Origin of the sequence: Pseudonocardia sp. McavD-2-B, assembly GCF_024124365.1 — a bacterium.
In the GTDB taxonomy this organism is placed as follows: Bacteria; Actinomycetota; Actinomycetes; order Mycobacteriales; family Pseudonocardiaceae; genus Pseudonocardia; species Pseudonocardia alni.
In genome coordinates, this window is the sequence record NZ_JAMXSG010000001.1 from 1 (window position 1) to 56068 (window position 56068).

Here is a 56068-nt window from a genome sequence, read left to right on the forward strand (position 1 = left end):
GCCCGTGCCGCCGCGCGCGAGGCACGGGATGCGGCCGCCCGCGCCGCCGACTCCGCGCGGTCCTCGGCCGGGACCTCCGGCGCCCCCTCGGATGACGGCCCGACCGGGTCCACCACGTGTGCCCTGGGCACCGCGGGCATGGAGGGCGTCGCCGCGAACGTGGCGACGGCCGGGGAGAAGCTGCGCTGCCTGTTCGGCGTCGACTCCGTGCTGGGCATCGGCAGCCGCGGCAACGCCTCCGACCACCCCAGCGGCAAGGCTCTGGACTTCATGGTCGACAAGGCGACGGGCGACCGGCTCGCCGCCTACGCCCGGCAGAACCGGGACGAGCTCGGGATCTCCTACATCATCTGGCAGCAGCGCATCGACACCGGCAGCGGCTGGAAGGCCCAGGAGGACCGGGGCGGGGCGACGGCGAACCACATGGACCACGTGCACATCTCGTTCACCTGACGTCTCGACGACGATCGCCGCGTCCGAGGGGTCCGGTGCCGTTCCCGGCACCGGACCCCTCAGCCGTGACGATCTCCGCTCAGCCCAGCAGCGTCCGCATCTCCGCGATCTCCGCCTGCTGGGCGTCGACGATCTGCTGCGCCAGCTCCCGCGCCCGCGGGTCCACCCCGGCGTCGAGCTCGGCGCGGGCCATGGTCACCGCCCCCTCGTGGTGGGCGATCATCATCTGGAGGAACGACCGGTCGAACGCGGCGCCGGACGCGCGCCCCAGAGCGGCCATCTGCTCGTCGGACATCATCCCGGCCATCCCGGCCATGTCGCCGTGACCGCCGTGGTGGTCCGCGGCGGGTGCGGCGCCCCAGTCGGCCAGGAACCCCCGGAGCCGGCCGATCTCCGGGCCCTGGGCCGCCTCGATCCGGGCGGCGAGGTCGCGCACCCGGGCTCCGGCGCGGTCGTCGGCGAGCCGCGCCATCGCGACCGCCTGCTCGTGGTGCGGGATCATGCCCTGGGCGAAGGCGACGTCGGCGCTGCTCGACGAGGCCGCGGGCGGGGCGGACGCTCCCCCGCCGGCACAGCCGGTCAGGACGAGGGCAGCGGCCAGTGCCGTGGCGGCGAGCGCCACGTTCGTGCGTGTCATGTGTCGGTACTCCCGTGTCGTGGGTGCTCGGCGGCTCCGGCGCTCTCCCGCGCCGGAGGCCGGTCACGTCCGCGACACGCAGAGCAGCGCGAGCCGTCGCGGGACCGGGGGCGGACGGGCCACCGGTGCGGTCCGCGGACTCCCCGGGCCGGCCGGCCCCCGCGACGACGGCAGCGGCGCGAACCCGGCCAGCAGCACCGCCGCAGCCAGGACGACCCCGGCCGCGAGCACGGCCAGGCACAGGTGCAGCAGGTGCGACGCCCCGTCGTGGGGCACGCCGCGCGGGTCGGGATGCGCGGCCCCCTGAGCCCCGGCGGGCGCGACCCCGTGCGGGCCGGGATGCGCCGGCCCCGGGGCGGCGTGGAGCGTGCCCCCGTGCGTGACGACGGGTGCGGCGGCGGGAGCGTGGTGTACACCGGAGGACACGGGCGGCGCCGCGAGCGCGTGCATCCCCAGCAGCCCGAGCAGCACCGGCAGCACGAGCACGAGCAGCCGGGTCCGGTCCGTCACACCCCGCACGCTACAGGCACGGTAGATACCATTACCCCCTAGGGGTATGGTGACGGTGGACCCCGAGGAGGACGCGATGCCCGGCTACGCCGACACCAAGGACGCGCACGTCAAGCGGATGCGCCGGATCGAGGGCCAGGTCCGCGGCATCACGAAGATGATCGAGTCCGACAAGTACTGCATCGACGTGCTGACCCAGGTCGCCGCGGTCAACAAGGCCCTCGAGGCCGTCGCGCTGGGCCTGCTCGACGAACACCTGAAGCACTGCGTCGCCGACGCCGCCACCGAGGGTGGCCCCGTCGCCGAGGAGAAGATCCGGGAGGCCAGCGCGGCGATCGCCCGGCTGGTCCGTTCCTGACACCCGACGTTCTTGAAACCCCGCACCCAGGAGAGAGCACGATGAGCACCGCCAGCTACACCGTCACCGGCATGACCTGCCAGCACTGCGTCGCCTCGGTCACCGAGGAGATCGGCGAGATCTCCGGCGTCACGGACGTGGCCGTCGACCTGCCGACCGGCGCCGTCACCGTCACCAGCGACGGCGAGGTCTCCCCCGACGCCGTCCGTGACGCCGTGCACGAGGCGGGCTACCAGCTCGCCTGAGCACCCCCCTGACCGCCCACCCGGCGCGGGTCGCCACCGCCACCCGCGCCGGGTCACCCCCGGAGGACCGACCATGAGCGACACGTCCCCGGCCCACGGACCCGTCACCGCGCTGCCCCGCGCAGCCGCGACCGGGACCGTCGCCGAGAGCGATGCCGACAGCACCGTCACCGAGATCGAGCTCGCCGTCGGCGGCATGACCTGCGCGTCCTGCGCCAACCGGATCGAGCGCAAGCTCAACAAGCTCGACGGCGTCAGCGCGACCGTCAACTACGCCACCGAGAAGGCGCGGATCAGCGCCCCGGGCGGCGTCGGGCTCGAGACCCTGCTCGGGACCGTCGAGGCCGCCGGCTACACCGCCACCCCGCCGAGCGCCGGAACCGACGAGGACCCCGAGCGCGACCTGCGCGACCTGCGGAACCGGCTCATCGGCGCCGCCGTGCTGTCGGTGCCGGTCGTCGTCCTCGCGATGACGCCCGCATGGCAGTTCGTCGGCTGGCAGTGGGTGTCGCTGCTGCTGACGCTGCCGGTCTGGGGCTGGGCGGGCGCGCCGTTCCACCGCGCCGCCTGGACGAACCTGCGCCACGGCGCCGCCACGATGGACACCCTCGTCTCGATGGGGACGACGGCGGCCCTGGCCTGGTCGCTCTACGCGTTGTTCCTCGGCACCGCCGGGATGCCCGGCATGGTGCACCCGTTCGAGCTGACGATCTCGCGCACCGACGGCAGCGGGAACATCTACCTGGAGGTCGTCGCCGCGGTCGTCACGTTCGTGCTGGCCGGGCGCTACGTCGAGCTCCGCTCCCGGCGCCGGGCCGGTGCCGCGCTGCGCGCGCTGCTGCAGATGGGCGCGAAGGACGTGACGGTGCTCCGCGACGGCGCCGAGGTGCGCGTCGCCGTCGACGAGCTCGCCGTGGGCGAGGAGTTCGTCGTGCGTCCCGGGGAGAAGGTCGCCACCGACGGCGAGGTCGTCGACGGCCGCTCGGCGGTCGACGTCTCGATGCTGACCGGTGAGTCGGTGCCGGTCGAGGTCCGGGCAGGCGACGCCGTCGTCGGCGGGTGTGTGAACTCCGGCGGGCGGCTCGTCGTGCGGGCCACCCGGGTCGGCTCGGACACCGCGCTCGCGCAGATGGCGCGACTGGTCGAGGAGGCGCAGAACGGCAAGGCCGAGGTGCAGCGCCTGGCCGACCGGATCTCCGCGGTGTTCGTGCCCGTCGTCGCCGTGATCGCCGCCGCGACACTGCTGGTCTGGATCCTCACCGGCGCACTCGCCTCGACGGCGTTCACCGCCGCCGTCGCCGTACTGATCATCGCCTGCCCCTGCGCGCTCGGGCTGGCCACGCCGACCGCGCTGCTGGTCGGCACCGGGCGCGGCGCCCAGACCGGCATCCTGATCAAGGGCCCGGAGATCCTGGAGTCCACCCGGCGGGTCGACACCGTCGTGCTCGACAAGACCGGCACCGTCACCACCGGGACCATGGCGCTGACCGGCGTGCACACCGCCGACGGCACCGACGAGGCGACCGTGCTGCGCCTCGCCGGGGCCCTCGAGAGCGCCTCGGAGCACCCGGTGGCCGCCGCGATCGCCGGTGCGGCGACCGAGCGGGTCGGTGACCTGCCCGCCGTCACGGACTTCACCAACCACGAGGGCCTCGGTGTGCAGGGCGTCGTCGACGGCCACGCCGTGCTCGTCGGCCGTCCGCGGCTGCTGGAGCAGTGGTCGGTCCCGCTGCCCGACGACCTCGCCGCGGTCGCCGCGGACGAGGCCGCGCGGGGCCGTACGACGGTCGCCGTCGCGTGGGACGGGGCCGCCCGTGCCGTGTTCGTCGTCGCCGACACCGTGAAGCCGACGTCGGCCGAGGCGATCGCGGAGTTCCGCAGGCTCGGGCTGCGCCCGGTGCTGCTCACCGGGGACAACCGGGCCGTCGCCGAGACCGTGGCCCGTGAGGTCGGCATCGAGCCCGGCCCGGACACCGTCCTCGCCGACGTGCTGCCCGCGGACAAGCTCGCCGTGGTGGAGCGGCTCCAGGAGCAGGGCCGGGTCGTCGCGATGGTCGGCGACGGGGTGAACGACGCGGCCGCGCTCGCCCGGGCCGACCTGGGCCTGGCCATGGGCACCGGCACCGACGTGGCGATCGAGGCGTCGGACATCACCCTGGTCCGGGGTGACCTGCGGGCCGCGGCCGACGCCGTCCGGCTCTCCCGGCGCACCCTGGGCACGATCCGGGGCAACCTGTTCTGGGCGTTCGCCTACAACACGGCCGCGATCCCGCTGGCCGCGTTCGGGTTGCTCAACCCGATGATCGCGGGAGCGGCGATGGCGTTCAGCTCGGTGTGCGTGGTGCTCAACAGCCTGCGGCTGCGCCGGTTCCGCCCGCTGGCGGACTGACCCCTGCTCGGCGTCGTCGGTGCGGAACTCCGACGACGCCCTCCGACAGGTCGTCGGCGCTCGTCGTGCGTGCGCGGTGATCGGAGTGGTGTTGGGGGCGGCCCCGCCGGCTGCAGGATCTCAACCGACAGGACCTGGGCCGGCGTACGCCCCGGGTACGAGCGCCGACATGGTCCTGACGTACCCCGTCGGCGGCCGGCCACACGTCACCGCTCCGCCGGATGCAGATCCGGGCTGCGGTCGGCCGGTCCGGCGTGCACGTGGTCCAGGCAACGCCGCAGGTGCAGCACGATCCCCGACGCGGCGAGGCTGTCCTCCCAGCCCGCGCGCTGGGAGTCGAGCCGGTCGGTGACCCGGTCCAGCGCGTCCCGGGCGGCGGCCAGGTGGTGGCGGTGCCCGTCGAGCCCGGCGGGTGCGGGGCCGCGGGTCAGGTGCGCGAGCTCCGCCGACCGGATCGCGGTGGCCAGGTCGCCCATCGCCTCCGCGACCGGGGTGCGCAGCGCGGGGTCGAGGACGAGCACGGTGCGCTCGGCCCACGCCGTCTGGGCCAGGACCGTGCTGATGTCGCGGACGAGCACCGCGAGCTGTTCCAGGGTCTGCGCGGCCTCGTAGAGCTGCTGGCCGCGGGCCCGGTAGGCACGTGCCCGCAGGTTGGCCCGCCGGCCGGCGTCGGCGGAACGGACCGCCTCCCGGGTCGCATCGATCAGAGGCTCGAAGTGGTGGCGGTGGCGTGTCCACTCCTCGCGCTCCGGCGGCCACTGCTCGGCCAGGACCTCGGCCATCTCCTGCAGGTGGTCGGCGATGCCGTCACGCAGCCGCGCCACCACGCGGTGCGCGCGGGCGTTCTGCGGCGGGGGCGGCAGGACCAGGGTGACCGCGACCCCCACGAGCACCCCCAGCAGGGTCTGCCCCAGGTAGCCGGCCATGAACCCGGACGGGTCGGTGGCGCCGATGAGGATGGTGAACAACGCCGCGGTCGGGATCAGGTCCCGGGCGGTGGCCAGCACGGGGGCGGCACCCGCCGCGATCCCGGCCAGCACAGCCGCGGCCACCGCCCACCACTGCGCGCCGCCCAGGTGCAGGGCGGCGGCGCCGAGACCGACACCGAGCCCGGTGGCGAGCACGGCGTGCAGGCTCTGGCGCAGCGAGTCGAAGACGGTCGGGTAGCAGACGAGCAGGGCACCGAGCGGTGCGTAGTAGGGGTACTGGCCGAGCACACCGGGGACGAGGGTGGCGAGGTACCAGGCCGCGCCGGCTGCGGCGCCGGCCCGCCACGCCAGTCGCATGCGGTGGCGCAGCCCCTCGGTGAACGGGGAGGCCGGGGAGTTCGGGTGGTGCGGGATCAACGACGGCTCCGTCGGTCGTGCAGGTGATGCGGGAAGCGGGGCCGGCTGTTCGACCGCGGAGGAGCCCTGACCACCCGACGGCCGCGGGGAACGCGGTGGAGTCCGGGGTGGCGCCGTGCGCACACGGGCGCGGGCCGCAGGAGTACTACCCACGGCCACGCGGCACAAACCCGGACGGTGGCAGGGTGTGCCGGGTGCGCGCCATCGTGATCGGCCACGACCACGTCGCCGGCCTCGGGGCGCTGGGACCGGCCCTGGAACGACGCGGGATCCGTCCGGAGTGGACGACGGTGGTGCCCGCGGACCGGTACGACACCCCGGACGTCGACGCCGGGTTCCCCGATCCGACGGGGGCCGGCCTGGTGGTCACCCTCGGCGCGCCGTGGCCGAGGGAGCGGATCGCGGGGTGGGCGGTCCGTGAGGTCGCGTTCCTGCGCCGGGCGCACGACGCCGGTGTGCCGGTGCTGGCGATCTGCTTCGGCGCCCAGCTCCTCGCCGAGGCGCTCGGCGGCTCCCGGACGACGCTGCCGGCCGCCCGGATCGGATGGCACACGGTCGACCCGGCCGATGGCCGCCTCCCGGCCGGGCCGTGGTTCTGCTGGAACGCCGAGCAGCTCGTCGCACCGACCGGGGCGGAACTGCTCGCCGCCGGCGGGGCCGGACACGAGGCGTTCGTGGCCGGTCGCAGCGTGGGCGTGCAGTTCCACCCCGAGATGACCGTGGACCTGCTGGAGCGCTGGTACACCCTCGGTGTGCCCGACGGCCTCGACACGCGGGCCCTGCGGGCGGCGACGGCGGCCCAGGACCCGCAGCAGCTCGCCGAGCGGGCCGAGCGGGTCCTGGCGCTCGCGCTCAGGCCCCCAGGAAGTGCTCCAAGGTGATCGGCAGCGACCGGACCCGCACGCCGGTGGCGTGGTGGGCGGCGTTCGCGACGGCCGCGGCCACCCCGACGATCCCGATCTCCCCGATCCCCTTGGCGCCCACCGGGTTGACGTGCGGGTCGTCCTCGTCGACCCACTCGGCGTCGATGTCGCCGACGTCGGCGTTCGCCGCCACGTGGTAGCCGGCGAGGTCGTGGTTGACGACGTGCCCGCGGGCCGGGTCGACGACGCCCTCCTCGTGCAGCGCCATCGACAGCCCCCACACCATCCCGCCGAGGAACTGCGAGCGCGCGGTCAGCGGGTTGAGGATGCGGCCCGCGGCGAACACCCCCAGCATCCGCGGCACCCGGATCTCGCCGGTGTCGGCGTGCACCGCGACCTCGACGAAGTGCGCCCCGTGCGCACCCATCGCGTACTCGGCCATCGCCGGGTTGTGCCCGGCGACGCCGTCGGCCTCCGCCGCGTCCTCGGGGTCGGTGCCCCACTTGTCGCGGAACCGGTCGGCGGCCTCGACGATCGCCGTCGCCCAGGACGCGGTACCCGCCGACCCACCGGCCATGGTCGCGTGCGGCAGCCCGGTGTCGCCGAGGTTCAGGTCGACCTGCGCGGGCGGCACCCCGAGCGCCTCGGCCGCGATCTGGGTGAGCACCGTGCGGGCGCCCTGCCCGATGTCGGCCGCGGCGATGTCCACCCGGTAGCGGCCCGGCGCACCGGCACCGCCGTCGGAGTACCGGATCGCGGCGGCGGAGCCGGGCATCGCGAAGGTCGGGAAGAACGCGGCGGCGACGCCGGTGCCGTGCCACCAGCCGTCGACGAGCCGGGTGCGCGGGCGCGGGTCCCGGTCGGCCCAGCCGAACCGCTCGGCGCCGCGCCGCAGGCAGGCCACGAGGTTGCGGCTGGAGAACGGCCTGCCGGTGTCGGGGTCGACGTCGGGCTCGTTGCGGATCCGCAGCTCGACCGGGTCGATCCCGAGCGCGACGGCGAGCTCGTCCAGCGCGGACTCCGCGCCGAAGCTGCCGGGCGCCTCGCCGGGTGCGCGCATGTACGTCGGCGTGGACAGGTCCAGCGGCACGACCCGGTGCGAGGTCCGCCGGTGCGGCGACGCGTAGAGGTGCCTGCTGATCACTGCGGTCGGCTCGCCGAACTCGGCCATCCGCGCGCCGGACTCGACGACGTCGTGGGCGAGGGAGTGCAGCCGCCCGTCGGTCCCGGCACCGAGCCGGACCCGCTGCACGGTCGCCGGGCGGTAGCCGGTCAGGTCGGTCATCTCGCGGCGGGTCAGCGCCAGCTTGACCGACCGTCCGGGGACCGCCCGGGCGGCGACGACGGCCAGCACCGACCCGCCGTGCAGCGTGCCCTTGGTACCGAACCCGCCGCCGACGTGCGGTGAGACGACGGTGACGTCGTCGTCGCCGATGCCGAACATCTGCGCGAGCTCGCGCCGGGCCGACCACACCGCCTGCGAGGCCTCGAACAGCGTGAGGTGGTCGCCGTCCCAGCGGGCGACGGTGCTGTGCGGCTCCATCGGGTGGTGGTACTCGATCGGCGTCCGGTAGGTGGCGTCGACCTGCACCGGGGCCGCGGCGAACGCGGCGTCCGGGTCGCCGGTGGTGGCGTCCGGCGGGAACGCGACGACGACCTCGGGGGTGTAGGCCTCCGGCGAGGCCGGGTCGAACGCGGTGGTGGCCGGCTCGGCGTCGTAGGTGACGACGACCAGGTCCGCCGCCTCCCGGGCCGCCTCGGCGGTCTCCGCGAGCACGGCGGCCACGTACTGGCCGCGGTGGTGCACCTCGCCGGACTGCAGCACCGTCTGTTCGGGGGTGGCGCTGCCGTCGATCCGGGGCGCGGTGTCCGGGGTGAGCACCGCGACCACCCCGGGGACCGCGGCCGCGGCGGTGGTGTCGACGGCGCGGACCCGCCCGCGGGCGACCGTCGCGCCGACGCCGCGCAGGTGCAGCGGGTCGACCGCGTCCTGCTCGTAGGCGTAGACGGCGTTGCCGGTGACCTTGGCGGGGCCCTCGATCCGGGTGTGCGAGGTGCCCGCGGCGCCGTCGGTCGTGGTGCCGGGGGTGACGGTGCTGGTCATGCGGCCTCCGTCCGGTGCGCGGCGAGGCCGCGCAGGGTGGCGGTGACCGTGCCGGCCACCAGCGGGATCTTGAAGGCGTTGCCGCCGACGGCGGTGTCGACGGCGCGGGCATCGGCGGTCTCGGCCGTCGCGGCGGCGCGGAACGCCTCGTCGGTGGCGGGCCCGCCGAGCAGCGCCTGCTCGGCGCGGCGCGCCCGCCACGGCCGGTGCGCGACCCCGCCGAGGGCGATCCGCACGTCGCGGACGGTGCCGTCGTCGGCGACGTCGAGGGCCGCGGCGACCGACACCAGCGCGAACGCGTACGAGGCGCGGTCGCGGACCTTGCGGTAGGTGGAGTGCGCGGCGACCGGCAGCGCGGGCAGCTCGACCGAGGTGATCAGCTCCCCGTGCTCCAGCACGGTGTCGCGGCCCGGGTCGTCGCCGGGCAGCCGGTGCAGCTCGGTGGCGGCGACGGTGCGCTCCCCGTCCGGGCCGAGGACGTGCACGCGGGCGTCGAACGCGGCCAGCGCGACCGCCATGTCCGACGGGTGGGTCGCGATGCAGCCGCCCTCGGGTGCGCCGAGGATCGCGTGGTGGCGGGCCCAGCCGTGCTGCGCGGAGCAGCCCTGCCCGGGGTCGCGCTTGGTGCAGGGCGCGGTGAGGTCGGCGAAGTAGGAGCAGCGGGTGCGCTGCAGCAGGTTCCCGCCCGTCGTCGCCATGTTGCGCAGCTGCCCCGAGGCCCCGGCGAGCAGCGCCGCGGACAGTGCCGGGTAGTCGCGCCGGACCCGCGGGTCCACGGCGACGTCGGTGTTGCGGGCGCCCGCGCCGATGGACAGGCCGCCGTCGGGGGTCGGGGTGATCCCGGTGGGCAGCAGGCCGGTGACGTCGACGAGCGTGCCCGGCTCGACCAGGCCCAGCTTGAGGTGGTCGACGAGGTTGGTCCCGCCGGCCAGGTAGGCGGCGGACGGGTCGGCGGAGACGACCGCGACCGCCGCCGCGGCGTCGCCGGGACGGGTGTAGGCGAACGGCTTCACCGCGACGCCCCCGTCCCGGTGCCCACGGCACCGACGGCGTCGACGATGCCGGAGTAGGCGGCGCAGCGGCACAGGTTCCCGGACAGGCGCTCGGCGATCTCGGCGCGGTCCAGCACGGCCGGTCCGTCGCCGGACAGGTCGGCGGTGACCGCGCTGGGGTGCCCGGCGCGTGCCTCGTCCAGCATCCCGACGGCCGAGCAGATCTGGCCGGGGGTGCAGTAGCCGCACTGGTAGGCGTCGTGCGCGACGAAGGCCTCGGCGAGCGGGTGCAGGTCCGCACCGGTGCCGAGGCCGTCGGCGGTGGTGACTGCGGCGTCGTCGTGGGCGACGGCGAGCGAGAGGCAGGACAGCACGCGGCGGCCCGGCCCCTGTTCACCGGGTGCGGCCAGCAGGACGGTGCACGCACCGCACTGGCCGTGGTCGCAGCCCTTCTTGGCGCTGGTCACGCCGAGCCGGTCACGCAGCGCGTCGAGGACGGTGGTCCGGGTGTCGACCGTCAGCTCGTGGCGACGGCCGTCGACGGTGAGGGAGATCGTGGAGTCCACGATGGTGCGCTCCTTCGGGAGACGGAGTGGAGAGCTCGAAACGGAGCCTCCTCCGGAAATATAGGAACGCTGTTCCGGTTACGCAACCCGGAGGCCCGCGAGGAAGAAGCCGACGGCGCGGCGGGCGTCGTAGGCGGAGTCGGCCTCGGCGCCGAAGCACAGGTTGCCGATCCCCCGCAGCACCTCGTAGGCGGTGACGTCGGACGGCAGCTGCCCAGCCTCCCGCGCCGCCCGGACGATCTCCTCCCCCGCCGGCAGCAGGCGCTCCAGGAACAGCTCGTGCAGCGCGGCGGAGCGGCCGTCGTCGTGGACGAGCATCGCGACCAGCCCGTGCTTGGTGACGAGCAGGTCGACGAACTCCCCGACCCAGGCCGTGAGGGCGTCGAACGGCGTCGGACCGGCGTCCAGGCAGGTCCGTGCCGCCGCCGCACACCCCTCGACCTGGTGCCGGTAGACGGCGACGACCAGGTCGGGCCGGGTCGGGAAGTGCCGGTAGACCGTCCCCACGCCGACCCCCGCGCGGGCGGCGATCGCCCGGACCGGCGCGTCGACGCCCGCGGTCACGAACTCGGCCGCGGCGGCCTCGAGCAGGGCGGCACGACTGCGCCGGGCGTCGGACCGGACCGGTTCCCGCTGCACACCCACCGCACACTCCCTTGCTGACCGGAACACTGTTCCGTATCGTACTCGGAACATTGTTCCGTTTCATCGTCCGCCGTCGTCCCGCACAGGAGTTCCCGTGTCCCGAGCGTCCATCGGCATCATGACCGCCCAGATGCAGACCACCTACGACGACCTGCTGCGCGTCTGGCTGGAGGCCGACGAGCTGCCCGGCATCGAGCACGCCTGGCTGTTCGACCACCTCATGCCGATCGGCGGCGACCCGCTGGGGCCGGCCCTCGACGGCTGGACCACCCTGTCCGCGCTGGCCGCTCGGACCCGACGGCTGCGTCTGGGTCTGCTGGTCACCAGCAACCGGTTCCGCCCGCCCGCGGTGCTGGCCAAGATCGCGACGACGGTCGACGTCGTCTCCGGCGGACGGCTCGACCTGGGCATCGGCGTCGGGTCCCGCCCGGACCACCCGCTCGCCCGCCGCGAGTACGAGGCGCACGGCCTGCCCTTCGCCGCCACCGCCGACGCCGTCACCGCGCTCGACGAGGCCTGCACGGTGATCCGGCGGCTGTGGACCGAGACCGAGCCGTTCGACGTCGCCGGCGAGCAGGTGCGGCTCACCGGCGCGTTCGGCAGCCCGAAGCCGGTGCAGGCCCACCCGCCGATCGTGATCGGCGGACGGGCCAGGGCGACGCTGCGGATCGCGGCCCGGCACGCCGACGTCTGGAACATCCCCGGCGGCGACCTCGACGACGCCGTCGCCCGCAGCGCGCTGCTCGACGAGCTGTGCGCCGACATCGACCGGGACCCGGCGGAGATCACCCGGTCGATCCACCTGGGCGTCTCCTACGACGACCCGACGGACGCCCGCGAGCGGGTGTCCGCCGCCGTCGGCGCGGGCTTCGGGCACGTGGTCCTGGGGCTGCCCGCCCCGTTCCCGCAGGGTGCCGCCCGCTGGGTGGCCGACGAGATCGTCGCGCAGGTTTAGCCGACCGGATAGTTCGGTCATCTAACTACCATGGCCTCCTCCCGGCACGCCCTCATCTCCGGCGCCGGCATCGCCGGCTCCGCGCTCGCCCTGCGCCTGGCCGCGTACGGCTGGCGGACGACCGTCCTGGAGCGCGCGCCGCGGCAGCGCGACGAGGGGCACAACATCGACGTCCGTGGCACCGCCCGTGAGGTCCTGCGCCGGATGGGCCTGGAGGACGCCGTGCGGGCCGCCGGCACCCGCGAGGTCGGCTTCCGCGTGATCGGCGACGACGGGCGCCCGGTCGCCGAGATCCCGATGGACCCGACCGGGTCGACCGACGGTCCGACCGCCGAGCTGGAGATCCTGCGCGGCGAGCTGGCCCGGGTGCTGATCGGGGCCGCGCCGGGGTCCACGGCGTTCCGGTTCGGCACCCGGATCACCGGCGTCGAGGACCGGGGCGCCGGCGACGGCCCGGCCCGGGTCGCCCTCGACGACGGCACCACGGTCACCGCCGACCTCGTCGTGGTCGCCGAGGGGCTGCGGTCGCGCACCCGCGACCTGGTGTTCGACGACGTCACCGTCCGCGAGACCGGCCTGTACGGCGCCTACCTGACGATCCCCCGCACCGCCGACGACGACGCCTGGTGGAACTGGTTCCACGAGACCGGCTCGCGCGGGGTGCACCTGCGCCCGGACAACCTGGGCACCACCCGCGCCATGCTGACCTTCCTGTCCGGGGTGCGCGGCCTGGAGACCCTCGGCGACGCCGACGTCCGCACCGTCCTGCGGCGGACCTTCGCCGACGCGGGCTGGGTCGCCCCGCGGATCATGCGGGAGCTCGGCGACGGGCCGGGCGGGGCCCCGATGTACTTCGACGCCGTCGGGCAGGTCACGGCCCCGCGCTGGAGCTCGGGACGGGTGGTACTGCTCGGCGACGCCGCGTACTGCCCGTCGCCGCTGGGCGGCGGGGGCACGAGCCTGGCCCTGATCGGTGCCTACGTACTGGCCGGGGAGCTGGCCTCCCGCCCCGGCGACACCGCGGGTGCGCTACACCGCTACGAGGAGCTGCTGAGGCCCGCGACCGAGCAGGCGCAGAAGCTGCCGCCGCTGACGCTGGCCAACCCGCGGACCCGGGCCGGGATCCGGACGCTGCGCACCGCGTTCCGGGCCGTCGCGAGCCCGGTCGGGAAGCGGGTGACCGGGCTGCTCGGGGCCACCCCGACCGGCGCGGTCGACGCGTTCCGGCTCCCGGACTACCCGGCGCCGAGCTCGTCGAGCGTGGCGACGACCGCGCGCAGGTAGCGCTCGACGACCTCGCCCTCGTCGGCGGAGAGGCGGCGGGCGACGTCGTCGAGGGCCCGGACGGCCGGCTCCCACTGCGCGAGCCGCGCGCGGAAGGACTCCTCCCGCGAGCGCACGGTGACCCGGCGGCGGTCGTGCGGGTCGGGGACACGCTCGAGGTGGCCGGCCGCCTCGAGCCGGTCGATCAGCGCGGTGGTCGAGGCCGGCCGCAGGTCCAGCCGCCGGGCCAGCTCGGTCGGCCCGAGCGAGCCGTGCACGTCGAGCAGCCGCAACGCCCACAGGTCGGTCGGGTGCAGCCCCGCCCGCCGGGCCTGCCTGCCGGTGAACTCGTGGGTCGCCCGGTTCACCGCCTCCAGCGCGACGGTCGGGCCGGCCAGCCCCTCCAGCAGGTGTCGTCGCTCGCCCATGCGGCCTCCCGGCGTCGGTCCACGGCACCGTAGCCGGACGGGCCCGGCCGCAGCCGCGGCAGGACCGGTCACGAGGTGGTCACGAATTCGCGACGCCGTTTCGGGGACACCTCCCCGCTCTCGGCCGTCGAATGGGAATGATTCCGCATTAACTGATCGACGACCCGCAGGTGACGGCCCTGCGCAACCTTCCACCCGATCGGGTGACGCCACATTTCTGCGCACCATTCCCGACGGCGACCCGACGATTTCCCGGAACCGCCCCGTGCGTAATCTCCGGAATCGTGATCGAGCTGGAGGGGGTCTCCAAGGTCTACCGGACCGGAGCCCTCGAGCTGCGCGCACTCGACGCCGTGGACCTGCACGTCGACGACGGCGACCTCGTCGCGATCATGGGCCCCTCCGGCTCGGGCAAGTCCACGATGATGAACATCCTCGGCTGCCTCGACGTGCCGAGCTCCGGCGCCTACCGGCTCGACGGCATCGACGTCGGCCGGATGTCGGACAACCGGCTCGCCGACGTCCGGCTGCAGAAGATCGGTTTCGTCTTCCAGTCGTTCAACCTGCTGCCGCGCACCTCGGCGCTGGCCAACGTGGAGCTGCCGCTGGTCTACGCCGGCGGGCGCGACCGCCGGGGCCGGGCGCGGCGCGCGCTGGAGCGGGTCGGGCTCGGCGACCGCGGCGACCACCGGCCCAACGAGCTCTCCGGTGGCCAGCAGCAGCGCGTCGCGGTGGCCCGTGCCCTGGTCACCGACCCCTCGATGATCCTGGCCGACGAGCCGACGGGGAACCTCGACACCGCCTCGACCACCGACGTCATGAACCTGTTCGTGGAGCTGAACGAGAGCGGCCGCACCGTCGTGCTGATCACCCACGAGCCCGAGGTCGCGGAGTTCGCCAAGCGCGTGGTGACCCTGCGCGACGGCCGGATCGTGGGTGACGAGCGCCGATGACGATCTGGGAGTCCGCGCGGATCGCGGTACGGGGCCTGCGGGCCGGGCCGCTGCGGTCGCTGCTGACGATGCTCGGGATCATCATCGGGGTCGCCGCGGTGATCGTGCTGGTCGCCTTCGGCAACGGTCTGCAGCGCTTCGTCGCCGACGCGTTCGGCCCGCTCGCCAACCAGATCCAGATCACCCCGGACCGCGGTGGCATCAGCGGCAGCGGCACGCCGCGCGACCTCACCGACGCCGACGTCCGCGCCCTGCGGGACCGGGCCTCCGCGCCCGCGGTCGCCTCGGTCAGCCCGACGGTGACCGGCTCGGCGCAGCTGCAGCTGGCCGGTGGCGGGAGCGTCCGCAGCGGCGTGACCGGCGCCGACGCCGACTACCTCGACATCACCAACCGGGAGCTCGTCGTCGGGTCGTTCTTCGACGACCGCCAGGCCACGACCCGGGCGAAGGTCGTCGTGCTCGGCCCCAACCCGGTGGCGACGCTGTTCGGCGGCCGCGCCGGCGAGGCGCTCGGCTCGGAGGTGCGGATCGGCCGCACCTCGTTCCGGGTGATCGGCGTGCTCGCCGCCAACGGCCAGCAGGACGACATCGCCGTCATGCCGCTGGGCGCCGCACGCGCCTACCTGACCGGTGGCGGCGACGTCGTCGACCAGATCACCGTGCGCGCGGTGTCCACCGACGCGGTGCCGCAGGCGGTCGAGCAGGTCACGACGGTCCTCGACGACCGGCACCGCATCGACGACCCGCAGGACCGCGACTACACCGTCACCGCGCTGCAGAGCCTGCTCGACCAGTCCTCGCAGGTCCTGAGCTTCGTGACGATCTTCGTCGCGGCGGTCGCGGGCATCTCGCTGCTGGTCGGGAGCATCGGCGTCGCCAACATCATGCTGGTCACGGTGACCGAGCGGACCCGCGAGATCGGCATCCGCAAGGCCATCGGCGCGCGCCGCCGCGCGATCCTGCAGCAGTTCCTCATCGAGGCGATGGTCTTGACCGGCATCGGCGGGGTCATCGGGATCCTGGTCGGCGTCGGTGTGTCCGTGCTGGCCGGGATCGTCCTGCCCCGCCTCGTACCCGACTTCCCCGCCCCGACGGTGTCGGCCGGATCGGTGGTGCTCGCCTTCGGGGTGAGCCTGCTGATCGGGCTGCTCGCGGGCGGTTTCCCCGCCAACCGGGCCGCGCGGATGCGGCCCATCGACGCCCTGCGGCACCAGTGACAGCGCCCGCGACAGCACCGAGGAGCACTTCATGACCCGACTGCGGCTCGCGGGCAGCCTGCTGCTCGCCGGACTCGTCGGCCTCACGGCCTGCACCGGAGGGGACCAGCCGCCGCCGACTGCCGTCGTCGACCGGGGTGTGGTCTCCACCGGGGTGTCGGCGTCGGGGTCGCTGGTGTCGATCACCCAGCAGAACCTCGGGTTCACCGACGGCGGCCGGGTCACCGAGCTGCTCGTGGAGGTCGGCGAGACCGTCGCCGCCGGGCAGCCGCTCGCCCGGCTCGACGACGCCGAGGCCCGGTCCCAGGTCGCCGCCGCGCAGGCGGGGCTGGACCAGCAGCAGGCGTCGCTGGGCAAGCTGACCGGCGCGAACACCGTCGAGGCCGCGCAGGCGTCGCTGGCCTCGGCGGAGTCGGTACTGGCCGCGACCCGCGACCAGGTCGGGGCGCAGAACGCGGCGAACGACACCGCCGTCGAGCGGGCGAGGGTCCAGCTCGCCTTCGACCGCAAGCAGCTCGCCGCGGCCCAGGAGAAGCTGGAGACCGACCGGCGGGCCTGCAAGCGCTCCGGCGGCAGCACCGCGTCCGCGACCCCGGAGCCCACCGCCGACCCGTCCGGCGGCGGGCTGCTCGGCGGTCTGTCCGGCGGGTCCGGCACCTCGGGCGGGTCCGGCCTCGGCGCGGCGACGACCGACCCGGCCTGCACCGCCGTCGCCACCGACGAGCAGGCCGTGACGACGGCGAAGGGCCAGGTCATCACCTCGCAGACGGCGCTGGCGCAGGCCGAGGGCACCCGCGACACCGGCGCCGCCTCCGGCCGGGTCTCGATCGCGAACGCCGAGAGCGCGGTGTCCGACGCCCGCTCGCAGCTCACCGGGGCGAACAACGACGCACCTGCCGACGTCGCGGTGCAGGACGCCGTGGTCGCCGACGCCCGCAACACCCTCGCCGACGCCCAGCGCGCGCTCGACGACACCCTGCTGCGCGCCCCGGTCGCCGGCACCGTGTCCGCGATCAACGGCGCGGTCGGTGACGTCGTGCCCGCCGCGAGCGCCGCGACCGCGCTCGCCCCCGGCACCGACGCCCGGATCCCGCAGGCCGTCGGGTCGGCCTCGGCGGCCTCGGGCGGCGCGGGGGCCGTCGGTGGCGGCGCGTCCGCGGCGGGCGGGGCGCCGTTCCTCACCCTCAACGACCTGCAGACCTATCAGCTGGTCGTCCCGTTCGAGGAGAGCGACGCCGCGCGGGTCGCGCCGAACCAGACCGTCGACGTCACCGTCGACGCGTTGCCCGGGGTGAGCCTGCCGGCGACCGTGGTGGCCGTCGCGCCGACCGCGACGCAGCTGTCGGGCGTCGTGAGCTACTACGCGACCGTCGTGCTGAACCGCACCGACCCGCAGCTGCGCGACGGCCAGACCGCGCAGGCCGACGTGCGCACCGAGGCCCGCAACGGGGTGCTGCGGGTGCCGAACACCGCCGTCCGGCAGGAGGGCGGCCGCTCGGTCGTCGACGTGCCCGGCGACGACGGCGCCGCGGTGACCCGGCAGTTCGTCCCCGGCCTGGTGGGCGACCAGTTCACCGAGGTGCGGTCCGGCCTCGACGACGGCCAGCAGGTCCTGCTGCCGCAGGCCACCGTCGAGGCGACGCCGGGCCGTCCTGGCGGCGGGCCCGGCGGGGGTGGCCAGGGCGGGAACTGACCGCCGCGGGGTCACGCTCGGCGGCCCGCTCGCCCGTTCACCGAGTCACGGGTGTCGGTCGTTCGGTCCCGCAACGATCACTGCCAGGCTGGCCCACGCACATCCGTAGGACGCGGCCCCGGGCCGCATCGGGAAGGAGCAGTCGTGGGCGACATCGCCGGCAAGTTCGACAAGGCGTACGAGGGCAAGGGCGTCGAGGAGCTGGCCGACGCCCCCGTCGACGCGCTGAAGGGCGTCTCCGAGGGCGACGCGAAGCTCCTCAAGGAGGCGTTCAACATCACGACCGTCCGTGACCTGGGCACCAACAAGTTCTTCCTCTGGGCGCAGGCGATCAGCAAGCTCGCGGACTGAGCACCCCGGTGCGGGGCGGTGCGGGCGCCACCGCCCCGCACCGCCCCGCACCCCGCGGCGGACACACACTCTTCACACGGTTACCCCGCGCGGCCCTACCCCGGTCCGGCCCGCACTCCCTAGCTTGTCCCCACACCGACGGTTCCGTCGGCGAGGACGTGCCCGGGAGGACGCCATGGCCCACGATCCGTCGGAGTACCTGGAACGACGACAGCTGCGGACCGGGGCGGCGGGCTGGGTCCTGCTCGCCGGGCTCGGCGTCAGCTACGTCATCTCCGGCGACTACTCCGGCTGGAACTTCGGCCTCGCCCAGGGCGGGTTCGGCGGGCTGCTGATCGCCGGTGTCGTCATCGCGGGCATGTACTTCGCGATGGTGCTGGGCATGGCCGAGCTGTCCTCGGCGCTGCCCGCCGCGGGCGGCGGCTACACCTTCGCTCGCCGCGCGCTGGGCCCGTGGGGCGGGTTCGCGACCGGCACCGCGATCCTCATCGAGTACGCCATCGCCCCCGCGGCGATCGCCACCTTCATCGGCGCCTACGTCGAGTCACTCGGCCTGTTCGGGATCACCGACGGCTGGTGGGTCTACCTCGCCGCCTACCTGGTGTTCATCGGTATCCACATCGCCGGGGTCGGCGAGGCCCTCAAGGTCATGTTCGTGATCACCGCGATCGCCGTGCTCGGGCTGCTGATCTTCGCCGTCGCCGCCGTGCCGCTGTTCGACGCCGCGAACCTCGTCGACATCGCGCCGACCGCGGCCGCCGGGGCGTCACCGTTCCTGCCGTTCGGCTACCTGGGGATCTGGTCGGCGGTGCCGTTCGCGATCTGGTTCTTCCTCGCGCTGGAGGGCGTCCCGCTGGCCGCGGAGGAGGCACGCGACCCCGAGCGCAACGTGCCCCGCGGGATCGTCGCCGCGATGCTGGTCCTGCTCGTCACCGGGGCGCTGGTGCTGGTCCTCGCGACCGGCGCGCTCGGCGCGCAGACGCTGTCGGAGTCGGGCAACCCGCTCGTCGAGGCGCTCGGCGGGTCGACCGCCGGGGTCGTCGTCAACTACGTCGGTCTGGCCGGGCTCGTCGCGAGCTTCTTCTCGATCATCTACGCCTACTCCCGCCAGACCTTCGCGCTGTCGCGTGCCGGGTACCTGCCGCGGGTGCTGTCGGTGACCAACAGCCGCAAGGCGCCCACCCTCGCCCTGATCGTCCCCGGCGCGATCGGGTTCCTGCTCTCGCTGACCGGGCAGGGGGACGTGCTGCTGAACATGGCGGTGTTCGGGGCCGCGCTGTCGTACGTGCTGATGATGGTCAGCCACATCGTGCTGCGCCGGACCGCGCCGGAGATGCCGCGGCCCTACCGGACCCCCGGCGGCGTCGTCACGACCGGGTTCGCGCTGGTCGTCGCCGTGCTCGCCGTCATCGCGACGTTCCTCGTCGACCCGGTCGCGGCGGGCGCGACCCTCGGCGCCTTCGCCCTGTTCATGCTGTACTTCGCGCTCTACTCCCGACACCACCTGGTCGCCGCGGCCCCCGACGAGGAGTTCGCGGCGCTGGCACAGGCGGAGGCCGAGCTCACGTGACGACCCGCAGGGCCTCCGTCGGGGGGCACACCCACGAATTCGCGGACCTGCGGGCGCTGCTGGCCGCCGCCACCCCGGAACGCTCCGGGGACGTGCTGGCCGGTGTCGCCGCCCGCTCGGAGTCCGAGCGCGTGGCCGCCCAGACGGTGCTCGCCGACCTGCCGCTCGCGACGTTCCTGACCGAGCAGGTCGTCCCCTACGAGGACGACGAGGTGACCCGCCTGATCCTCGACTCGCACGACCGCGCGGCGTTCGCCCCCGTCGCGTCGATGACCGTCGGCGGTTTCCGCGAGCACCTGCTCGATCCCACCACCGACACCACCTCGCTCGCCCCCGGCCTGACCCCGGAGATGGTCGCGGCCGTCTCGAAGCTGATGCGGTTGCAGGACCTGATCGCCGTCGCGCGGCGCACCCCGGTCGTCACCGCGTTCCGCTCGACGGTCGGGCTGCCCGGCACGATGGCGACCCGGCTGCAGCCCAACCACCCCACCGACGACCCGTCCGGGGTGACCGCGTCCATCGTCGACGGGCTGCTGCTCGGCTGCGGCGACGCCGTCATCGGCATCAACCCGGCGACGGACTCGCCGCAGCGCACCACCGACCTGCTGCACCTGATCGACGAGGTGCGCACCCGCTACGACATCCCCACCCAGTCCTGCGTGCTCGCCCACGTCACGACCTCCATCGAGATCATGGAGCGCGGCGCCCCGGTGGACCTGGTGTTCCAGTCCGTCGCCGGCACCGAGGCGGCGAACACCGGGTTCGGGGTGACCCTGGCGATGCTGCGCGAGGCACACGACGCGGCGCTGTCACTGGGCCGGGGCACCGTCGGCACGAACTGCATGTACTTCGAGACCGGGCAGGGCTCCGCGCTGTCCGCCGACGCCCACCACGGCGTCGACCAGCAGACCCTCGAAGCCCGCGCCTACGCCGTGTGCCGGGCGTTCGACCCGCTTCTGGTCAACACCGTCGTCGGGTTCATCGGGCCGGAGTACCTCTACGACGGCAAGCAGATCACCCGTGCCGGGCTGGAGGACCACGTGTGCGGGAAGCTGCTGGGTGTCCCGATGGGTGTCGACGTCTGCTACACCAACCACGCCGAGGCCGACGCCGACGACACCGACGCCCTGCTCACCCTGCTCGGCGCGGCCGGTTGCTCATTCGTGATCTGCGTGCCCGGCGGCGACGACGTGATGCTCCACTACCAGTCGCTGTCCTTCCACGACGCGCTCTACGCCCGTCAGGTGCTGGGCCTGCGTCCCGCCCCCGAGTTCGAGGGATGGCTGTCCACCATGGACATGCTGGCACCGGACGGACGGCTCAAGGAGCTCGCACCGTCCGCGGTCCGGGCGCTCACGGCAGGTGTGGGGTGAGCGCGGCGGACCCGCTGGAGCTGCTGCGGGCCTCCACCCGGGCGCGGGTGGCGCTCGGCCGGGCCGGGGACGCACTGCCGACCGCGCGGCTGCTGGAGCTGCGCGCCGCGCACGCCGCGGCCCGCGACGCCGTGCACACCCCGCTCGACGTCGACGCGCTCACCGACCGGATCGCCGCGCTCGGGGTGGACACGCTGCGCGCCGCCGGGGCCCCGGCCGACCGCACCGAGTACCTGACCCGGCCCGACCTGGGCCGCCGCCTCGCCGACGGCGCCGACCTGCCGCGCGGGGAGCACGACGTGGTGCTCGTCGTCGCCGACGGGCTCTCGCCCCGCGCGGTCGCCGAGCACGCCCCGGGGATGCTGGCCGAGATCCTCGACCGGCTCGACGGGTGGCGGGTGGCGCCGGTCGTCGTCGCCACCCAGGCCCGGGTCGCGCTCGGCGACGAGATCGCGACCGCGGTCGGGGCGCGGCACGTCGTCGTGCTCGTCGGGGAGCGGCCGGGGATGAGCTCGGTCGACTCGCTCGGGCTGTACTTCACCTACGACGCCCACCGCGGCCGCCGCGACTCCGAGCGCAACTGCATCTCCAACGTCCGACCGCCGCACGGCACCGGCTACGCCGCCGCCGCGACCACGCTCGCCCTGCTGATGAGCGAGGCGCGGCGGCTGAAGCTGTCCGGGGTCGCGCTCAAGGCGGACCCGGCACTGCCCTCGGGAGACGCCGGGAGCTGAGCCCGCACCGGCAGGTCTCCCTGCGCGTCGTCCCGTCGAAGCGCGCGGCGGGATGGACCGGGACCCCCTCCGTCAGCCGCTGACCCGCGGGTGGACGTCGGTGGGCCAGTCGTCGCCGCCCGCTCGCGCCTCCTGCCGGGTCGTCCCGTCCCGCGACGGGCCGGTGGACGCCGCGTCGGCATCGGCGTACTGCTCCCGGATCGCCTCCTGGGCCGACTCGGGCAGCTCGTGCAGCATCGCCTGGACCCGCTCACGGCGGCGGTGCACCGCCTGCCGGTCGGGCATCCCGGTCGACGCCACGAGCTGCGGCTTCATCTCCGGACGCCCCTCCAGCTCACCACTCGCCTCCTCCATCTCACGGGCGGCCTGCGCGGCGTCCTTCTCCTCCGACATCCCGATCGGCCCCTCACGACGACCGTTCAGGAACTGCGCCACCACCGGCTCGTCGGAGGTCAGCAACACCTCCCGCGGACCGAACATCGACAGATGCTTGCGATAGAGCAGCCCGATGTTGTCCGGCACCGTCTGCGCCGAGTTGATGTCGTGGGTGACGATCAGGAACGTCGAGTCCGTCATCGCGTTCAGATCGATGATCAGCTGGTTCAGATACGCCGTGCGCACCGGGTCCAGACCCGAGTCCGGCTCGTCGAAAAGAATGATCTTCGGATCCAGCACCAACGCCCGCGCCAGCCCCGCCCGCTTACGCATACCACCCGAGATCTCACCCGGCAGCTTGCCCTCGGCACCGACCAGACCGACCATGTCGATCTTCTCCATGACGATGTCGCGGATCGCCGACTCCGACTTACGCGTGTGCTCCCGCAACGGGAACGCGATGTTGTCGAACAGGTTCATCGACCCGAACAACGCACCGTCCTGGAACAACACCCCGAACAGCTTCCGGATCTCGTACAGCTCGGACTCCGAGCACTTGCACAGGTCGACGCCCTCGATCACGATCGACCCCCGCTCCGGCTTGAGCAGCCCGATCAGGGACTTCAGGAACACCGACTTGCCCGTACCCGACGGCCCGAGCAGCACCGACACCTCACCCGCGGGCAGCGTCAGGCTCACGTCCGACCAGATGTTGGCCCGACCGAAGGACTTCGTCAGCCCCTCGACCTTCACCTCGACACCCGTCATGGGGTCACGTCTCCTTCTCGCCTAGAAGTTGCGCAGGTCGGACACGAGCCACCGGCCGTCGACCCGCTCGACCGTGACCTCGGCGCGGCCCGCGGTGGTGCGCGGCGGCTCGCCGGTGCGGGCGGCCTCCTGCGTGAAGTAGAGCAGGGCGGTGACCCGGTCGTCGTCGGCGGACACCACGCCGGCCCGGGTGACGACGGTCCGTGTCCCCACCCCGCGGTCCAGGGCCGGGCGCCCGGATGCCGATCCTGGAGCGCGCGGGCGCCGGCCGAGCGCCGGCGGCCGCGGTTCACCGGGGCCTGAGCGCGGCGGGCCCGGCCCCGACGAGGCGCAGCGCGAACTCCGCGAGCTGCCAGGCGACCTCGTTCTCCCCCGGGCCCGCATCGTCGCGGAACCACACCGCGACGCCCATCCCCTGGTCGAGGATCGCGTACGACGCGAGCTGCGGCGACGCGACCGAGAACACCCCGGCGTCGGCACCGTCGGCGATCAGCCGCCGGAAGCGCTGCTCGTAGTCGGCGCGCCTGGCGAGGATCTCCGACCGGTGCGGTTCGGTCAGGCTGCGCAGCTCCCGGTTACCGACGAAGGCCTCCACCCGGTTCCGGGCGTGGAAGCGCACGTGCGCCTCGACGGCGCGGCGCAGCCGTTCGACCGGGTCGTCGATCCCGGCCACCGCGGCGTCGTGCTCGCGGATCAGCGCGTCCATGGTGGCGTCGATGACCGAGGCGAGCAGCTCCTGCTTGGAGCGGACGTGCTTGTAGAGGCTCGGCCCGCGGATCCCGACGGCGGCTCCGATGTCGGCCATCGTCGTCGCCTCGTAGCCGCGGCGGGCGAACTCCGCCAGCGCCGCCGACCGGATCTGATCACTCCGCACGGCTAGCAGTCTATAGCCGCGATGTGAGATGTGGCTCCCGACGCTGTCCTTGGCTGCCGCGATGCTGCTACAAGATGGCTAACAATCATTAGCCGATGGAGGAGACATGGCGGTCGACCTCGCCCAGGACGCGCACGTGCAGGACCTCGCGGAGCGGACGGCACGCTTCGTCCGGGAGGTGGTGGTCCCGGTCGAGGAGGCCCACGGCGGCGTCCTGCCGTCGGACGGGGAGCGGGTCCGGCTGCAGGACGCCGCCCGCGCCGCGGGCGTGTTCGCCCCGCACGCCGCCCCCGAGTTCGGCGGGCACGGCCTGGACATGTGCGGCCGCGCCGCGGTGTTCACCGAGGCCGGCTACTCGCTGCTCGGCCCGATCGCGCTGAACATCGCCGCCCCCGACGAGGGCAACATCCACCTGCTCGATCGGATCGCCTCGGAGGACCAGAAGGTCCGCTACCTCGCCCCGCTCGCCGCCGGGGACGTGCGCTCGTGCTTCGCGATGACCGAGCCCTCCCCCGGCGCCGGGTCCGACCCCGACGCGCTGTCCACCACGGCCACCCGGGTCGACGGCGGCTGGCGGATCGACGGCCGGAAGTGGTTCATCACCGGCGCCGACGGCGCCGCGTTCGCCATCGTCATGGCCCGCACCAGCGGCGTGCCCGGCGACCGTGGTGGTGCGACGATGTTCCTCGTCGACGCCGACAACCCCGGGATGACGATCGGCCGCCACATCCCGACGCTGGACGAGTCGCTCTACGGCGGGCACCTGGAGGTCGAGTTCTCCGACTGCCGCGTCACCGACGACGCCGTGCTGGGTGAGGTCGACGAGGGCTACCGCTACGCCCAGGTCCGTCTCGGCCCGGCCCGGTTGACCCACTGCATGCGCTGGCTGGGCATCGCGCGCCGCGCCCAGGACATCGCCGTGGCCTGGGCGGCGGAGCGGCAGGTGTTCGGGTCGCGGCTGGCCGACCTCGGGATGGCGCAGGCGATGATCGCCGACAACGAGATCGACATCGCCGCCGCGCGCGGGCTGATCCTGCACGCCTGCTGGGAGCTCGACCAGGGCCGCCCCGCCGGGATGGAGGCCTCGATCGCCAAGACCTTCACCGCGGAGGCCGTGTGGCGGGTCGTCGACCGGGCCCTGCAGCTCAACGGCGGCCGCGGCGTCTCCGGGGACGTGCTGCTGGGCCGGTTCCTGCGCGAGGTGCGCCCGTTCCGCATCTACGACGGCCCCTCGGAGACCCACCGCTGGTCGATCGCCCGCCGCGCCGTCGCGCGGGCCACCCGATGAGCCCCGACGGCCTGGACCTGACCGCGCTGGACGCCTTCCTGCGCCGGCACGTCGACGGCTACCGCGGCGGGGTCACCGCCGAACTCGTCTCGGGCGGGCGGTCCAACCTCACCTACCGGGTCACCGACGGCGAACACGTCTGGATCCTGCGCCGCCCCCCGCTCGGCACGCTGACTCCGTCCGCGCACGACATGGGCCGCGAGTACCGGGTCGTCGCCGCCCTCGCCGGGTCCGGGGTCCCGGTGGCACCGGCGGTGGCGCTGGCCGACGACGCGGTGCTCGGGGTGCCGTTCGCGCTCACCGGGTTCGTCGACGGGATCGTGGTGCGCAGCGAGGACGACCTCGCCGCCCTCGACGACGCAGGCGTGCGGGCGACCGCGTTCTCCCTGGTCGACACCCTCGCCGCGCTGCACGCCGTCGACGTCACCACCGGTCCGCCGGCCGAGCTGGGCCGCCCCGCCGGGTACCTGCGCCGCCAGGTCGAGCGCTGGTACGGCCAGTGGCAGCGCGTCGCCACCCGCGAGCTGCCCGACGTCGACACCCTGCACGGCCTGCTCGAGGCGACCTGCCCGGCCGAGAGCGACCACGCCGTCGTGCACGGGGACTTCCGCATCGACAACGCCATCCTCGACCGCGACGACCCCACCGTGGTGCGCGCCCTGGTCGACTGGGAGATGGCCACCCTCGGCGACCCGCTGGCCGACCTGGCCCTGCACGTCGTCTACGGCGACCCCGTGTTCGCCCCGGTCCTGGCCGGGGCCGCGGCCTCCACCAGCCCCCGGATGCCGGGTGCCGACGAGCTCGTGGAGCGCTACGCCGCGTCGTCCGGGCGCGAGCCGCGGGACTGGGCGTTCCACCGCGGCCTGGCCTACCTCAAGGTCGCCGTCATCGCCGAGGGCATCCATGCCCGGCACCTGCGCGGCGACACCCGCGGCGACGGGTTCGCGACGGTCGGCGAGGCCACCGCACCGCTGGCAGCAGCCGGTGTGCTCGCCGCCTGCGGCTGATCCACGGACACGGCGTCGATCCGCTCGTGCTCGGCGTGCTCGAGCAGGCGGTCGGGCACCTCGGCGGGCGAGCCCTCCGGCAGCGCCCGGACATGCGGGATCGTCGCCGCAGCCCGGGACGCGCTCACGGTCGGCGTCGTGCAGCGCACCGCTCAGCGACACCTCGCCGGTCGCGCGCCGCAGGTCGGGACCCACGTCTGCGCCGCGCACGGCGTGCCCATGAGGCCGGACACCGCCCGCGCGTCGATGGCGCCGGGAACGACGACCCGGGTCGCCGTGGCGGCCGGGCGGCCCGGGCAGACCTCGTCGACGCAGTCACGATCGGGCCCTCGGACGATTGGGATCCCACCGGCCGGGTAGGGCCTCCACAACGGGTGTGGCGCCGGCACGGCGGCACCCAGCAGTCGACGGTGGAGGTTGCCCCATGGATGGACACAGCGACGACTACTCGGAGGCCGACCTGGAGGTCAGGTCGCCCGAGGACCACGCCGTCGGTGCGACGGCCGTCGCGGTGTCGATGAAGCGGTCGCTGGAGCGGATGGGTCCGTCCCGCACCGCCCGCACGCTGCTGAAGCTGAACCAGGCCGAGGGCTTCGACTGCACCAGCTGCGCCTGGCCGGACCCCGACCCAGGGCACCGCTCGGTCGCCGAGTTCTGCGAGAACGGGGCGAAGGCGATCGCCGAGGAGGCGACGACGCGGCGGGCGACACCGGAGTTCTTCGCCCGCCACAGCGTCGCCGAGCTCGACGACCGGTCGGAGTACTGGCTCGGTCAGCAGGGCCGGATCACCCACCCCATGGTGCGACGCCCCGGCGGCACGCACTACGAGCCGATCGGCTGGGACGACGCGTTCCGGCTCGTCGCCGACGAGCTGAACGGCCTGGACGACCCCGGCGAGGCCACCTTCTACACCTCCGGGCGGGCGTCCAACGAGGCCGCGTTCGTCTACCAGCTCTTCGCCAGGGCGTTCGGGACGAACAACCTGCCGGACTGCTCGAACATGTGCCACGAGTCGACCTCGATCGCCCTGCAGGAGTCGATCGGGATCGGCAAGGCCAGCGTGACGCTGCCCGACCTGCTCGAGGCGGACGTCATCGTCATCGCCGGGCAGAACCCGGGCACCAACCACCCGCGGATGCTGACCCAGCTCGAGCACGCCAAGAAGAACGGCGCCACGATCCTCACGATCAACCCGCTGCGCGAGGCCGGGCTGATGCGGTTCAAGAACCCGCAGACCCCCCAGGGGGTGCTCGGGCGCGGTACCGACATGTCCGACCTGCACCTGCCGGTCCGGGTCAACGGCGATCTGGCGCTGTTCCAGGCCATCGGCTCGCTGCTCGTCGAGTGGGACGCCCTCGACCACGAGTTCCTCGACCGCCACACCACCGGCTTCGACGCCTGGCGCGAGCACGTCGCCTCGATCGATCGCGACGCCGTCACCCGGTCCACCGGGCTGTCCTGGGCCGACATCACCCGGGCCGCGGCCCTGTTGCGGGACTCGCGCAAGACCGTCTTCTGCTGGGCGATGGGCCTCACCCAGCACCGCAACGGCGTCGCGACGATCAAGGAGGTCGTCAACGTCGCCCTGGCCCAGGGCAACATCGGTCGTCCGGGCGCCGGGCTGTTCCCGGTCCGCGGCCACTCCAACGTCCAGGGCGACCGCACCATGGGCATCTGGGAACGCGTCCCGGACTCCTTCCTCGACTCCCTGCAGACCGAGTTCGCGTTCGACCCGCCCCGCGCACACGGTTTCGACACCGTCGACAGCATCCGGGCCATGCGCGACCGCCGGGTGAAGGTCTTCGTCGGCCTCGGCGGCAACTTCCTGCAGGCCGCACCGGACACCGACGTCACGACCGCGGCGCTGACCGGCACCCGGCTGACCGTGCAGATCTCGACGAAGATCAACCGGTCGCACCTGCACGGCGGCCGGACCGCGCTGATCCTGCCCACCCTGGGCCGGACCGAGCGCGACGTCCAGGAGTCCGGACCGCAGTTCGTCTCGGTCGAGGACTCCACGTGCTCGGTGCACTCGTCCCGCGGCCCGCTGCCGCCGGCGAGCCCGCACCTGCGTTCCGAGGTCGCGATCATCACCGGGATCGCCGAGGCCACCCTGGGCGACCGGTACGGCATCGACTGGGCGGCGATGCGCGGGGACTACCGCCGCATCCGCGACCACATCTCCCGCGTCGTGACCGGGTGCGAGAGCTACGAGGTGAACGTCCGCCGCCCCGGCGGGTTCGTCCTGCCGCACCCGCCGCGGGACTCGCGGACCTTCGAGACCGCGTCCGGCCGCGGCAAGTTCGAGGTGTCCCCGATCGAGGTACTGGAGGTTCCCGACGGGCACCTGCTGCTCCAGACCCTGCGCAGCCACGACCAGTTCAACACCACCATCTACGGCCTGTCGGACCGCTACCGCGGCATCGAGGGCGGACGGCGGGTCGTGTTCTGCCACCGCGAGGACATCGCCGCGCTCGGGTACACCGAGGGCGACCACGTCGACCTGATCACGCGCTGGGACGGCGACGAGCACGTCCGGTGCGCACCCGGCTTCCGGCTGGTCGCCTACGACGTCCCGCGGGGCACCGCGGCGGCGTACTACCCGGAGACGAACCCGCTGGTCCCGCTCGACGCCACCGCGCTGAAGAGCAACCAGCCGGCGTCGAAGTCGGTCGTGATCAGGCTCGGCGTCGCCGGCAGCACCGAGTGCGACACGCGGGGCGCCCAGGGTGCGGTCGGCGACGACGAGGGCCACAAGTCCCGGCCGGAGGTGTCACACCTGTCCTGACCGCGGGGCCCCGACCATCGTCCCCACGACGCCGGCTCCGCACGGGAGCCCGCGTCGTCGTCGTGGAGTCGGTGCCGGGGACGTGCCTCAGACCAGCTGACGGGTCAGGAACGTGACCACGCAGGCGGGCTTGGCCGCGTCCTCGACGCCGATCGTCATGGTGATGGCCAGCTGCAGGCCGCCCTTCACCTCGGTGACCTCGTCGAGCACCGCGGTCGCGCGGACCGTGCTGCCCACCGGGACCGGAGACGGGAACCGGACCTTCTCGCAGCCGTAGTTCACGACCAGGCTGAACCCGGTGATCTCCAGGATCTCCGGCAGCAACCGCGGCACGAGCGAGAGCGTGAGGTAGCCGTGGGCGATGGTGCCGCCGAAGGGGCCGTCCTTCGCGCGCTCCGGGTCGACGTGGATCCACTGGTGGTCGCCGGTGGCGTCGGCGAACGTGTCGACGGCCTCCTGGGTGATCTCGTGGAGGTCGCTGCGGCCGAGCTCCTCGCCGAGCGGGAGCGCGCGCACCCCCTCGACGCCGTGCGCGGTGCGGGCCATCTCAGTTCCCTCCGAGGTCGAGCGGAGCAGGCAGGTGGTCGGGCAACTCGCCCTTCAACGGGCCGGCGAAGGCCTCCGCCACCTCCTCGGGTGACCAGCCGCCCGCGTGGAGCTGTTCGGCGATCTCGGTGGGGTGGGTCCAGAGGGCGATGCGGTCGCCACCTGCGGCGATGGCCTGCCCGGTGACCTCGGCCGAGGCGGCCGACGCGAGGTAGACGATCACCGGTGCGACGTCGTCGGGCGAGCCGAGGCCCCGGCGACGGACGTTCTCCGGCACCGGCTCGCCGCGGTCGACGGCGTCGACGAGCTCACCGAGCCCCGGGATGGTGGCGACCATGCGGGTCAGCGCGGTCGGCACGATCGCGTTGACGGTGACCCCGATCTTGGCGTGCTCCGCGGCCCACGTGCGCATCATGGCGACGATCGCCCCCTTGGAGGCCGAGTAGGCGGTCTGCCCGAAGCTGGCGCGCTGACCTGCCGGGGACCCGACCAGGATCAGCCGCCCGCCCTCGCCCTGTTCGCGGAACCGCGCCGCCGCGGCCCGGCCGCAGGTGAACGTCCCCCGCAGGTGGCTGTTCACGACGAGGTCGAAGTCGTCGTCGGTGGTGTTCCTGAGCGTCCTGTCCCGCAGCGCGCCCGCGTTCGTGACCATGACGTCGAGCCGGCCGAACTCGCCGACCGCCCGGTCGACCAGTCTCTGCGCCGTCTCGGCGCCGCCGACGGCACCGACCTCGGCGACGGCGGACCCGCCCGCCTCGAGGATCGTGCGCACCGTCTCCTCGGCGACGTCGCCGTCGAGGTCGTTGACCACCACGGACGCACCGGCGGCGGCGAGCGCCCGGGCGTAGGACCGGCCCAGGCCGCGACCCGATCCGGTGACCACGGCAACCCTGCCGTCGAGCATGTGTCCTCCTCGTGCGCCGACCAGGCGCTGTCGGCGGGTGTCGGTCGTCCTGCGCGGCGGCGGCCCGGGACCGCCGACTCCGCGCACTGCGCTCGACGCTAGAGAGGGGTCCGCGCAGGCGGATGCCGCCGATGACGGGTCCCCCGGCCGCTTCCGTCGTGTGCGGACTACGTCATCCGTCGCGAGGCGGGACGGCAGACCGGCCGACGTCGATCGGTCATCGCTCGGAGGTCCCGCGCTCGGCGGCCTGCCTAACGTGAACTGCCGGGCCACGTGTGCCCGGTACACCCGCACGACTCACCGAGGAGCGCCGCATGGACGCCAGCCGGCTGACCGCGATCGACGTGCACACCCACGTCCTCGCGTCCGTCACCGAGAAGGAGCGTTCCGGCTCCGGCTCCGACGCCCTGGCGGGCACGTTCGGGACGATCCCCGAGCTGACGGTTCCCGAGCTCGCCGACTACTACCGCGAGCGCTCGATGGCCGCGATCGTGTTCACCGTCGACTCGGTGACCCGAACCGGCCGGGGGCCCCGGGTGTCCAACGAGGAGATCGCCGAGCAGGCGACCGAGTACGCGGACACACTCATTCCGTTCGCCAGTGTCGACCCGGGCCGCGGCGCCGAGGCGGTGCGGATCGCGCGGAGGTTGATCGACGAGCACCACGTGCGCGGTTTCAAGTTCCACCCCAGTGACCAGGGCTTCTTCCCGAACGACCCGGCGGCGTACCCGCTCTACGAGGTCATCGCCGAGGCCGGGCTCCCGGCCCTGTTCCACAGCGGGCAGACCGGGGTGGGATCCGGTCAGCGGGGCGGGGGCGGTATCCGTCTGAAGTACTCGAACCCGATGCACCTCGACGACGTCGCGGTCGACTTCCCGGACATGCCGATCATCATCGCGCACCCGTCGGTGCCGTGGCAGGACGAGGCACTGGCCGTGGCGGGCCACAAGCCGCAGGTCTACATCGACCTGTCCGGCTGGTCCCCCACGTACTTCCCGCCGCAGCTCGTCGCGCAGGCGAACTCGCTGCTCCGGAAGAAGGTGCTGTTCGGCTCCGACTTCCCGGCGCTGTCACCCGACCGCTGGCTCGCCGACTTCGCGAAGCTCGACATCAAGGAGGAGGTGCGCCCGCTCATCCTCAAGGAGAACGCGGTCCGCCTGTTCGGCCTGGACGGCCCGGGCGAGCCCGGGGAGGTCTGACGCATGGACGCCTCGTTCGGCACGGTCTTCGAGGGCGTCGCCGCCCGGCTCCCCCACGCCGTCGCCCTCTCCGAGCCCGGGCGTGACCTCACCTACGCCGAGTTCGACGACCGCGCCGCCCGCCTCGCCGCGGCCCTCGAGGCGGCTGGTGTGGGCCCCGGCGACACGGTGGCCTGTTACCTCTACAACGGCGCCCCGTACCTGGAGACCGTGTTCGCGGCGTTCAAGCTCGGCGCCATCCCGGTCAACGCCAACTACCGGTACACCGCCGACGAGCTCTCGTCACTGCTCGACGACGCGGACGCCGCCGCGCTCGTCTTCAGCGGCGAGCTGGCGGGCAACGTCACGCACGCGGCGTCGAACGTCCTGACGCTGAAGCTGCTGGTCCGGGTCGGGGACGCCCCCGAGGACACACCCGGTCCCGGGGCGCCCGACTACGAGCGGCTCCTGACCACCTGGGATCCGCGGCCGCACACCCCGCGGCCCGGCTCGGACCAGCTGTTCATGTACACGGGCGGTACCACCGGCACGCCCAAGGGCGTCATCTGGCAGCACTCGGACCTGCTGCACAGCCTCGCCGTGCCGATCTTCCGACCGCTCGGGCGGGCCGGCCTGCCGCGCTCGGTCGACGAGGCGGTCGAGGTCGCCGTCACGGCCCACGACGGCGACGCCGCACCGGCGGTCATGCCCGTGGTCCCGCTCATGCACGGGACGGGCTTGTTCAACACCCTCGGCGCGCTGCTCGTCGGCGGCCGGGCGATCACCGCGCAGCCCGGGCGGCTCGACCCCCGCCACGTCTGGGAGTTCGCCGCGTCCCGGCGGGCGAGCACGATCATCGTCGCGGGCAACGCGGTCTGCCGGCCGCTCGTCGACGAGCTGGTCCGGGCGGAGCAGGACGGGAGTCCGCACGACCTGTCCTCACTGCGCGCCGTCCTCAGCTCCGGGACCGCCCTGAGTGACCGTCTCAAGCAGGCACTGCACGAGCGCGCCCGGATCACGATCACCGACGCGATCGCCTCCAGCGAGGGCGGCCCGTTCGCCTTCGCGGTGACCACGTCCGTCGCCGACCTCCCCTCCCGGTTCCTCCCCGTGCCGGCGACCACGGTCATCACGACGGACGACCGGATCCTGGAGCCGGGCGACCCGGAGACCGGCATGCTCGCCTACAGCGGCCCCATGCCGCTCGGCTACTACAAGGACAGGGCCAGGACCGACACCACATTCCGCACGGTGGGCGGTGTCCGCTACGCCATCCCCGGCGACCTCGCCCAGCTCGAGTCCGACGGCTCGATCACGTTCCTCGGCCGCGGTTCCGGCGTGATCAACACCGGTGGGGAGAAGGTCCATCCGCAGGAGGTGGAGAACGTCCTGCTGGCCCACCCCGGCGTGACCGACGCCGTCGTCGTCGGCACCCCGGACGAGTCCTGGGGCGAACGGGTGGCAGCGGTCGTGGCGACGTCGAAGGACCACTCGTTGTCCGAGGGCGAGCTGCAGGAATGGGTCCGCACGTCTCTGTCGGGCTACAAGGTCCCGCGGACCGTCGTGCTGGTCGACACGCTGCCCCGGACCCCGACGGGCAAGCTCGAGATCGCCTGGGCGAAGCAGATCGTCGAGCAGAAGCGACACTGATGCCTGCCGGGGCTGCCACCCCCGGCTCCGGAGGGCGCGGACACCCGGACGAACTGCGCGGCGGGGCGGGGCTCAGCGTGCGCTCACACCGGGTCCGGGAACATCCGCACCGCCGTGACGTCGTCGCCGGCCGGGACCCGGTCGAGGCCGACCATCCGGTCGACGACCATGTTCTGGAAGCGGTGGACGGGCTCCTCGAAGCGGAAGCACATCCGGCCGCCGCGGAAGGCCGGGTCCACCAGGCCCTACTGGACCCGCTCGACGATCTCCAGGTCCTGGCGGTTGACCAGGTCCCAGAACGCCTCGAGCTGGTCGAGCCCCGCGCGGCCGTCCTCGTCGTCGACGAACTCGGGGTGGGTGAGCAGCACCGCGATCTCCTCCGTCCGGCCGGCCGCCACCGGGCGGTTGAACAGCACGAAGGCGTGGTTGGGCAGGACCACCAGCGCGCAGCTCGGGAACAGCCAGACGAAGCGGCCGCTGTCCGCGTCGCCGGGGCCGAGCGTGCTCAGCGGCGCCGGGCCGTCCCAGCCGCCGGCCTCGGTGTTGCGCGACACCGGGGTGGTGCACATGCCCGTGTACATGCCGGGGCCCTGCCAGCGGTAGTGGTCGGAGAACCGCGAGACCCGGTTGAGCTCGGGGTGCACCCAGGGCAGGTGGTAGTACTCCATGAAGTTCTCGCCGACGAGCTTGTAGTTGGCCGCGACGTCGTAGCGGCGGCGACGGCGGGGCGACCAGGTCTCCAGCCGGTGGCCGGCGAACCGGGCGGGCAGGTCACCGAGCTGCTCGCGCAACGGGCCCGGGTCGCGGCCGAGGTGGACGAACAGCAGGAACCCCCAGCTGTCGACGGCGACGGGGAGCAGCGCCTGGTCGGCGCGGTCGAAGCCGGTGGCGACCGAGGTGTCGAACACGGGCTCCTGCCCGGCCGGGACGTCGGAGCCCTCGAACAGCGGGGTGCCCAGGCACGCGCCGTCGGTGTCGTAGGTCCAGCTGTGGTACGGGCAGCGGATGCGGCCGCGCCTGCCGACCTCGCGGGCCCCGGCGTCGAGCAGCCGGGTGGCGCGGTGGCGGCAGACGTTGTGGAAGGCGCGCAGCTCGCCGTGCCGGTTGCGGGTGACGATCACCGACCGCCCGGCGACCTCGACGACGACGCAGGCGCCGTGCCGGTCGACGTCGGCGGTGAGGCCGACCGCGACCCAGCCGGTCGCGAACACCCGCTCCCGTTCGAGGGCGAAGAACTCCGGTGAGGTGTAGGCGTCGGGCAGCAGGGTCGACGCCTGGTCCACGGGGAGGCGGGTGTGCCGGTAGGTGGCCTCGTCGCCGAACGTGGCGGGGTCGACCGGCCGGGCGGGCAGGGCGTCGTGGGGGGCGGGCGCCGGGCCCGGGGTGACCGGGAGGTCGATGCTCACGGGGGTCTCCTCTCGTCGCGGGACGGACGGGCTCAGGTGTGGAAGCTGCGCGGAAAGGCGGGGTCGGTCAGCGCGGGCCGGGTGACGGAGAAGGCGTCGACCGGATGCGCCGGCTCCTTCCCGAGAGCGAGGTCGGTGAGCAGCCCACCGATCAGCGCGGCGAACTTGTACGCGTGCCCCGCCCCGATGGCGACGACGACCTGCGGGGTGCCGGGCAGGGTGTCGAGGACGAAGTCCTGGTCCGGCGGGACGGTGTAGAGACAGGTCCTCGAGTACAGCTCCGGACCGCGGAACCGCGGCAGGTGCCGGGCGAGGAAGGCGTCGTAGCGCTCGCGGCGGACCGGGTCGGGGTCGAACGAGCGGCCGTCGGCGGTGGTCTCCTCGCCGCCCATGTGCTGGCCGAGCTTGGTCGCGACCTCGCCGTACACCGGGAAGCCGTAGAAGTTGTGCTCGCCGTGCCACATGAACACCGGGAACCGGCCGGGCGAGAACTCGGCCAGATGCGGGGTCGCGTAGTAGGTGACCTGCTCGCGCAGCACGGTCAGCGGCAGCCGCAGCCCGACCCCGGCGAGCAGCTGGTTGGTCCAGGCGTCGGCGGCCAGCACGACGCGGTCGGCGTGCAGGGTGCCCCCGTCGGTGACGACCGCGACCCCGCCGCCGTCGGCCCGGATCGACCGGACCGGGGTGTGCGGGCGGACCTCGGCGCCGTGCGCCCGGGCCAGCGCGACGTGCACCGCGTTCGCCCGCGCGGCGTCGACGATGCCGGACTCCTCCTGGTAGAGGGCCTGCTCACCACCGGAGGTCCGGAACTGGGGCCAGCGCCCGGTGAGGGCGTCGGCGTCGAGCAGCTCGTAGCCGACGCCGTGGCGGTCGAACAGCGCCGTGTAACCCTCGATGTTGCGGGTGCCGGTCGCGGTGCCCGCGCGGGCGACCCGGTCCTCGATCACCAGCCCGCCGGTGCGGGTGACGAGCCGCTGACCGGACTCCTCCTCGACGGCGGCCCAGGCCCGGTAGGCGGGTGCGGCCAGGGCGGCGTAGGCGTCCTGGTGCTGGGCGAGCCGGATGATCCGCGAGTGGTCCTGGGAGGCGCCCCGGTGGTGTCCGAGCGCGAACTGCTCCAGGCCCAGTACCCCCGGCCCGAGCTCGGTGGCGAGCCGGTGCAGCGCGGCCGAGCCGAGCCCCCCGAGGCCGATGACGATCGCGCGGTACGCACCCATCCGTCGTGCTCCTGCCGCTCCGCGGTGTGCTGACGACGACAGGGTGGGCGCCGGAAACCATTCAGGTCCATCACAGAATCGGACCCGGAATCTTGTACGTTCCGCGAATGATCGACCGGAGACTGGGGGTGCTGGCCGCGATCGCCCGGCACGGGACGGTGACCGCGGCGGCCGAGGTGTGCCGGATGACGCCGTCGTCCGCCTCGCACCAGATGCAGGCGCTGGCCCGCGAGCTCGGGGTGACGCTGCTCGAACCCGACGGGCGACGGGTGCGCTTGACCGCCGCGGCGCGGACCCTGCTGACGCACGGCGAGACGCTGCGGGCGCAGTGGGAACGGGCGCAGGCCGACCTGGCGGCCCACCGCGACGGCGACACCGGCGGGGCGCTGCGGTTCTGCGGGTTCTCCACCGCGGCGGCGGCCGTCGTGCCGGAGGTGCTGGGACGGCTGCGCACCGCCCACCCCGGGTGGGAGCTGCAGCTGCGGGAGTGCGAGCCGGCCCGGGCGTTCGACCTGCTCGCCGCGGGTGACTCCGACATCGTGGTGGTCGTCGCGACGTCGAGCCTCCCGCCGGTGACCGACCCGGCGTTCGACCAGCGGACCCTGTTCGACGAGCCGCTGGACCTGCTGGTCGGCCCGGACCACCCGCTGGTCGGACGCGCGGACGTGGCGCTGGCCGACACGGCCGCGGAGCGGTGGATCTGCAGCAACCCGGGACGGGCCTACCACCAGCTCGTGACGATGGCCTGCGCCGGCGCGGGGTTCACGCCCGACATCGCCCACCACGCCGACGAGTGGGACACCGGCGCCGCGCTCGTCTCCCGCGGGTTCGGCGTCGCGCTGGTCCCCCGCCTGGCCGACGTCCCGGCCCGGCACGAGACCCGGCGCATCCGGATCGGCACGCCGCCGGTGCCGATCCGCCGGGTGGTCGCCGCGGTCCGCGCCGGCGCATGGCACCGGCCCGCGGTGGCCGCCGGGCTGGAGACCCTGGACGAGGTGTGCCGGGAGCTGGCCGACCGGCTCGCCGCGACCTGACCGCCCGGACCCCGGCCTACCGACCCCGCCGTTCCGGTGGGACGACGTCCAGCGCGTGACGACGGCGGGCCCCTCCGGACCGAGCATCACGGACCGGGTCCTGGTCGTGCGGAGGGGACGCGGCCAGCGGCAGCACGCGGCGACGGTACCCGCCACGATCAGGAGTGGCTCGCGCGCCGACCTCCTCGAATCTCTCCTCCGCCCGGTATCGGGGCGGTGCCGCCGCGCAGGCCGGAGGCGAAGCTCCGCACCAGCGCGGCGACCCGCCCGGGCGCCTCCACGTTGGTGAGGTGCGCGGCCCCGTCGATGACGACGTAGCGCCCGTCCGCCACCCCGTGGGCGACGATCTTCGCCATCTCCGGCGGCGTGGCCGGGTCGGCGCCACCGGCGATCACGAGTGTCGGGACGGTGATCTCCGCCAGCCGTCGCCGGACGTCGAAGGCGCCGATCGCCTCGCAGCATCCGGCGTAGCCCTCCGGGTCGGTCGCCCCGAGCATCCGCAGCAGACGGACGGCCTCCTCGTTGCGGGTGCGCACGAAGTCGTGGGTGAACCAGACCCCGGGCCGGCTCGTGATCATCGCGGCCGTCCCTTTCGCCCGGGCCTCCTGCGCACGCGCCGGCCAGCTGGAGGGTTCGGCGAAACGTGCGGCCGAGGCGATCACCGTGAGGGTCTCGAGACGGCCGGGGTGGTCGAGGGCGATCTGCTGGCCGATGGCGCCGCCGATGGAGAGACCCGCGTAGTGGGCGCGGCCGATGGCGAGCCGGTCGAGCAGCGCGACGACGTCGCGCGCGAGACCGGCCATCGTGTACGGCCCGGCGGGTGCCGGGCTCGCACCGTGCCCGGGCAGGTCGTAGCGCACGATGCGGAAGTCGTCGGCCAGGGCGTCGACCTGCTCGTCGAACAGGTGCAGGTCGGTGCCCAGCGACGGTCCGAGCACGAGGACGGGGGCACTCTCGCGGCCGTCGATCCGGTGCGCGAGGTCGATCGGGGCGTGGACGAACTCGACCTCCGGTTCGGGCGCGCCCGTCCGGAAGGTCGCGGCGGCGTCGTCGACGCTGAACAGGCCCTTCTCCCACCCGTCGGCGAGTGGGGCGAAGTAGTCGAACGAGACGCGTTTGCGCCGGTAGCGCCACTCACCGTCGAGGCGCACGACGCGGTCGTCGTAGCGACCGGCGGCCACGTGCGGCACCCCGTCGCGGACACAGGGCTGCCACAGCAGCGAGTGGACACGCGCCGCCGCGGGCTCGCCGTCGACGGCGTCGTCCAGCTCGACCTCCAGGTTGGACACGTGGTGCCAGAACGAGGTGAGTCCCTCACGTGCCAGGCCGGCGAAGAAGCGGCGCAGACCGACCGGGCCCCGAGCGTGGCGGAGGCCGACGAACTCGCCGTCGTCGGTGAACAGCGAGACCAGGGTGTCCCAGTCGCCGTCGTCGAGGGCCCGGCAGTAGCGCGCGTCGAGGGCCCGGATCTCCTCGATGGCCTCCAGCCGGGCGAGGCGCTGCTCCGCGGTGGTCATCGGAGCGCGCCGCCGTTCCCGGCGAAGACGACCGAGACCGGGCCGTCCGGTGACGGCCGGTCCCCCGCTGCCGCGACGATCCGCACCTGCCCGTCGGGCAGCACCTCGACGTCGGCCGCCCGGCCGTCGACGAGGCCGTGGTAGCGCCCGGGCGGTGGGAGCGCCGTCCCGGGCTCGGGACCGACGAGGTCACCGCGGCGCGCGCCGTCGACCCGGTGCGGGCGGCCGAGGGCCCGCGCCGCGGCGTCGAGCCGGCCCGACCGGATGCACAGCCGGGCGTGGGTGGACGAGCACGGGGCGTCGACCACGCGCAGCAGCGGCACCACGTGGGTGGTGAAGCCGAACCCCGTACCCAGGGTCGCCAACGTGGTGACGTCGCCGGCGGCGCGGGCGCCGAAGGTGAAGTTCGCGCCGACGACGACCGCCGCGGCCCCCAGCCCGCGGGCCAGGACGTCGCGGGCGAACTCGTCCGGGGGCCGGGCGGCCAGCCCGGCGGTGAAGCGCAGTACGCAGACCGCGTCGACGCCGGCGGCGGCCGCGAGCTCCGCGCGGCGGTCCACGGTGGTCAGCACGGCGGTGTCGCGGTCGATCCCGAGCACGCGGGCCGGATGCGGGTCGAAGGTGAGCAGCACGACCGGGAGCCTCCGCGCCCGCCCGACGGCTCGGGCGTGGTCGATGAGGCGTCGGTGGCCACGGTGGACGCCGTCGAAGACACCGACGGTCACCACGCAGGGGCCGAAGGAGTCGGGGACGGCGTCGACGCCCCACCACAGCGGGACGACGGGCCGGCTCGGGGTGCGGTCGGGTGCCTGGGCGGCGGCGGTCATGACCGGGACCTCCACGTCACGGTTGCGCCGACGGGTGGGGGCGGACCCCGTACCGGGGCCCGCCCACCCGTTCGGACTACTCGGGTTCGAGGACGAAGTCGTGGTCCGAGCGGACCCCGTCGCCGTCGCCGGTGGGCTGCGGGTCGAGTACCAGCTCCGGCTTGGTCGCCGAGGCGACGTCGGAGTCCAGGTAGGGGTCACCGGTGAAGAACAGCTGGGTCGTGACCGTGCGATGCCCGGGGGCGGAGACCAGGAGGTGCAGGTGGGCCGGTCTCCACGGGCTCCATCCCGCGATCGTGGTGAGCTTCCCGGTCGGGCCGTCCAGGGGGATCGTGTACGGGGCGGGCCTGCGGGTGTGGATCTCGAACCGGCCCTGCTCGTCGCAGGCGACCACGCCGCGCAGGTTCCCGGCCGGGGGCTTCTCCGCGAAGCCGGAGTACCAGCCCTCGTCGTCGGTGTGCCAGATGTCGACCGTCGCCCCGGGCAGCGGCGTGCCGTCGGTGCCGGTCACACGGCCGGCGAGGACCAGCGGGGTGCCGGGCTCGTCCTCGCGCATCGGCAGGGTCGCCGGGGACTGCAGCCGGACCTGGCCGTCGAGCCAGAACGGGCCGAGGATGGTGCCGGTGGAGCCCTGCCGGGACTCGGCGGCCACCCGCTCGACCTCGAACTCGAGGTAGACGTCGAGGAACAGCGGCCACTCGCCGGTGTCGGAGACCTCGATGAGCCAGCGCTTGAACGCGTCGAACTCGGCGTAGGTGACCTTGTGGTCGCGGATCGCCGCCCGGATGCCCTCCAGCGCGGCGCCCACGACGGCGGCGACGCGGTCGGCGTCGGCGCCGGTCCCGGGCGTCTCCCGCGTGCTGGACAGACCGAGGCGCGCGGACTCGGTGGCGTTGGCCCCGGCGAGCTCGGCGCTCGACGGTGCGGTGCCCTGGTCGGTGGTGGTCATGACCCGTCCCCCTCCGCGACCCTGCGGCCGAACAGCCGCACGTCGTCGTTGTTGATCAGGTCGGGCACGGTCCAGCCGTTGAGGTCGTACTCGTCGAGACACTGCTCGGCGAAGCCCTTCATCGCCGACGCGGTGCCCGACGCCTCGGCGGCGAACAGGAGCTCGGCGCGCACGCCCTCGTGGTTGCCGGAGTAGTTGCGCTCGTAGAGCTCGTGGCGCCCGCCGAACTCCGAGCCGATCGAGTCCCAGATCAGCTTCATGAGCTTGACCCGGTCGACGGCCTCGTAGCCGTTCGAGCCGCGGACGTACTTGTCCAGGTAGGGCCGGACCTCCGGGGAGAGGAAGTCCGCGGAGTGGCTGGGCAGGTAGATCAGCGAGGCGCCCAGGTCCTGCATGATGATCTCCTTGACCCGCGGGTAGCCCAGGGTCATGAACCAGCGGTAGGCCAGGCCGTAGTCGAGCTTGGGCAGCTTCGCCCCGCCCACCCACTCGTCGGGGTTGGCGCACATCGCATCCGACAGCGCCCAGAACATGTTGCGCCAGGCGATGACCTCGCCGACCCGGGTCTGCACGCCGCGGAAGTCCTTCGAGCCGGTGACCTCCAGGCCCTTCATCAGCAGGCCGGCGATGAAGTCGAGCTTGACCGCGAGCCGGGTGACGCCGTGGAAGGTGAAGCGGTGCAGGAAGCCGGACCCGGGGAAGAACGTCGACGCCTTCTCCGCGTCGCCGTAGATGAACACGTTCTCCCAGGGGATGAGCACCTTGTCGAGGATGAAGATCGTGTCGTTCTCGTCCATCCGCGAGGAGAGCGGATAGTCGAACGGGGTGCCCATCATCGAGGCCTGCTGGGCGTAGGACGGGCGACAGATCAGCTTCATCCCGGGCGCGCCCATCGGCACGGTGCAGACCAGGGAGTACTCGCGCTTCTTGATCGGCAGGCCGTAGTGGGCGAGGAAGTTGAAGTGGGTGATCGCCGAACCGGTGGCGACGACCTTGGCCCCGGAGACGACGACACCGTTGTCGTTCTCCTCCTCGACGTGCATGAACACGTCGGAGACCTCGTCCGGCGGGCGGTGCCGGTCGACCGGCGGGTTGATGATCGCGTGGTTCCAGTAGAGGACCTTCTCCTGCGACTCCTCGTACCAGCGCCGGGCATTGGCGGCGTAGGGGTCGTAGAACTCGGAGTTCGCGCCCAGGGTGCCGAGGAACGCGGCCTTGTAGTCGGGGCTGCGCCCCATGAAGCCGTAGGTCATCCGGGCCCACTCGGCGATCGCCTCGCGGTCCTTGCGCAGGTCCTCGACCGAGTGCGGGGTCCGGAAGAACGGGTGGGTGACGCCGGAGCTGCCGGTGTCGGTGGGGACGGTGAGCTTCTCGGCGCGGGTCGGGTCGTGCAGCGCGTCGTAGAGCCGCGCGGTCATCCGTACCGCGTTGCGGAACGCCGGATGGGTGGTCACGTCGGCGACCTTCTCGCCGTAGAGGTAGACCTCACGGTCGTCCTTGAGACTTTCGATGTACTCGTCGCCGGTCATCGGCCGGGTGACGCGGCCGTCGGCGTCGGTGGGGGTGGCGACCGAATCCTGCTGCAGGGTCATCATCGACTCCTTTGTCGTTCGGGCTCGGGGGTCGAGCCGTGCGTGCGCACGGCGTCATGGACGGGGGGTGGTCAGCGGGCCGCGGCCGGGGTGATCCAGCTCTGCCCCGCGGGGCCGTCGGCCGAGTCGCCCCACAGGACCGGCTCGTGGTCGTCGCCCAGATGGTGGAAGCGGCCGGTGTGGAACAGCAACGGGGCGCCGTCGTGGATCAGGAACTCCTGGACCTCGCCCAGGTAGAGCACGTGGTCACCGCCGTCGTAGGCCTGCCAGGGGGTGCAGGAGATGTGCGCCAGGGCGCCGTCGAGCCGCGGCGCACCGCACGCGCTGTCGGGCAGCCACGCGACGTCCTGGTTCGGCCGGCCCGCGAAGTGCAGCGCCAGCTCCTTCTGCCCCGACGCGAGGACGTTCACGGTGAACGGCCGCCGCTCCTGCTCGACCAGGGCGCACAGGCGCGACCGCCGGTCCAGCGACACCAGCACCAGCGGCGGGTCGAGCGACACCGCGGTGAAGGCGTTCACCGTCGCGCCGTGCGGCGTGCCGTCGGCCCCCTGGCAGGTGATGACGGTCACGCCGGTGGCGAAGTGCCCGAGGCACCGGCGCAGCTCTCGCGGGTCGATCGCCATCGATCGCTCCTCCCTGTACGCTCTGCGTACACACTGACCGCTTTGCGTTCACACTCACTGTGTCGAGTGGGTTCGCGCTGGTCAACGCCCCTGCGGCGCCCGCACGGACCGGCTCACGATCAATTGAGAGGAATCCCGTCCCAATGACCGACGTGGCCGACGGTGCCGGTGCTCGGGACCGCATCCAGAGCATCGAGCGGGGTTTCGCCGTGCTGCTCGCCTTCGACGCCGACCGGCCCCGGCCGACCAGCTCGGACGTGGCGGCGGCGACCGGCCTGTCCCGGCCCGCCGTCCGGCGGATCCTGCTGACCCTGGAGCACCTCGGCTACGTCGAGCAGGCGCACGGCCACTGGCGGCTGACGCCGCGCGTGCTGTCGGTCGGACAGCGGTACATCGCGACGCACTCGATCGTCGACGCCGCCCGCCCCTACCTGACGCAGCTGGCCGAACAGACCGACGAGTCCGCCTCGCTGACCGTGCTGGACGGCACGGACGCCGTCTACGTCGCCCGGGTGCCGGTACGCCGGATCCTGCAGGTCGACGTCTCCCCCGGCACCCGGGTCCCGGCCACGGCGACCGCGATGGGGCGGGTCCTGCTGGCCTGGGCCGAGGAACCGACCATCGCCCGGGTGCTCGCCGCGGGTCCCCCGGCCTGCACCCCGCGGACCGTCACCGATCCGAAGGCGTTGCGCGGGATCCTCCGGGAGGTGCAGACCCGGGGCTGGGCGTTGGCCGTCGGCGAGCTCGACCCGGACCTCATGGCCGTGGCGGTCCCGGTGCGGGACCACACGGGAGCGGTCGTCGCGGCGCTGGCGTCCGCGACCAGCGTCGGCCGGTGCTCACCGGAGAGGCTGGTCGAGACCGTCCTGCCGCACGTACTGGCCACGGCCGAACGCCTGAGCCGGAGCCTCGGACGGCCCTCGGGCGCCCGGTTCGGCGCCACCCGCGACGGGTTCTACTGACCGCGGGCCGGTCCTGCGCGACGGCCGGTGTCGTGGTCGACCCGGACGGGAACGTGCACGCCGGGGAGCTCGTCGCGGGCGCCGACATCGTGGCGGCGATCACGGAGGAGGGCGGGACGGCGATCGCGCTGACCGCGGACGTCACCGACGAGGACTCGGTGATCACAGCCGTCGCGGCGGCCACCGAGGCGCTCGGCACCCCTGCGATCCTGCACAACAACGTGGGCGTCACCGTCCTCGGCGGGGTCGACTCGCTCAGCCGGGAGGCCTGGGACCGAGGGCTCGCGCTCAACGTCAGCGGCGTGTTCCTGACCTGCAAGCACACCCTGCCCGCGATGCTCGAGGCGGGCCGTAGCAGGCGCGATCGTGGACTTCGCCGGCGCCGAGCAGTTCGCCGCCGGCCTGCTCGGCCCCGACGAGGCGACCGTCCGCCGCAGCTTCCTCACCTCGATACTGACCAAGGACATCCCGGCGGACGACCTCGAGTGGATGTACACGGAGAACTGCAAGCTGCCCGCGGCTTTCGGCGCGAGGCTGCTGGTCGACCACGTGATGCAGGACTGGCGGGACCTCCTGCCCCGGCATCGACGTCCCCACGCTGGTCATCGGGGGCGACGTCAGCCACGTGAACCCGGCGTCGCAGGAGTGGACGGCCTCCCGGATCCCCGGTTCCGTGTCGAAGGTCTTCACCCGCGCCGGGGGCGGGGCGCACTTCCCGTTCTTCGAGGCACCCGAACCGGTCGTCGCCGCGCTGCGTGACTTCCTCGACTCCGTCCCGGCCGGCGCCTGACCGCCGGCCCGCCGCCCGGGCGAGGTGGCGCCGCTGCACCCACGCCGGCACCCGGTGCCGGGGCACCCCGTGACGTCACCGCCGGCCCGGCGTCGATGACGCCCGGGGGCCGGGGTCCCCGGGCGGGCTCGGTCGGCTCCCACCGGGTGCCCGGGCCCGGCCCACGTCGACGGTGGCGGTCGTGCCGGGGCACGCGCCCGGGCCCCCTCCTCCACGGAGATCCCGGTCAGGGCGTTCCCGACGGCTCAGCGGACGCGTCCAGGTCCGGGACGACGGCGCCGCGCAGCTGCGCCTGGACGAGGCGGGCGGAGACCACGGCGGCACTGTCGAGCAGCGCATCGATCTGCCGGCTGCCCGGACGCTCGTGGCCGAAGGTGAGGGCCAGCGCACCGATGGCTCTGCCGGGCGCGGAGCGGATGGGGGCGGCGACGCTGCCCTGGTGCTCGATGACCTCGCCGAACGTCACGACGTAGCCCGCGGCGCGGCCGCGGGTGACCTCGGGCCGTTCCTCCGGTCGCGCCTCTCCCCCGGCCAGCACGGCCAGGCCCGGCGAGCCGACCTCCAGGGGGTGGCGCGCGCCCGGGCTGTAGACGACGTTCAGCCGGGCGCTGCTGGTGTCCACCGAGATGAGGGTGACCACGTCCGGCCCGTCGCGCACGACCAGGAACGCGGTCAGGTCGGTGCGGCGCGCGAGGTGGTAGACCTCGCCCTTCGCGACCTGCTGCACCACGGGCAGCGCGGCCCGTCCCAGTGCGGTGGTGCCCGTGCCGAGCACGTACCCGGCGGGCGTACGGGCGACGAGGTGGTGTGCCTGGAGCGTCCGCACCAGGCGGTGGGTGATGGAACGGTGGACACCCAGCCGTGCCGACAGGTCGGCGAGAGTCAGCGGATACCGCGCCTGGGCCAGGACCTCCAGGATCGTCAGCCCCCGGTCGAGGGTCTGCAGCAGCCCGGTGTCTCGCATACAGAGACAGTGCCATTCTCTGCCGGGTCCGGTCGACCTAGCGTCCCCGCTCGCACCGAAGGACAACGTCCGTCCGTCGAGAGGAACGCACCGATGCGTCACCACGGTCCTGACGACACCGTCGTCTCCGCACAGATCCGCCGCAGTCTGACGACGGGCGCCATCGCCTTCGCCCTGCTGCTGGTGCTGGTCGTACTCATGCTGTTCACGCCGATCTTCGCCGGCACCGTCGGGGGGATCGGGATCGGCTACGTGATCGGTTTCCTCGACTTCGTCCTCGTCGTGGTCGCGGCAGGGCTGTACGTCCGCGCGCAGAACCGCGCGGAGACCGCCGGGGAGACCGCCCCGTGAACATCACCTCCATCGCCGTCGCCGGCTCGATCATCGCCGTGACGCTGCTCCTCGCGTTCCTCGCGGCGCGCCGCACGGCGGACGCGGGCGACCACTACGTCGCCGGTCGTCGTGTGTCGGGCCTGGGCAACGGGCTGGCACTGGCCGGCGAGCAGATCTCGTCGGCGGCCCTGCTGGGCATCACCGGTGCGGTCGCCCTGACCGGCTTCGCCGGTTTCTACCTCGCGATCGGCATCCCGACCGCGTTCCTGCTGGTGCTGCTCGTGGTGGCGGTCCCGTTGCGCAACCTCGGCCGGTTCACCCTCGCCGACGTGGTCGCCTTCCGGTTCGAGGGCCGGCTGCTGCGCGGAGCGATCGCGTCGACGACACTCGTCACCAGCGTCATCTACATGACGATCCAGTTCGTCGGCGCCGGTGTGCTGGCCCAGCTGCTGCTCGGGGTGCCCTACGAGCTGGCGGTCGTCCTGCTCGCCGTGCTCATGACGGTGTACATGGTGATGGGTGGGATGGTCGCCGCGACCTACATCCAGATCTTCAAGACCGTCCTGCTGCTCGCCACCGTCTTCCTCCTGCTCCTGTTCGTCGTCGCCCACTACGACTGGAACCCGTTGGGACCGCTCCAGGTCGCCGCCGAGCGGTTCGGGAACGACGTGGTGAGCGCGCACCCGCTGCCGCTGACGACCTCCCTGAACAACGTGTCCCTGATGATCGGCCTGTGCCTGGGCATCATGGGGCTGCCGCACGTGATGCTGCGCTTCCTCACCACCCGGGACGGGCGGGCGGCGCGGACGTCGGCCTTCTACGGAATGATCATCTTCTCGGTGTTCTTCCTGCTGCTGCCGGTCTTCGGCTACGCCGCGCTCGACATCGTCGGACGGGAGCAGATCGTCGCCGACAGCCCCGGCGGCAACCTCGCCGTCGCGCGGCTGGCGGAGGTGCTGGGCGGCAACCTGCTGTTGGCCGTACTGGCCGGCGTCGTCATCGCGACGATCCTCGCGGTGCTCAGCGGCATCGCCATCGCGGCGTCCGGGGCCGCGGCGCACGACCTCTACACCAATGTGATCAAGCGGGGTGCGGTCAGCGCGAAGCAGCAGCTGTTCATGGGCCGCGCGGCAGGCGTGGCGCTCGCCGTGGTCGCGATCCTGCTCGCGTTCGGTGCCCGCAACCTGAACATCGCGTTCCTCGCCAACGTCGCGTTCGCGATCGCGGCCAGCACTCTCACGCCCGTCCTCGTGCTGAGCATCTACTGGCGCGGGTTCAACCGGCTGGGAGCCGAGGTGGCCATCATCGGCGGCCTGCTCATCTCGCTGGTGCTCGTGGCACTCGGCCCGGACGTCCTCGGTGCCGGAAACGCGATCTTCCCCCTGTCCATCCCCGCGCTGGTCTCGGTCCCCGCGGCGTTCCTGCTGGCCGTGGTCGGCAGCGCCGTCGGACGTTCCCGGCCCGGCGTCGCGGGCCGCCCCTACGACGAGGTCCGCGCAGCGGCCTTCCCCCGGCGGGCGGACCGCTCCACCACCCAGGAGACGGAGCCCACCTCGTGAAGATCGTCATCGTCGGCGGCGCAGGCGGCATCGGGTCGTCGCTCGCCTACAACCTCCTCCGCACCGACACCCCCTACGACGTCGTACTCGTCGACTCCCGGCCCAACATGATCACCAGCCACGTCATGGACCTGCAGGACGTGCTCGCGTTCGGCGGGGCACGGTCGGTCCGCGGGGGCGAGCCGCACGACGCGCTCGACGCCGACGTGGTGGTGCTGAGCGCCGCCGTCCCGCTGCGGCTCAACGCGTCGCGGTCGGTCTTCCTCGCCGAGAACGCCGCGCTCCTCGACGGCATCGTGGACCCGCTCGCCGCGGCGGGCTGGGGCGGGATCCTGATGGTGCTGACCAACCCGGTCGACGCGCTCCTCACCCGCCTGCAGCAGCGGACGGGCCTCGATCCGCGGCGGATCATCGGCTACACCGTGAACGACGGACTCCGCATGCGGACGGGGGTGGCCCGGGCGCTCGACGCCCGACCCCAGGACGTGGAGACGTGGGTGCTCGGCGAGCACGGCGAGGCCCAGGTCCCGCTCTACAGCCGGGTGCGGCTGCGCGGCGAGCCGGTGGTCCTGACCGATTCGCAGCGGGCCGTCGCGGACGAGTACATGACCACCTGGTACTCCCGGCACGTGGCGCTCGACTCCGGGCGCACCTCCACGTGGAGCTCCGGTGCGGGGGCCGCCGCCCTCGTCGAGGCCGTCGCCACCGGATCCGGCGAGCCGTGGCCCGCCTCGGTCGTGCTCACCGGCCAGTACGGCATCGACGGCGTCGGGATCGGGGCGCCGGTGCGGCTCGGCCCGCGCGGGGTCGAGGAGGTCCTCGAGTGGGATCTCGCCGACGAGGAACGGTCCGCCCTGCGGCACGCCGCCGAGCGCGTCCGCGCCGCCGCGGCGAGCATCGGCGAGCCCGCCGCCGACGTCGCGGTCGCGGCCGGCACCGGGACGGGTGCGCGATGACGACCGTCCGCGACGCCACGCTGGCCGTGCTGCGACGACAGGGGGCGACGGCGCTGTTCGCGAACCCCGGCTCGACCGAGATCTCCCTGCTCACCGACCTGCCCGACGATCTGGAGTTCGTGCTGGCCCTGCACGAGGGCTCGGTGGTGGGGATGGCGACCGGGTGGGCTCTCGCGCGGCAGCGGCCGGCGGTGGCGATCCTGCACACCACGGCGGGCCTGGGCAACGCGGTCGGCGCGCTGGCGACCGCACAGGTCGACCGGGCACCGCTGGTGGTCGTGGTCGGGCAGCAGGACCGCCGCCACCTCGCGTTCGAGCCCTTCCTGGCCGGGCAGCGCCTCGACGAGCTCGTCCGTCCCCACGCGGTCTGGGTGTGCGAGCCCGTCCGGGCCCAGGACGTGCCCGGAGCCGTGGCGCGGGCCTGGCACGAGGCGAACCTGCACCGCGGCCCCGCCGTGGTGATCGTGCCGATGGACGACTGGGACGCCGAGCACGACGGTGCCGCCGAGGCCGCCCCGGTGCGGTCGCTCCGCACCGCCGCCGCCGATCCCGCAGCGTGCGACGCAGTCGCCGAGCTGCTCACCGGGTCGCGTTCCCCGGCGCTGGTGGCCGGGGCGGGCGCCGACGACGAGCAGACCTGGGCGGCGCTGGTGGCGCTCGCCGACCGGCTCGCGATGCCGGTCTGGCAGGAGCCGTTCGGCGCGCGGGCGGGCTTCCCGCAGGACCACCCCCGCTTCGCCGGGCACCTGCCGGCCGGGCGCGCCGGTGTGCGCTCGTCGCTGGCCGGGCACGACCTGGTGCTGGTGGTGGGCGCGGCGGCGTTCCGCCAGTACCCCTTCGAGGACGGAGCGCTCGTCGAACCCGGCACCCGGATCGTCGTGATCACCGACGATCCGGACGAGGCACTGCGCAGCCCTGCCGAACTGGCCGTCGTCGCGGCGCCCGCGGCCGTGTGCACCGAGCTGGCCCGGCGGGTCCCGGCCCGGGACGCGGCACCGGCGGACGTCCGCCGCACCCGGGTCGTCGAGCCGCCCGTCGCCGGCGAGCCGCTGCGCCCCGAGCACGTCTTCGCCGCACTCGCGGAACGGCTGCCGCGCGAGACCGTCGTGGTCGAGGAGACCCCGTCGAGCCGGGCGTTGCTGCACGAGCTCGTGCCCGCCCGGGCTCCGCTGGGGTTCCTCAGCGCCGCCATGGGCGGACTGGGTTTCGGACTGCCCGCCGCCGTGGGGGTGCGGCTGGGCTCCCCGCAGCGACCCGTCGTGGCAGTGATCGGGGACGGCTCCTCCCTCTACGGGATCCAGGCGCTGTGGAGCGCGGCCCACTACGGCGTCGGAGTGCTCGTGATCGTGCTGTCCAACGGTCGCTACGCGATCATGGACCGGCTCGCCGGGGGCCGCGGTTCGGCCACCGGCACACCGGGCGCGGCCCCCTGGCCCGCGTTCGAGGAGATCAGCATCAGCGGGCTGGGGACCTCCCTGGGCTGCGAGTCCCACAGGGTGGTCGACCACGGCGACCTGACCACGGTGCTGGACAAGGTCGTACCGACGCTGGAGCGGCGCACGACCCCCCTGGTGCTCGACGTCGCCGTCGCACCGTGATCCGCCCCGACCCGGGTTCCACAGGACTACCACGACGAGGTGACAGCATGAGCTTCTTGGACGCCGCCCGCTGGCAGGGGCGGATCTACTCCGGGGGGTGGGTCGAGGGCGGGGCCGGGACCTACCCGTCCGTCGAGCCGGCCACCGGCGCGACCCTGGCCGAGGTGGGCGCGGCGTCCGCCGCGGACGTCCGCACGGCGGCGGCCACGGCCGTCGCCGCCCAGCGGGAGTGGGCCGCGCAGCCGTACGACGCCCGCGCCGCGGTGCTCCGCCGCGCGGCGGACCTGTTCGTGGAGCACGAGGACGAGATCCACGACTGGCTCATCCGCGAGTCCGGGGCGATCCGCCCGTTCGCCGGCTTCCAGACGCGGGCCGTCGCCGCCGAGGAGTGCCGCGAGGCGGCCGCACTGGCCGCCCACCCCTACGGCAGGCTGCTGCGGTCGACCCAGCCGCGGCTGTCGATGGAGCGGCGGCGCCCGGTCGGGGTCGTCGGCGTCATCGCGCCGTTCAACGCCCCCATCATCCTGGCGATCCGGGCCATCGCGCCGGCGCTCGCCCTGGGCAACGCGGTGGTCCTCAAGCCGGACCCGCGCACCGCCGTCAGCGGCGGAGTCGTGTTCGCGCGGGTGTTCGAGGACGCGGGGCTGCCCCCCGGGCTGCTGCACGTGCTGCCGGGCGGAGCGGACGTCGGTGCGGCGCTGGTCGACGACTCGGAGGTCCCGGTCATCGCCTTCACCGGCTCGACCCGGGCCGGGCAGGCCATCGCCCGGGCCGCGGCGGACCGGCTCAAGCGGGTGCACCTCGAGCTCGGCGGCAACTCCGCCCTGGTCGTGCTCGACGACGTCGACCTGGATCGGGCCACCTCGGTCGGGGCGTTCGGCTCGTTCAACCACGCCGGCCAGATCTGCATGGCGTCCAGCCGTCATCTGGTGGCGTCCGGCATCGCGGCGGACTACGCGGCGCTGCTGGCCGAACGGGCCGAGAAGCTTCCCGTCGGCGACCCCGCCTCGGACGCGGTCGCCATAGGCCCGCTGATCGACGCGGGCCAGCGCGACCGGGTGCACGAGATCGTCACCGGAAGTGTGTCGGCCGGGGCACGGGTGCTCGCGGGCGGCAGCTACGAGGATCTGTTCTACCGCCCCACCGTGCTCGGCGACGTGCCCCTGACCGCGCCCGCCTACGCGGACGAGATCTTCGGGCCGGTCGCGCCCGTCGTTCCCTTCGACGACCTCGACGAGGCCGTCCGGCTGGCGGCGGGGACCGGGTACGGCCTCTCGCTGGGGATCCTGACCCGGGACGTGATGAAGGGCCTCGCGCTGGCCGACCGGATCCCGTCCGGACTGGTCCACATCAACGACCAGACGGTCAACGACGAGGCGGTCGCCCCCTTCGGCGGGGTCGGGGACTCGGGCAACGGATCGCGCCACGGTGGTGCCGAGGCCAACATCGAGGCCTTCACCGAGACCCAGTGGGTCACGGTCCGCGGTGACCTGCCGCAGTACCCGTTCTGAGCACCGTCCCGCGCCCGAGCGGATGGTCCGGGGCCACCTCGCGACCTGCGACCTCCGCTCGGCCGGGTCGAACTCGACGGACCGGACCCGGCGTCGTCGTCGAGCAGGGCTCGACATCGGGCCTGAGCGAGCACCCGGGCCGTCTCGGCCGCGGTCGGCCGGCGGCAGGCCCCGGGACCGGTCCGGCACCGGCTCGCGCTCGGGCTCGGGCTCGGGCTCGGGCCCGACCCAGCCGATCGCGCAGATCGGCGATCTCGGCGTCGGTGACCTCGAACCGTGCGGGAGTCATGTCCGGGAATCCTTCCTTCGCGGGTACGGGTCGTGCCGGTGTGCGGGCGCCGGGTAGCCGGAGGACGCGCGATGCGGCGGAGTACGGTGCGCCGGTGCGTGGGAACCCGGCGGTGAGAGCCCTCGTCGGACTGGTGCTGGTGGGCGCCGTCGGATGCGCTCCGTCCGTGCCGGTACCGCCACCGGCGACCGCTCCGGCGCCGCCGGCGCCGCTCCTGTCCCCGCTGACCGGGCTGCCCTCCGAGCCCGGAGCGAGAGTCTTCGCCGTGAAGATCGACAACACCGCGGAGGCGCGCCCGTGGGACGGCGTCGAGTTCGCCGACGTCGTCTACGTCGAGCCGGTCGAGGGCGGCCTCACCCGGCTGCTCGCCGTGTTCGCCTCGCAGCTACCGGGCTCGGTGGGGCCGGTGCGCAGTGCCCGGGAGACCGACATGGGCGTGCTCGGCGCCTACGGCCGCCCGGCCCTCGTCTTCTCCGGCGCCGCACCGCCGGTCATGGACGAGATCGTCGCCGCGCCGCTGGTCCCGGCCGTGCCCCGCGAGTTCCCGGCGGCGTTCCGGCGTGACGACCGGCGGCCGGCGCCGGTGAACGTCTACGTGGACCTGGCGGACCTCCGCGGCCGGGTGCCGGAGGCGGGGCCGGTCCAGGACATCGGCCTGCGCTTCGGGCCCGCGCCGGACGGGGGTGCCCCCGCCCCGGAGCGCACCGTCCGGGTGGGTTCCACCGCCGTCACCGTCACCTGGAGCGCACCCGACGACGCCTGGACGATCGCAACCGGCGAGGAGATCGCCGTCGCCGGTCCGGACCGGCGACCGGTGCGGGCGGACACGGTGGTCGTGCAACGGGTGGGGGTCGTCGAGTCCTCGGTCCGGGACAGCGCCGGCTCGGCCTCCCCGATCGCGCTCACCGTCGGCGCGGGCGACGCCGAGGTCCTGCGTGACGGCCGTTCGTTCCCCGCCCGGTGGTCCCGTCCCGCTGTGGGCGATCCCACCCGTCTGACCGCACCCGACGGCCGTGAGGTGCCCCTGCACCCGGGGCGGACCTGGGTACTGCTCGTCGCGTAGGCGGTCCGCCCGGGGCGTCGTGCGGCCCCGTTCCACGGTCGCAGGGCGCAGGTGCCGTGACGGCATCGTCGATCGCAGGGATTCCCGATGGACGCCGCCCGGGTGACCCGCGTCGTGGCCGTCCCGACGTACCACGCCGTCGAGGCCGTGCCGTTCCTCCGTTCGCTCGGTCATGCGTTCGAACGAGAACAAACGACCCGAATGGGGATAATTCGGGTACGGTCCGCGACGCAGCACAGCGGCCGTACGACACAGGGGTTCCGACGATGACGACGAATGACAGCGGTCCCGAGCCCGGCACGGCCACGGCGGATCCTCCGGCTCCGGGAGCGGCGACCGCCGCCGACGGCAGAACCCCGCGGGCGACGTGGTCGCTGCGTCTGCTCGGCGTGGCGCTCGCCCTGCTGACGTGGCTGCTGCTCGGGGCGGCGCAGGAACTGCCCCCCGAGGCGCGGATGGTCGCGGCGATCGGTGTCCTGATGGCGACGTGGTGGGTCACCGAGGCCATCCCGCTGTCGGCGACCGCGCTGCTGCCGGTGGTGCTGTTCCCCGCGTTCGGGGTGGTGTCGGTGGCCGACACGACCGCCCGCTACGGCGACCCGATCGTCTTCCTGTTCCTGGGCGGGTTCCTCATCGCGATCGCCATGCAGAAGTGGCACCTGCACCGGCGGATCGCGCTGCTGACGCTGCGGGCGGTGGGCACGACACCGACCCGGATCGTGCTCGGCATGATGGTGGCGACGGCGTTCCTGTCGATGTGGGTGTCCAACACCGCGACCACACTGATGATGCTGCCGATCGCGCTGTCGGTCCTGGCGCTGGTCGCCGAGCGTGCCGGGGGCGGCGGCGACGAGGTCCGTCGCGGCGCCCCGCTCAGTGAGACCATCCGCGACCCGGCTGTGCGCTCGTTCGGCATCGGGCTGATCCTCTCCGTGGCGTGGGCCTCGTCGATCGGCGGACTCGGAACGCTGCTGGGCAGCCCGCCGAACGCCATCGTCGCCGGCTACGTACAGGACGAGCTCGACCGCGACATCAGCTTCGTCGGCTGGATGCAGCTCGGGGTCCCGATCGTCGTGGTGTTCGTGACCGTCGCGTGGCTGCTGATCACCCGGGTGCTGTTCCGGACCACACTGACCGAGATCCCCGGCGGCCGGGAGATGATCGACGACCAGCTCCGGGAGATGGGCCCGGCCAGTACGGCCGAGAAGCGCGTACTCGCGGTGTTCGCCTCCGCGGCGTTCCTGTGGATCGTGCCGGGCCTGCTCACCGAGTTCGACGCCGTGGACGCCGCGCTGCCGTGGCTGGGCGGGCTGAACGACACCGCGATCGCGATCGCCGCGGGTGTCGCGCTGTTCTTCCTGCCCTCCGCGACCATCCCGCCCGACGAGGCCGCGACCGGCCGCCGCGGCGGGTACCGGATGTTGCTGGCCTGGCCCGACGCTCAGGCGGGACTGCCCTGGGGCGTGCTGCTGCTGTTCGGGGGCGGGCTCGCCCTGGCCGGGGCGGTCGCCTCCAGTGGGCTCGACGAGTTCATCGGCACCAGCGTCGCCGGCCTCGGTGTACTTCCGGTCCTGCTGCTGGTGGCGGCGGTGGTGACGATCGTGCTGTTCCTGACCGAGGTCACCAGCAACACCGCGACGGCGGCGACGTTCATCCCGGTGCTCGGCGGGGTCGCGATCGGCATCGGCGCCGACTCGATGACGCTGCTCATCCCGGCGGCGCTGGCCGCGACGTGCGCGTTCATGCTGCCGGTCGGCACCCCGCCCAACGCCATCGTCTTCGGGTCCGGTGTGGTCACCATCGGCCAGATGGCCCGCGGTGGTCTGCTGCTCAACGTGGTCGGGGTCGTGCTGATCACCGGGTTCGCGTTCCTGCTCGGCGGATGGGCGCTGGGCCTGCAGTTCTGAGCCGTCTCACCCTGCCCCGGGGCCGGCCGGCGCGGTGATCCCGCGACGGACGGCGTCGGGGTGGGAGTGGGCGAGCAGGTGCCCCGCGTCGGCGACGAACTCGACGCGGGCCCCGAGCAGCATCCGGGCGGGGCGGGTCAGCTCCTCCGCCGGGAAGATCGGGTCGCGACGGCCGGCCAGGACGACGCACGGGATGTCGCGCCAGGCGGTGAGGACCGCGTTGGGCAGGGGTGCCGGCGCGAGCGAGCTGCGGGTGTGCTCGGGGACCAGCGTCATCCACTCGACGAGGTGGCGCCGGTCGGGCAGCGGTGCACCGCCGGAGAGGAAGGACAGCACCCGCTCGGTGCGGGCCTCGGTGGGATGCCACAGCCAGGGCAGGGCCGGGCGCAGACTCGCGGTGACCCGGGCGGGCACCAGACCGGCCGGGGCGACGAGGACGAGCCCGGCGACCGCCGGGCCGGGCCCGGCGCAGAGCGCGATAGCGGCGCCGAGGGACTCGCCGACGATCGTCGCCGGCTCGGTCCCGACCGCGGCCAGCACCTCGTCGATCCAGGCGCGATACCGGCCGACGAGATCGTCGGCGGGCCTCTCGCCGTGGCTGAGTCCGGGCTGCCCGGGGACGTCCACTGCCGTGACCCGGTGGTCGGCGGCCAGAGCCCGCACGACGTACGCCGATGCAGCGGCGCCGAGGGTCGTACCGGGCAGGAGCACCACGGCCGGCCCGGAACCGACGGTCGTGAGGTGGGTCGGCCCCAAGGGGGTGTCGATCCACCGGCAACGCGCGTCGGGCAGAAGGCGGCTGATCTGCAGGTTGCTCCAGTCGCGCAGCAGGGTACGGCCGGGTTCGGAGCGGTAGATGTCCATCGCGGGGCTGCCCTTCGTCGAGCGTGCGTGTTCTGCTCGCCGACCAGGCTTCCCGGCACACCGAGGCCACCGTAGGCACGTCGAGGCGCGTGAGCGAACGAGGGGTCCGTAAGATCGCGCAAAGACGCTGCGCACGGATCGTCGTCGCAATTGTTTCGTCATGCGGCGACAACGGTGGCGTGGATCGCATCCGCCCAGCGCTCTGCTCACTGCCGGCCCGACGGGCGCGGGCGGTGAGCCGGTCGGCGACCTGGCGTCGGGTGATGCCGTGCAGCCAGGCCCCCATGCTCCCACGGTCCGGGCTGAACGACGCGCGTGCTCGCCAGGCCCGGAGGAAGACCTGCTGGGTGACGTCCTCGGCGTCGTGGTGCGACCGCAGCCAGCGCAGCACGAAACCGTGGACCGACGCGGCGTGCTGCAGGTAGATCTCGCGCAGCGCGGCAGGGTTACCGGCACCGAACCGGGCCGGCAGGGAGTCGGGGGCGGCCTCGACGGGCCGCGAGGGGGCCGGCCGGTCGAACTCCCTGCCGGTCATGATCGTCGTTCGGCGACGACCACGACGTTGTCCCGGTACGACGCCCGGGCGGCGTCGAACGGCCCCCCGCAGGTGATCAGGTGCAGTCGAGGCGTCCCACCGCGGAAGAACATCCGTTCCACCGGCAGCGACTCCTTGGTGTAGGTCGACACCGAGATGACCTCGAAGCGGTGCAGGGCTCCGTCCTGGTCCCGAACCTCGATCCGGTCATCGGGGACGAGCCGGTCGAGCTGGTGGAACGCACCCGGTCCCTGCACAGCGTCGTCGACGTGGTCGGCCAGCACGCTGGCCCCGGTTCCGGCGCCGGGCGGGGCCCGAAGCGGTACCAGCCCACGGTGTTCACATCGACCGGGACCTCCATCTGACCGTCGGGTGTGACGCCGACACCGACTACCGACGCGTCGGGGAGTGCAGTCCCAGGAAACCGCAGCCGTACCGGTGCTGCGAGTTGATCAGGAACGGCCGCCTGCGCGGCACCCTGCTCAACCGACGGCGCGGGAGGTAGCGCAGCCGGTGAGGCTGCACGAAGTGTGGCGGGTGCCTGACACC

At 73.8% G+C, this 56068-nt stretch carries 52 protein-coding genes and 2 pseudogenes; 29 read left to right on the forward strand and 25 right to left on the reverse strand.

From position 1 onward, the window contains the following. Positions 1 to 453 (forward strand): annotated as a pseudogene (locus NH602_RS00005) (hypothetical protein); the annotation flags it as partial. 79 nt (positions 454 to 532) lie between these two features. On the opposite strand, the gene NH602_RS00010 reads toward NH602_RS00005, so the two are convergent. After that, positions 533 to 1090: a DUF305 domain-containing protein gene (locus NH602_RS00010; RefSeq protein ID WP_179762133.1), complete on the reverse strand. Its 558-nt coding sequence runs from the start codon at positions 1088 to 1090 to the stop codon at positions 533 to 535. Between the two features lie 63 nt (positions 1091 to 1153). Beyond that, a complete protein-coding gene (locus NH602_RS00015) occupies positions 1154 to 1600 on the reverse strand; it encodes a DUF6153 family protein (protein ID WP_253066633.1) in 447 nt (148 codons plus the stop codon). Positions 1601 to 1676: 76 nt separating this feature from the next. Between NH602_RS00015 and NH602_RS00020 the strand changes: the two genes are divergently transcribed. The 3 genes from NH602_RS00020 (at position 1677) to NH602_RS00030 (ending at position 4592) form a co-directional block, all read left to right on the forward strand. Next, positions 1677 to 1958: a metal-sensitive transcriptional regulator gene (locus tag NH602_RS00020; RefSeq protein ID WP_073577472.1), complete on the forward strand. Its 282-nt coding sequence runs from the start codon at positions 1677 to 1679 to the stop codon at positions 1956 to 1958. Positions 1959 to 1999: 41 nt separating this feature from the next. Then, entirely contained in the window at positions 2000 to 2203 is a 204-nt protein-coding gene (locus NH602_RS00025; protein WP_073577379.1) for a heavy-metal-associated domain-containing protein, read from the forward strand. Positions 2204 to 2399: 196 nt separating this feature from the next. Next, positions 2400 to 4592, forward strand: coding sequence for a cation-translocating P-type ATPase (locus NH602_RS00030; RefSeq protein ID WP_253066708.1), 2193 nt, complete (start codon positions 2400 to 2402; stop codon positions 4590 to 4592). 206 nt (positions 4593 to 4798) lie between these two features. On the opposite strand, the gene NH602_RS00035 is transcribed toward NH602_RS00030, so the two are convergent. Next, complete coding sequence (locus tag NH602_RS00035; protein WP_179762130.1) at positions 4799 to 5938, reverse strand: FUSC family protein; 1140 nt, start codon at positions 5936 to 5938, stop codon at positions 4799 to 4801. Between the two features lie 194 nt (positions 5939 to 6132). On the opposite strand from NH602_RS00035, the gene NH602_RS00040 reads away from it, so the two are divergent. Next, positions 6133 to 6819, forward strand: coding sequence for a gamma-glutamyl-gamma-aminobutyrate hydrolase family protein (locus tag NH602_RS00040; RefSeq protein ID WP_179762129.1), 687 nt, complete (start codon positions 6133 to 6135; stop codon positions 6817 to 6819). Here the strand turns inward: NH602_RS00040 and NH602_RS00045 are convergent. The 4 genes from NH602_RS00045 to NH602_RS00060 all read right to left on the reverse strand — a co-directional run bounded on the left by NH602_RS00045 (position 6791) and on the right by NH602_RS00060 (position 11108). Next, a complete protein-coding gene (locus tag NH602_RS00045) occupies positions 6791 to 8905 on the reverse strand; it encodes a xanthine dehydrogenase family protein molybdopterin-binding subunit (protein WP_179762128.1) in 2115 nt (704 codons plus the stop codon). The two genes, NH602_RS00040 and NH602_RS00045, sit on opposite strands and share 29 nt — an antisense overlap. Beyond that, positions 8902 to 9918 (reverse strand): xanthine dehydrogenase family protein subunit M, encoded by a 1017-nt coding sequence (locus tag NH602_RS00050; protein WP_179762127.1) that lies wholly within the window; start codon positions 9916 to 9918, stop codon positions 8902 to 8904. Before NH602_RS00050 ends, NH602_RS00045 begins: the two co-directional genes overlap by 4 nt. Further along, positions 9915 to 10463: a 2Fe-2S iron-sulfur cluster-binding protein gene (locus NH602_RS00055; RefSeq protein ID WP_062396781.1), complete on the reverse strand. Its 549-nt coding sequence runs from the start codon at positions 10461 to 10463 to the stop codon at positions 9915 to 9917. The genes NH602_RS00050 and NH602_RS00055 overlap by 4 nt, the downstream gene beginning before the upstream one ends. 78 nt (positions 10464 to 10541) lie before the next feature. Further along, positions 10542 to 11108: a TetR/AcrR family transcriptional regulator gene (locus tag NH602_RS00060; RefSeq protein WP_251786662.1), complete on the reverse strand. Its 567-nt coding sequence runs from the start codon at positions 11106 to 11108 to the stop codon at positions 10542 to 10544. Between the two features lie 118 nt (positions 11109 to 11226). Between NH602_RS00060 and NH602_RS00065 the strand changes: the two genes are divergently transcribed. Next, complete coding sequence (locus NH602_RS00065; protein ID WP_305882374.1) at positions 11227 to 12063, forward strand: LLM class flavin-dependent oxidoreductase; 837 nt, start codon at positions 11227 to 11229, stop codon at positions 12061 to 12063. A 30-nt stretch (positions 12064 to 12093) separates the two neighbouring features. Then, complete coding sequence (locus tag NH602_RS00070; protein WP_179762125.1) at positions 12094 to 13347, forward strand: FAD-dependent monooxygenase; 1254 nt, start codon at positions 12094 to 12096, stop codon at positions 13345 to 13347. On the opposite strand, the gene NH602_RS00075 is transcribed toward NH602_RS00070, so the two are convergent. Beyond that, positions 13299 to 13754, reverse strand: coding sequence for a MarR family winged helix-turn-helix transcriptional regulator (locus NH602_RS00075; RefSeq protein WP_073577371.1), 456 nt, complete (start codon positions 13752 to 13754; stop codon positions 13299 to 13301). The two genes, NH602_RS00070 and NH602_RS00075, sit on opposite strands and share 49 nt — an antisense overlap. Positions 13755 to 14038: 284 nt before the next feature. Between NH602_RS00075 and NH602_RS00080 the strand changes: the two genes are divergently transcribed. The 7 genes from NH602_RS00080 (at position 14039) to eutC (ending at position 21645) form a co-directional block, all read left to right on the forward strand. After that, a complete protein-coding gene (locus NH602_RS00080; protein ID WP_073577370.1) occupies positions 14039 to 14707 on the forward strand; it encodes an ABC transporter ATP-binding protein in 669 nt (222 codons plus the stop codon). Then, on the forward strand, positions 14704 to 15924 hold the full coding sequence (locus NH602_RS00085; protein WP_073577369.1) for an ABC transporter permease: 1221 nt from the start codon (positions 14704 to 14706) through the stop codon (positions 15922 to 15924). Before NH602_RS00080 ends, NH602_RS00085 begins: the two co-directional genes overlap by 4 nt. 31 nt (positions 15925 to 15955) lie before the next feature. After that, complete coding sequence (locus tag NH602_RS00090; RefSeq protein ID WP_253066634.1) at positions 15956 to 17617, forward strand: HlyD family efflux transporter periplasmic adaptor subunit; 1662 nt, start codon at positions 15956 to 15958, stop codon at positions 17615 to 17617. Between the two features lie 144 nt (positions 17618 to 17761). Continuing rightward, positions 17762 to 17968 carry a hypothetical protein gene (locus NH602_RS00095; RefSeq protein ID WP_073577367.1) on the forward strand — a complete coding sequence of 69 codons (207 nt, stop codon included), beginning with the start codon at positions 17762 to 17764 and terminating at the stop codon, positions 17966 to 17968. 175 nt (positions 17969 to 18143) lie between these two features. Beyond that, on the forward strand, positions 18144 to 19538 hold the full coding sequence (gene eat, locus NH602_RS00100) for an ethanolamine permease (RefSeq protein ID WP_179762123.1): 1395 nt from the start codon (positions 18144 to 18146) through the stop codon (positions 19536 to 19538). Beyond that, entirely contained in the window at positions 19535 to 20911 is a 1377-nt protein-coding gene (locus tag NH602_RS00105) for an ethanolamine ammonia-lyase subunit EutB (RefSeq protein WP_253066635.1), read from the forward strand. Before eat ends, NH602_RS00105 begins: the two co-directional genes overlap by 4 nt. Continuing rightward, entirely contained in the window at positions 20908 to 21645 is a 738-nt protein-coding gene (gene eutC, locus NH602_RS00110) for an ethanolamine ammonia-lyase subunit EutC (protein ID WP_073577364.1), read from the forward strand. Before NH602_RS00105 ends, eutC begins: the two co-directional genes overlap by 4 nt. 72 nt (positions 21646 to 21717) lie before the next feature. On the opposite strand, the gene NH602_RS00115 is transcribed toward eutC, so the two are convergent. From NH602_RS00115 to NH602_RS00125, 3 genes are all read right to left on the reverse strand, one after another. Then, a complete protein-coding gene (locus NH602_RS00115) occupies positions 21718 to 22788 on the reverse strand; it encodes an ABC transporter ATP-binding protein (RefSeq protein ID WP_253066636.1) in 1071 nt (356 codons plus the stop codon). Positions 22789 to 22809: 21 nt separating this feature from the next. Continuing rightward, positions 22810 to 23001 (reverse strand): hypothetical protein, encoded by a 192-nt coding sequence (locus tag NH602_RS00120; protein WP_179762119.1) that lies wholly within the window; start codon positions 22999 to 23001, stop codon positions 22810 to 22812. Positions 23002 to 23077: 76 nt separating this feature from the next. Then, positions 23078 to 23662, reverse strand: a complete 585-nt coding sequence (locus NH602_RS00125; protein WP_100878442.1) for a TetR/AcrR family transcriptional regulator — start codon at positions 23660 to 23662, stop codon at positions 23078 to 23080. Positions 23663 to 23768: 106 nt separating this feature from the next. Between NH602_RS00125 and NH602_RS00130 the strand changes: the two genes are divergently transcribed. The 3 genes from NH602_RS00130 (at position 23769) to NH602_RS00140 (ending at position 28745) form a co-directional block, all read left to right on the forward strand. Beyond that, the gene (locus NH602_RS00130) at positions 23769 to 24950 is read left to right on the forward strand and encodes an acyl-CoA dehydrogenase family protein (RefSeq protein WP_253066637.1); all 1182 of its coding nucleotides are present in this window, start codon (positions 23769 to 23771) and stop codon (positions 24948 to 24950) included. Beyond that, a complete protein-coding gene (locus tag NH602_RS00135) occupies positions 24947 to 25957 on the forward strand; it encodes a phosphotransferase family protein (protein WP_253066638.1) in 1011 nt (336 codons plus the stop codon). Before NH602_RS00130 ends, NH602_RS00135 begins: the two co-directional genes overlap by 4 nt. 424 nt (positions 25958 to 26381) lie before the next feature. After that, positions 26382 to 28745 carry an FdhF/YdeP family oxidoreductase gene (locus tag NH602_RS00140; protein WP_253066639.1) on the forward strand — a complete coding sequence of 788 codons (2364 nt, stop codon included), beginning with the start codon at positions 26382 to 26384 and terminating at the stop codon, positions 28743 to 28745. A gap of 87 nt (positions 28746 to 28832) precedes the next feature. On the opposite strand, the gene NH602_RS00145 is transcribed toward NH602_RS00140, so the two are convergent. Further along, positions 28833 to 29291 carry a MaoC family dehydratase gene (locus NH602_RS00145; protein ID WP_253066640.1) on the reverse strand — a complete coding sequence of 153 codons (459 nt, stop codon included), beginning with the start codon at positions 29289 to 29291 and terminating at the stop codon, positions 28833 to 28835. A 1-nt stretch (position 29292) separates the two neighbouring features. Further along, a complete protein-coding gene (locus NH602_RS00150) occupies positions 29293 to 30195 on the reverse strand; it encodes an SDR family NAD(P)-dependent oxidoreductase (RefSeq protein WP_179762115.1) in 903 nt (300 codons plus the stop codon). Between the two features lie 314 nt (positions 30196 to 30509). On the opposite strand from NH602_RS00150, the gene NH602_RS00155 reads away from it, so the two are divergent. After that, positions 30510 to 31394, forward strand: coding sequence for an amidohydrolase family protein (locus NH602_RS00155; RefSeq protein ID WP_253066641.1), 885 nt, complete (start codon positions 30510 to 30512; stop codon positions 31392 to 31394). 3 nt (positions 31395 to 31397) lie between these two features. Further along, the gene (locus NH602_RS00160) at positions 31398 to 33023 is read left to right on the forward strand and encodes an AMP-binding protein (protein ID WP_253066642.1); all 1626 of its coding nucleotides are present in this window, start codon (positions 31398 to 31400) and stop codon (positions 33021 to 33023) included. Positions 33024 to 33106: 83 nt separating this feature from the next. On the opposite strand, the gene NH602_RS00165 is transcribed toward NH602_RS00160, so the two are convergent. From NH602_RS00165 to solA, 3 genes are read right to left on the reverse strand one after another with little or no spacing between them, the layout of a single operon-like run. Then, entirely contained in the window at positions 33107 to 33262 is a 156-nt protein-coding gene (locus tag NH602_RS00165) for a hypothetical protein (RefSeq protein ID WP_253066643.1), read from the reverse strand. Positions 33263 to 33268: 6 nt separating this feature from the next. Further along, positions 33269 to 34429 (reverse strand): aromatic ring-hydroxylating dioxygenase subunit alpha, encoded by a 1161-nt coding sequence (locus NH602_RS00170; RefSeq protein ID WP_253066644.1) that lies wholly within the window; start codon positions 34427 to 34429, stop codon positions 33269 to 33271. 32 nt (positions 34430 to 34461) lie between these two features. Further along, positions 34462 to 35646 carry an N-methyl-L-tryptophan oxidase gene (gene solA, locus NH602_RS00175; protein ID WP_179762111.1) on the reverse strand — a complete coding sequence of 395 codons (1185 nt, stop codon included), beginning with the start codon at positions 35644 to 35646 and terminating at the stop codon, positions 34462 to 34464. Positions 35647 to 35753: 107 nt separating this feature from the next. Here solA and NH602_RS00180 point away from each other — a divergent pair, with 107 nt between their 5' ends. Further along, the gene (locus tag NH602_RS00180; RefSeq protein WP_179762110.1) at positions 35754 to 36680 is read left to right on the forward strand and encodes a LysR substrate-binding domain-containing protein; all 927 of its coding nucleotides are present in this window, start codon (positions 35754 to 35756) and stop codon (positions 36678 to 36680) included. Between the two features lie 158 nt (positions 36681 to 36838). Here NH602_RS00180 and pcaD read toward each other — a convergent pair whose 3' ends face one another. From pcaD to NH602_RS00205, 5 genes are all read right to left on the reverse strand, one after another. Beyond that, entirely contained in the window at positions 36839 to 38197 is a 1359-nt protein-coding gene (gene pcaD / locus NH602_RS00185; RefSeq protein WP_253066645.1) for a 3-oxoadipate enol-lactonase, read from the reverse strand. Next, positions 38194 to 39024 carry a cytidyltransferase gene (locus NH602_RS00190; protein ID WP_253066646.1) on the reverse strand — a complete coding sequence of 277 codons (831 nt, stop codon included), beginning with the start codon at positions 39022 to 39024 and terminating at the stop codon, positions 38194 to 38196. The genes pcaD and NH602_RS00190 overlap by 4 nt, the downstream gene beginning before the upstream one ends. Before the next feature lie 76 nt (positions 39025 to 39100). Beyond that, on the reverse strand, positions 39101 to 39973 hold the full coding sequence (locus NH602_RS00195) for a dioxygenase (RefSeq protein WP_253066647.1): 873 nt from the start codon (positions 39971 to 39973) through the stop codon (positions 39101 to 39103). Beyond that, entirely contained in the window at positions 39970 to 41565 is a 1596-nt protein-coding gene (locus NH602_RS00200; protein WP_100880615.1) for a 4-hydroxyphenylacetate 3-hydroxylase family protein, read from the reverse strand. The genes NH602_RS00195 and NH602_RS00200 overlap by 4 nt, the downstream gene beginning before the upstream one ends. Positions 41566 to 41636: 71 nt before the next feature. After that, positions 41637 to 42188 (reverse strand): flavin reductase family protein, encoded by a 552-nt coding sequence (locus NH602_RS00205; RefSeq protein WP_073577353.1) that lies wholly within the window; start codon positions 42186 to 42188, stop codon positions 41637 to 41639. A 143-nt stretch (positions 42189 to 42331) separates the two neighbouring features. Between NH602_RS00205 and NH602_RS00210 the strand changes: the two genes are divergently transcribed. Together NH602_RS00210 and NH602_RS00215 are read left to right on the forward strand one after the other, a co-directional pair. After that, positions 42332 to 43150, forward strand: a complete 819-nt coding sequence (locus tag NH602_RS00210) for an IclR family transcriptional regulator C-terminal domain-containing protein (protein WP_253066648.1) — start codon at positions 42332 to 42334, stop codon at positions 43148 to 43150. A gap of 32 nt (positions 43151 to 43182) precedes the next feature. Beyond that, positions 43183 to 43779, forward strand: coding sequence for an SDR family NAD(P)-dependent oxidoreductase (locus NH602_RS00215; RefSeq protein ID WP_253066649.1), 597 nt, complete (start codon positions 43183 to 43185; stop codon positions 43777 to 43779). Positions 43780 to 44166: 387 nt separating this feature from the next. Here NH602_RS00215 and NH602_RS00220 read toward each other — a convergent pair whose 3' ends face one another. Then, positions 44167 to 44904, reverse strand: coding sequence for an IclR family transcriptional regulator (locus NH602_RS00220; RefSeq protein WP_253066650.1), 738 nt, complete (start codon positions 44902 to 44904; stop codon positions 44167 to 44169). Positions 44905 to 44997: 93 nt separating this feature from the next. On the opposite strand from NH602_RS00220, the gene NH602_RS00225 reads away from it, so the two are divergent. From NH602_RS00225 to NH602_RS00255, 7 genes are all read left to right on the forward strand, one after another. Continuing rightward, positions 44998 to 45255, forward strand: a complete 258-nt coding sequence (locus tag NH602_RS00225; RefSeq protein WP_253066651.1) for a hypothetical protein — start codon at positions 44998 to 45000, stop codon at positions 45253 to 45255. Further along, positions 45252 to 46796, forward strand: a complete 1545-nt coding sequence (locus NH602_RS00230) for a cation acetate symporter (protein ID WP_253066652.1) — start codon at positions 45252 to 45254, stop codon at positions 46794 to 46796. Before NH602_RS00225 ends, NH602_RS00230 begins: the two co-directional genes overlap by 4 nt. Then, positions 46793 to 47752 (forward strand): malate dehydrogenase, encoded by a 960-nt coding sequence (locus NH602_RS31700; RefSeq protein ID WP_253066653.1) that lies wholly within the window; start codon positions 46793 to 46795, stop codon positions 47750 to 47752. Before NH602_RS00230 ends, NH602_RS31700 begins: the two co-directional genes overlap by 4 nt. Next, positions 47749 to 49350 carry a benzoylformate decarboxylase gene (gene mdlC, locus NH602_RS00240; protein ID WP_253066654.1) on the forward strand — a complete coding sequence of 534 codons (1602 nt, stop codon included), beginning with the start codon at positions 47749 to 47751 and terminating at the stop codon, positions 49348 to 49350. Before NH602_RS31700 ends, mdlC begins: the two co-directional genes overlap by 4 nt. A gap of 47 nt (positions 49351 to 49397) precedes the next feature. Further along, the gene (locus NH602_RS00245; protein ID WP_253066655.1) at positions 49398 to 50861 is read left to right on the forward strand and encodes an aldehyde dehydrogenase family protein; all 1464 of its coding nucleotides are present in this window, start codon (positions 49398 to 49400) and stop codon (positions 50859 to 50861) included. 287 nt (positions 50862 to 51148) lie between these two features. Then, positions 51149 to 52213, forward strand: coding sequence for a DUF3048 domain-containing protein (locus tag NH602_RS00250; protein ID WP_256493450.1), 1065 nt, complete (start codon positions 51149 to 51151; stop codon positions 52211 to 52213). A 266-nt stretch (positions 52214 to 52479) separates the two neighbouring features. Further along, positions 52480 to 54120 carry an SLC13 family permease gene (locus tag NH602_RS00255; RefSeq protein WP_253066657.1) on the forward strand — a complete coding sequence of 547 codons (1641 nt, stop codon included), beginning with the start codon at positions 52480 to 52482 and terminating at the stop codon, positions 54118 to 54120. Positions 54121 to 54126: 6 nt separating this feature from the next. Here the strand turns inward: NH602_RS00255 and NH602_RS00260 are convergent, their stop codons facing one another. From NH602_RS00260 to NH602_RS00265, 3 genes and pseudogenes are all read right to left on the reverse strand, one after another. After that, complete coding sequence (locus tag NH602_RS00260) at positions 54127 to 54984, reverse strand: alpha/beta fold hydrolase (protein ID WP_253066658.1); 858 nt, start codon at positions 54982 to 54984, stop codon at positions 54127 to 54129. Between the two features lie 229 nt (positions 54985 to 55213). After that, positions 55214 to 55519, reverse strand: a pseudogene (locus NH602_RS32095) (RNA polymerase sigma factor); the annotation flags it as partial. Continuing rightward, positions 55516 to 55848, reverse strand: coding sequence for a class F sortase (locus NH602_RS00265; protein ID WP_256493459.1), 333 nt, complete (start codon positions 55846 to 55848; stop codon positions 55516 to 55518). The pseudogene NH602_RS32095 and the gene NH602_RS00265, both read right to left, overlap by 4 nt. Between the last annotated feature and the right edge of the window lie 220 nt (positions 55849 to 56068).

Coding starts and splice junctions, on each gene's coding strand:
- NH602_RS00010 (WP_179762133.1), bottom strand. CDS start 1,090: ATGACACGCACGAACGTGGCGCTCGCCGCCACGGCACTGGCCGCTGCC.
- NH602_RS00020 (WP_073577472.1), top strand. CDS start 1,677: ATGCCCGGCTACGCCGACACCAAGGACGCGCACGTCAAGCGGATGCGC.
- NH602_RS00025 (WP_073577379.1), top strand. CDS start 2,000: ATGAGCACCGCCAGCTACACCGTCACCGGCATGACCTGCCAGCACTGC.
- NH602_RS00030 (WP_253066708.1), top strand. CDS start 2,400: ATGACCTGCGCGTCCTGCGCCAACCGGATCGAGCGCAAGCTCAACAAG.
- NH602_RS00045 (WP_179762128.1), bottom strand. CDS start 8,905: ATGACCAGCACCGTCACCCCCGGCACCACGACCGACGGCGCCGCGGGC.
- NH602_RS00065 (WP_305882374.1), top strand. CDS start 11,227: ATGACCGCCCAGATGCAGACCACCTACGACGACCTGCTGCGCGTCTGG.
- NH602_RS00070 (WP_179762125.1), top strand. CDS start 12,094: ATGGCCTCCTCCCGGCACGCCCTCATCTCCGGCGCCGGCATCGCCGGC.
- NH602_RS00075 (WP_073577371.1), bottom strand. CDS start 13,754: ATGGGCGAGCGACGACACCTGCTGGAGGGGCTGGCCGGCCCGACCGTC.
- NH602_RS00085 (WP_073577369.1), top strand. CDS start 14,704: ATGACGATCTGGGAGTCCGCGCGGATCGCGGTACGGGGCCTGCGGGCC.
- NH602_RS00090 (WP_253066634.1), top strand. CDS start 15,956: ATGACCCGACTGCGGCTCGCGGGCAGCCTGCTGCTCGCCGGACTCGTC.
- eat (WP_179762123.1), top strand. CDS start 18,144: ATGGCCCACGATCCGTCGGAGTACCTGGAACGACGACAGCTGCGGACC.
- NH602_RS00115 (WP_253066636.1), bottom strand. CDS start 22,788: ATGACGGGTGTCGAGGTGAAGGTCGAGGGGCTGACGAAGTCCTTCGGT.
- NH602_RS00130 (WP_253066637.1), top strand. CDS start 23,769: ATGGCGGTCGACCTCGCCCAGGACGCGCACGTGCAGGACCTCGCGGAG.
- NH602_RS00135 (WP_253066638.1), top strand. CDS start 24,947: ATGAGCCCCGACGGCCTGGACCTGACCGCGCTGGACGCCTTCCTGCGC.
- NH602_RS00140 (WP_253066639.1), top strand. CDS start 26,382: ATGGATGGACACAGCGACGACTACTCGGAGGCCGACCTGGAGGTCAGG.
- NH602_RS00145 (WP_253066640.1), bottom strand. CDS start 29,291: ATGGCCCGCACCGCGCACGGCGTCGAGGGGGTGCGCGCGCTCCCGCTC.
- NH602_RS00150 (WP_179762115.1), bottom strand. CDS start 30,195: ATGCTCGACGGCAGGGTTGCCGTGGTCACCGGATCGGGTCGCGGCCTG.
- NH602_RS00155 (WP_253066641.1), top strand. CDS start 30,510: ATGGACGCCAGCCGGCTGACCGCGATCGACGTGCACACCCACGTCCTC.
- NH602_RS00160 (WP_253066642.1), top strand. CDS start 31,398: ATGGACGCCTCGTTCGGCACGGTCTTCGAGGGCGTCGCCGCCCGGCTC.
- solA (WP_179762111.1), bottom strand. CDS start 35,646: ATGGGTGCGTACCGCGCGATCGTCATCGGCCTCGGGGGGCTCGGCTCG.
- NH602_RS00180 (WP_179762110.1), top strand. CDS start 35,754: ATGATCGACCGGAGACTGGGGGTGCTGGCCGCGATCGCCCGGCACGGG.
- pcaD (WP_253066645.1), bottom strand. CDS start 38,197: ATGACCACCGCGGAGCAGCGCCTCGCCCGGCTGGAGGCCATCGAGGAG.
- NH602_RS00190 (WP_253066646.1), bottom strand. CDS start 39,024: ATGACCGCCGCCGCCCAGGCACCCGACCGCACCCCGAGCCGGCCCGTC.
- NH602_RS00195 (WP_253066647.1), bottom strand. CDS start 39,973: ATGACCACCACCGACCAGGGCACCGCACCGTCGAGCGCCGAGCTCGCC.
- NH602_RS00200 (WP_100880615.1), bottom strand. CDS start 41,565: ATGACCCTGCAGCAGGATTCGGTCGCCACCCCCACCGACGCCGACGGC.
- NH602_RS00205 (WP_073577353.1), bottom strand. CDS start 42,188: ATGGCGATCGACCCGCGAGAGCTGCGCCGGTGCCTCGGGCACTTCGCC.
- NH602_RS00210 (WP_253066648.1), top strand. CDS start 42,332: ATGACCGACGTGGCCGACGGTGCCGGTGCTCGGGACCGCATCCAGAGC.
- NH602_RS00220 (WP_253066650.1), bottom strand. CDS start 44,904: ATGCGAGACACCGGGCTGCTGCAGACCCTCGACCGGGGGCTGACGATC.
- NH602_RS00225 (WP_253066651.1), top strand. CDS start 44,998: ATGCGTCACCACGGTCCTGACGACACCGTCGTCTCCGCACAGATCCGC.
- mdlC (WP_253066654.1), top strand. CDS start 47,749: ATGACGACCGTCCGCGACGCCACGCTGGCCGTGCTGCGACGACAGGGG.
- NH602_RS00245 (WP_253066655.1), top strand. CDS start 49,398: ATGAGCTTCTTGGACGCCGCCCGCTGGCAGGGGCGGATCTACTCCGGG.
- NH602_RS00250 (WP_256493450.1), top strand. CDS start 51,149: ATGTCCGGGAATCCTTCCTTCGCGGGTACGGGTCGTGCCGGTGTGCGG.
- NH602_RS00255 (WP_253066657.1), top strand. CDS start 52,480: ATGACGACGAATGACAGCGGTCCCGAGCCCGGCACGGCCACGGCGGAT.
- NH602_RS00260 (WP_253066658.1), bottom strand. CDS start 54,984: ATGGACATCTACCGCTCCGAACCCGGCCGTACCCTGCTGCGCGACTGG.